54 protein-coding genes, 2 tRNA genes and 1 pseudogene (2 of these 57 cut by a window edge) are annotated in these 56,068 nt (G+C 65.8%); 27 read left to right on the top strand and 30 right to left on the bottom strand.

Going from position 1 to position 56,068, the window contains the following annotated elements; genetic code table 11:
• The 8 genes and pseudogenes from O6W96_RS07350 to O6W96_RS07385 form a co-directional block, all read right to left on the bottom strand.
• On the bottom strand, positions 1 to 675 hold the 5' portion of the coding sequence (locus O6W96_RS07350) for a TonB-dependent receptor (RefSeq protein ID WP_353468946.1). 2,205 nt of this gene lie to the left of the window's left edge; the window shows 675 of its 2,880 coding nt (coding positions 1-675); its start codon is at positions 673 to 675; its stop codon lies beyond the left edge, outside the window.
• Between the two features lie 119 nt (positions 676 to 794).
• Positions 795 to 2,138 carry a glycoside hydrolase family 27 protein gene (locus O6W96_RS07355; RefSeq protein WP_353468947.1) on the bottom strand — a complete coding sequence of 448 codons (1,344 nt, stop codon included), beginning with the start codon at positions 2,136 to 2,138 and terminating at the stop codon, positions 795 to 797.
• Between the two features lie 2 nt (positions 2,139 to 2,140).
• Positions 2,141 to 3,175, bottom strand: a pseudogene (locus O6W96_RS07360) (glycoside hydrolase family 43 protein); the annotation flags it as partial.
• Positions 3,172 to 4,206: an arabinan endo-1,5-alpha-L-arabinosidase gene (locus O6W96_RS07365; RefSeq protein ID WP_353468948.1), complete on the bottom strand. Its 1,035-nt coding sequence runs from the start codon at positions 4,204 to 4,206 to the stop codon at positions 3,172 to 3,174. The pseudogene O6W96_RS07360 and the gene O6W96_RS07365, both read right to left, overlap by 4 nt.
• Before the next feature lie 50 nt (positions 4,207 to 4,256).
• The gene (locus tag O6W96_RS07370; protein ID WP_353469380.1) at positions 4,257 to 5,843 is read right to left on the bottom strand and encodes an alpha-N-arabinofuranosidase; all 1,587 of its coding nucleotides are present in this window, start codon (positions 5,841 to 5,843) and stop codon (positions 4,257 to 4,259) included.
• A gap of 7 nt (positions 5,844 to 5,850) precedes the next feature.
• Positions 5,851 to 6,777, bottom strand: coding sequence for a Gfo/Idh/MocA family protein (locus tag O6W96_RS07375; RefSeq protein WP_353468949.1), 927 nt, complete (start codon positions 6,775 to 6,777; stop codon positions 5,851 to 5,853).
• 2 nt (positions 6,778 to 6,779) lie between these two features.
• Positions 6,780 to 7,772 (bottom strand): AraD1 family protein, encoded by a 993-nt coding sequence (gene araD1, locus O6W96_RS07380; protein ID WP_353469381.1) that lies wholly within the window; start codon positions 7,770 to 7,772, stop codon positions 6,780 to 6,782.
• A 58-nt stretch (positions 7,773 to 7,830) separates the two neighbouring features.
• A complete protein-coding gene (locus tag O6W96_RS07385; protein WP_353468950.1) occupies positions 7,831 to 9,381 on the bottom strand; it encodes an aldehyde dehydrogenase (NADP(+)) in 1,551 nt (516 codons plus the stop codon).
• A 108-nt stretch (positions 9,382 to 9,489) separates the two neighbouring features.
• On the opposite strand from O6W96_RS07385, the gene O6W96_RS07390 reads away from it, so the two are divergent.
• Entirely contained in the window at positions 9,490 to 10,275 is a 786-nt protein-coding gene (locus O6W96_RS07390; RefSeq protein ID WP_353468951.1) for a FadR/GntR family transcriptional regulator, read from the top strand.
• 66 nt (positions 10,276 to 10,341) lie between these two features.
• On the opposite strand, the gene O6W96_RS07395 is transcribed toward O6W96_RS07390, so the two are convergent.
• Positions 10,342 to 11,652: a sugar MFS transporter gene (locus O6W96_RS07395; RefSeq protein ID WP_353468952.1), complete on the bottom strand. Its 1,311-nt coding sequence runs from the start codon at positions 11,650 to 11,652 to the stop codon at positions 10,342 to 10,344.
• A gap of 155 nt (positions 11,653 to 11,807) precedes the next feature.
• Between O6W96_RS07395 and O6W96_RS07400 the strand changes: the two genes are divergently transcribed.
• A complete protein-coding gene (locus O6W96_RS07400; protein ID WP_353468953.1) occupies positions 11,808 to 12,953 on the top strand; it encodes an aldose epimerase family protein in 1,146 nt (381 codons plus the stop codon).
• A gap of 30 nt (positions 12,954 to 12,983) precedes the next feature.
• On the top strand, positions 12,984 to 14,786 hold the full coding sequence (locus O6W96_RS07405) for an IlvD/Edd family dehydratase (protein WP_353468954.1): 1,803 nt from the start codon (positions 12,984 to 12,986) through the stop codon (positions 14,784 to 14,786).
• Here O6W96_RS07405 and O6W96_RS07410 read toward each other — a convergent pair.
• The 5 genes from O6W96_RS07410 to O6W96_RS07430 form a co-directional block, all read right to left on the bottom strand.
• Positions 14,780 to 15,241, bottom strand: a complete 462-nt coding sequence (locus O6W96_RS07410) for a MaoC family dehydratase (RefSeq protein ID WP_353468955.1) — start codon at positions 15,239 to 15,241, stop codon at positions 14,780 to 14,782. The genes O6W96_RS07405 and O6W96_RS07410 overlap by 7 nt on opposite strands.
• Positions 15,241 to 17,079 carry an acetyl/propionyl/methylcrotonyl-CoA carboxylase subunit alpha gene (locus O6W96_RS07415; RefSeq protein WP_353468956.1) on the bottom strand — a complete coding sequence of 613 codons (1,839 nt, stop codon included), beginning with the start codon at positions 17,077 to 17,079 and terminating at the stop codon, positions 15,241 to 15,243. The genes O6W96_RS07410 and O6W96_RS07415 overlap by 1 nt, the downstream gene beginning before the upstream one ends.
• Before the next feature lie 159 nt (positions 17,080 to 17,238).
• Complete coding sequence (locus O6W96_RS07420; RefSeq protein WP_353468957.1) at positions 17,239 to 17,721, bottom strand: nuclear transport factor 2 family protein; 483 nt, start codon at positions 17,719 to 17,721, stop codon at positions 17,239 to 17,241.
• A gap of 4 nt (positions 17,722 to 17,725) precedes the next feature.
• Positions 17,726 to 19,327, bottom strand: coding sequence for a carboxyl transferase domain-containing protein (locus tag O6W96_RS07425; RefSeq protein ID WP_353468958.1), 1,602 nt, complete (start codon positions 19,325 to 19,327; stop codon positions 17,726 to 17,728).
• A gap of 148 nt (positions 19,328 to 19,475) precedes the next feature.
• Positions 19,476 to 20,642, bottom strand: coding sequence for an isovaleryl-CoA dehydrogenase (locus O6W96_RS07430; protein ID WP_353468959.1), 1,167 nt, complete (start codon positions 20,640 to 20,642; stop codon positions 19,476 to 19,478).
• A gap of 108 nt (positions 20,643 to 20,750) precedes the next feature.
• On the opposite strand from O6W96_RS07430, the gene O6W96_RS07435 reads away from it, so the two are divergent.
• Positions 20,751 to 21,644: a LysR family transcriptional regulator gene (locus tag O6W96_RS07435; RefSeq protein ID WP_353468960.1), complete on the top strand. Its 894-nt coding sequence runs from the start codon at positions 20,751 to 20,753 to the stop codon at positions 21,642 to 21,644.
• A gap of 44 nt (positions 21,645 to 21,688) precedes the next feature.
• Here the strand turns inward: O6W96_RS07435 and O6W96_RS07440 are convergent.
• A tRNA-Ala gene (locus O6W96_RS07440) sits at positions 21,689 to 21,764 on the bottom strand.
• 82 nt (positions 21,765 to 21,846) lie between these two features.
• Positions 21,847 to 22,173 (bottom strand): TIGR02300 family protein, encoded by a 327-nt coding sequence (locus O6W96_RS07445; RefSeq protein ID WP_031395784.1) that lies wholly within the window; start codon positions 22,171 to 22,173, stop codon positions 21,847 to 21,849.
• A gap of 99 nt (positions 22,174 to 22,272) precedes the next feature.
• Between O6W96_RS07445 and aroA the strand changes: the two genes are divergently transcribed.
• Complete coding sequence (gene aroA / locus O6W96_RS07450) at positions 22,273 to 23,607, top strand: 3-phosphoshikimate 1-carboxyvinyltransferase (protein ID WP_353468961.1); 1,335 nt, start codon at positions 22,273 to 22,275, stop codon at positions 23,605 to 23,607.
• A gap of 1 nt (position 23,608) precedes the next feature.
• Positions 23,609 to 24,247 carry a (d)CMP kinase gene (gene cmk / locus O6W96_RS07455; RefSeq protein ID WP_056051420.1) on the top strand — a complete coding sequence of 213 codons (639 nt, stop codon included), beginning with the start codon at positions 23,609 to 23,611 and terminating at the stop codon, positions 24,245 to 24,247.
• A gap of 276 nt (positions 24,248 to 24,523) precedes the next feature.
• On the opposite strand, the gene O6W96_RS07460 is transcribed toward cmk, so the two are convergent.
• Entirely contained in the window at positions 24,524 to 24,781 is a 258-nt protein-coding gene (locus O6W96_RS07460) for a SemiSWEET family transporter (RefSeq protein ID WP_353468962.1), read from the bottom strand.
• Positions 24,782 to 25,056: 275 nt separating this feature from the next.
• Between O6W96_RS07460 and rpsA the strand changes: the two genes are divergently transcribed.
• The 6 genes from rpsA (at position 25,057) to O6W96_RS07490 (ending at position 30,858) form a co-directional block, all read left to right on the top strand.
• Positions 25,057 to 26,775 (top strand): 30S ribosomal protein S1, encoded by a 1,719-nt coding sequence (rpsA, locus tag O6W96_RS07465; RefSeq protein ID WP_056060414.1) that lies wholly within the window; start codon positions 25,057 to 25,059, stop codon positions 26,773 to 26,775.
• A 158-nt stretch (positions 26,776 to 26,933) separates the two neighbouring features.
• Positions 26,934 to 27,212 (top strand): integration host factor subunit beta, encoded by a 279-nt coding sequence (gene ihfB, locus O6W96_RS07470; protein ID WP_353468963.1) that lies wholly within the window; start codon positions 26,934 to 26,936, stop codon positions 27,210 to 27,212.
• A 103-nt stretch (positions 27,213 to 27,315) separates the two neighbouring features.
• Positions 27,316 to 27,399 (top strand) — tRNA-Leu (locus O6W96_RS07475).
• 80 nt (positions 27,400 to 27,479) lie between these two features.
• A complete protein-coding gene (locus O6W96_RS07480; protein WP_353468964.1) occupies positions 27,480 to 28,853 on the top strand; it encodes an ABC transporter substrate-binding protein in 1,374 nt (457 codons plus the stop codon).
• Positions 28,854 to 28,858: 5 nt separating this feature from the next.
• Entirely contained in the window at positions 28,859 to 29,284 is a 426-nt protein-coding gene (locus O6W96_RS07485) for a DUF4112 domain-containing protein (protein ID WP_353468965.1), read from the top strand.
• A gap of 278 nt (positions 29,285 to 29,562) precedes the next feature.
• The gene (locus tag O6W96_RS07490) at positions 29,563 to 30,858 is read left to right on the top strand and encodes a glycoside hydrolase family 130 protein (RefSeq protein WP_353468966.1); all 1,296 of its coding nucleotides are present in this window, start codon (positions 29,563 to 29,565) and stop codon (positions 30,856 to 30,858) included.
• Positions 30,859 to 31,020: 162 nt separating this feature from the next.
• Here the strand turns inward: O6W96_RS07490 and O6W96_RS07495 are convergent, their stop codons facing one another.
• Positions 31,021 to 31,608 (bottom strand): isochorismatase family protein, encoded by a 588-nt coding sequence (locus O6W96_RS07495; RefSeq protein ID WP_353468967.1) that lies wholly within the window; start codon positions 31,606 to 31,608, stop codon positions 31,021 to 31,023.
• Between the two features lie 81 nt (positions 31,609 to 31,689).
• Between O6W96_RS07495 and pncB the strand changes: the two genes are divergently transcribed.
• Positions 31,690 to 32,994, top strand: a complete 1,305-nt coding sequence (gene pncB, locus O6W96_RS07500) for a nicotinate phosphoribosyltransferase (RefSeq protein WP_353468968.1) — start codon at positions 31,690 to 31,692, stop codon at positions 32,992 to 32,994.
• Positions 32,995 to 33,143: 149 nt separating this feature from the next.
• Here pncB and O6W96_RS07505 read toward each other — a convergent pair whose 3' ends face one another.
• Both O6W96_RS07505 and epsC read right to left on the bottom strand, forming a co-directional pair.
• Positions 33,144 to 33,482, bottom strand: coding sequence for a DUF2794 domain-containing protein (locus O6W96_RS07505; RefSeq protein WP_353468969.1), 339 nt, complete (start codon positions 33,480 to 33,482; stop codon positions 33,144 to 33,146).
• Between the two features lie 13 nt (positions 33,483 to 33,495).
• A complete protein-coding gene (epsC, locus tag O6W96_RS07510) occupies positions 33,496 to 34,188 on the bottom strand; it encodes a serine O-acetyltransferase EpsC (RefSeq protein ID WP_056057758.1) in 693 nt (230 codons plus the stop codon).
• Positions 34,189 to 34,363: 175 nt separating this feature from the next.
• Between epsC and O6W96_RS07515 the strand changes: the two genes are divergently transcribed.
• Positions 34,364 to 35,131 carry a sulfite exporter TauE/SafE family protein gene (locus O6W96_RS07515; protein WP_435372194.1) on the top strand — a complete coding sequence of 256 codons (768 nt, stop codon included), beginning with the start codon at positions 34,364 to 34,366 and terminating at the stop codon, positions 35,129 to 35,131.
• Positions 35,132 to 35,262: 131 nt separating this feature from the next.
• Here O6W96_RS07515 and O6W96_RS07520 read toward each other — a convergent pair whose 3' ends face one another.
• Positions 35,263 to 35,781 carry a carboxymuconolactone decarboxylase family protein gene (locus tag O6W96_RS07520; RefSeq protein ID WP_128454214.1) on the bottom strand — a complete coding sequence of 173 codons (519 nt, stop codon included), beginning with the start codon at positions 35,779 to 35,781 and terminating at the stop codon, positions 35,263 to 35,265.
• Positions 35,782 to 35,909: 128 nt separating this feature from the next.
• Positions 35,910 to 36,455: a peroxiredoxin gene (locus tag O6W96_RS07525; protein ID WP_353468971.1), complete on the bottom strand. Its 546-nt coding sequence runs from the start codon at positions 36,453 to 36,455 to the stop codon at positions 35,910 to 35,912.
• Between the two features lie 147 nt (positions 36,456 to 36,602).
• Here O6W96_RS07525 and O6W96_RS07530 point away from each other — a divergent pair, with 147 nt between their 5' ends.
• From O6W96_RS07530 to O6W96_RS07540, 3 genes are all read left to right on the top strand, one after another.
• A complete protein-coding gene (locus tag O6W96_RS07530; RefSeq protein ID WP_353468972.1) occupies positions 36,603 to 37,505 on the top strand; it encodes a hydrogen peroxide-inducible genes activator in 903 nt (300 codons plus the stop codon).
• 86 nt (positions 37,506 to 37,591) lie between these two features.
• The gene (locus tag O6W96_RS07535; protein ID WP_435372195.1) at positions 37,592 to 38,218 is read left to right on the top strand and encodes a fasciclin domain-containing protein; all 627 of its coding nucleotides are present in this window, start codon (positions 37,592 to 37,594) and stop codon (positions 38,216 to 38,218) included.
• Between the two features lie 134 nt (positions 38,219 to 38,352).
• Positions 38,353 to 38,961 carry a fasciclin domain-containing protein gene (locus O6W96_RS07540; protein WP_353468974.1) on the top strand — a complete coding sequence of 203 codons (609 nt, stop codon included), beginning with the start codon at positions 38,353 to 38,355 and terminating at the stop codon, positions 38,959 to 38,961.
• A gap of 109 nt (positions 38,962 to 39,070) precedes the next feature.
• Here O6W96_RS07540 and O6W96_RS07545 read toward each other — a convergent pair whose 3' ends face one another.
• From O6W96_RS07545 to pgsA, 3 genes are read right to left on the bottom strand one after another with little or no spacing between them, the layout of a single operon-like run.
• A complete protein-coding gene (locus tag O6W96_RS07545; RefSeq protein ID WP_353468975.1) occupies positions 39,071 to 39,520 on the bottom strand; it encodes a molybdenum cofactor biosynthesis protein MoaE in 450 nt (149 codons plus the stop codon).
• Positions 39,517 to 39,774, bottom strand: coding sequence for a molybdopterin converting factor subunit 1 (moaD, locus tag O6W96_RS07550; protein WP_353468976.1), 258 nt, complete (start codon positions 39,772 to 39,774; stop codon positions 39,517 to 39,519). The genes O6W96_RS07545 and moaD overlap by 4 nt, the downstream gene beginning before the upstream one ends.
• A gap of 2 nt (positions 39,775 to 39,776) precedes the next feature.
• The gene (pgsA, locus tag O6W96_RS07555) at positions 39,777 to 40,328 is read right to left on the bottom strand and encodes a CDP-diacylglycerol--glycerol-3-phosphate 3-phosphatidyltransferase (RefSeq protein ID WP_192974756.1); all 552 of its coding nucleotides are present in this window, start codon (positions 40,326 to 40,328) and stop codon (positions 39,777 to 39,779) included.
• Between the two features lie 114 nt (positions 40,329 to 40,442).
• On the opposite strand from pgsA, the gene O6W96_RS07560 reads away from it, so the two are divergent.
• Entirely contained in the window at positions 40,443 to 41,768 is a 1,326-nt protein-coding gene (locus O6W96_RS07560; RefSeq protein ID WP_353468977.1) for an MFS transporter, read from the top strand.
• Positions 41,769 to 41,869: 101 nt separating this feature from the next.
• Here O6W96_RS07560 and O6W96_RS07565 read toward each other — a convergent pair whose 3' ends face one another.
• A complete protein-coding gene (locus tag O6W96_RS07565) occupies positions 41,870 to 42,034 on the bottom strand; it encodes a hypothetical protein (protein ID WP_181321159.1) in 165 nt (54 codons plus the stop codon).
• 194 nt (positions 42,035 to 42,228) lie between these two features.
• On the opposite strand from O6W96_RS07565, the gene O6W96_RS07570 reads away from it, so the two are divergent.
• On the top strand, positions 42,229 to 43,347 hold the full coding sequence (locus O6W96_RS07570; RefSeq protein WP_353469382.1) for a DUF47 family protein: 1,119 nt from the start codon (positions 42,229 to 42,231) through the stop codon (positions 43,345 to 43,347).
• 186 nt (positions 43,348 to 43,533) lie between these two features.
• Entirely contained in the window at positions 43,534 to 44,532 is a 999-nt protein-coding gene (locus O6W96_RS07575) for an inorganic phosphate transporter (RefSeq protein ID WP_353468978.1), read from the top strand.
• A 119-nt stretch (positions 44,533 to 44,651) separates the two neighbouring features.
• On the opposite strand, the gene O6W96_RS07580 is transcribed toward O6W96_RS07575, so the two are convergent.
• Positions 44,652 to 45,098: a phasin family protein gene (locus O6W96_RS07580; protein WP_353468979.1), complete on the bottom strand. Its 447-nt coding sequence runs from the start codon at positions 45,096 to 45,098 to the stop codon at positions 44,652 to 44,654.
• A gap of 172 nt (positions 45,099 to 45,270) precedes the next feature.
• On the opposite strand from O6W96_RS07580, the gene O6W96_RS07585 reads away from it, so the two are divergent.
• From O6W96_RS07585 to O6W96_RS07610, 6 genes are all read left to right on the top strand, one after another.
• On the top strand, positions 45,271 to 45,885 hold the full coding sequence (locus O6W96_RS07585) for a TetR/AcrR family transcriptional regulator (RefSeq protein ID WP_353468980.1): 615 nt from the start codon (positions 45,271 to 45,273) through the stop codon (positions 45,883 to 45,885).
• Between the two features lie 311 nt (positions 45,886 to 46,196).
• Positions 46,197 to 46,595, top strand: coding sequence for a hypothetical protein (locus O6W96_RS07590; RefSeq protein WP_353468982.1), 399 nt, complete (start codon positions 46,197 to 46,199; stop codon positions 46,593 to 46,595).
• A complete protein-coding gene (locus O6W96_RS07595; RefSeq protein WP_435372196.1) occupies positions 46,592 to 47,869 on the top strand; it encodes an efflux RND transporter periplasmic adaptor subunit in 1,278 nt (425 codons plus the stop codon). The genes O6W96_RS07590 and O6W96_RS07595 overlap by 4 nt, the downstream gene beginning before the upstream one ends.
• A 147-nt stretch (positions 47,870 to 48,016) precedes the next feature.
• Positions 48,017 to 51,208 (top strand): efflux RND transporter permease subunit, encoded by a 3,192-nt coding sequence (locus O6W96_RS07600; protein WP_353468983.1) that lies wholly within the window; start codon positions 48,017 to 48,019, stop codon positions 51,206 to 51,208.
• Positions 51,209 to 51,218: 10 nt separating this feature from the next.
• The gene (locus O6W96_RS07605) at positions 51,219 to 52,628 is read left to right on the top strand and encodes an efflux transporter outer membrane subunit (RefSeq protein WP_353468984.1); all 1,410 of its coding nucleotides are present in this window, start codon (positions 51,219 to 51,221) and stop codon (positions 52,626 to 52,628) included.
• Positions 52,629 to 52,711: 83 nt separating this feature from the next.
• Positions 52,712 to 52,987, top strand: coding sequence for a hypothetical protein (locus O6W96_RS07610; RefSeq protein WP_353468985.1), 276 nt, complete (start codon positions 52,712 to 52,714; stop codon positions 52,985 to 52,987).
• On the opposite strand, the gene O6W96_RS07615 is transcribed toward O6W96_RS07610, so the two are convergent.
• Positions 52,984 to 53,250 (bottom strand): hypothetical protein, encoded by a 267-nt coding sequence (locus O6W96_RS07615; RefSeq protein ID WP_353468986.1) that lies wholly within the window; start codon positions 53,248 to 53,250, stop codon positions 52,984 to 52,986. The two genes, O6W96_RS07610 and O6W96_RS07615, sit on opposite strands and share 4 nt — an antisense overlap.
• A gap of 336 nt (positions 53,251 to 53,586) precedes the next feature.
• Here O6W96_RS07615 and O6W96_RS07620 point away from each other — a divergent pair, with 336 nt between their 5' ends.
• Positions 53,587 to 54,639, top strand: coding sequence for a lactonase family protein (locus tag O6W96_RS07620; protein ID WP_353468987.1), 1,053 nt, complete (start codon positions 53,587 to 53,589; stop codon positions 54,637 to 54,639).
• On the opposite strand, the gene O6W96_RS07625 is transcribed toward O6W96_RS07620, so the two are convergent.
• Positions 54,632 to 54,907 carry a hypothetical protein gene (locus O6W96_RS07625; RefSeq protein WP_353468988.1) on the bottom strand — a complete coding sequence of 92 codons (276 nt, stop codon included), beginning with the start codon at positions 54,905 to 54,907 and terminating at the stop codon, positions 54,632 to 54,634. The genes O6W96_RS07620 and O6W96_RS07625 overlap by 8 nt on opposite strands.
• Positions 54,908 to 55,042: 135 nt before the next feature.
• Positions 55,043 to 56,068: the 3' portion of a DHA2 family efflux MFS transporter permease subunit gene (locus O6W96_RS07630; RefSeq protein WP_107962793.1), read on the bottom strand. The gene runs 519 nt beyond the window's last position; the window shows 1,026 of its 1,545 coding nt (coding positions 520-1,545); its start codon lies off the right edge, out of view; the stop codon is at positions 55,043 to 55,045.

A 56,068-nucleotide genomic window follows, 5' to 3' on the forward strand; every position in this document is an offset into this window, starting at 1 on the left:
CAGCAGCGCGACGTTTGGATTATAGGTGTCGGCCTGCTCGTTGTAGATGCCGCGTGCGAGCCCGGAGATCGCGAACCCGTCGAAATCGAACGGACGGCGCGTGGCGACGTCGATCTGGCCGGCAAGACCCGTCTCGATCTGCTCGGCGGCGCGCGTCTTGTAGACGTCGACCTGCTTGACGAGGTTGGCCGAGATATCCTGCAGCGCGAACGCCTGCCCCGCCGCGGTGAAGATGTTGCGACCGTTGAGCGTGGTGAGCGCATCGGGCAGCCCGCGGATCGAGATCGCCGCGGCCTCGCCACCGGTGCGGTTGGTCACCTGGACGCCGGTGACGCGCTGGAGCGCCTCGACGACGTTGTTGTCGGGCAGCTTGCCGACGTCTTCCGAGACGATCGAGTCGACGATCTGCGTCGAGGCCTTGCGGACATTCAGCGCGCCGACGATCGATGCGCGGACGCCGGTAACGACGATGTCCTCATCGGTCTGGTCGGCGGCAGGCTGACCTGCCGCGGAGGGCGTCTGGACCGTATCGCCATCGACGCGTGCGGGTGTACCGGTCGCCGGCAGGTCGGTCTGATCCTGTGGCGTGGTCGGCACGGCCTGCGCATTGGCGGGCGTTCCCAGCATCAGGGCCGCGATCGATGCGGAACACAGAATCAACGACTTCATTGCCATACGGCTCTCCCTGACATGTCCATCCGACCTTATCAGCAGCCGGTATTACTCTGACATTCGCTAGAGATAGACGAACAGCGATGCAAGCCCATATTTGCCTGGCTTGACGGGCGGGATGCTCAGCTTGGCGTGAGCCGATACAGGACGGCGCCGTGCGATGGCAGGCGCGTTTGCAGCATACCGGACGCCTTATTAAGGTTGCGTCGTGCCCAGAGATCACGAACTGCGACACGCCCGGGAAGCCCGATCAGATCGAGCCTGAACTGCAACAAACGCTCTTTCTTGTCTGTGTTAAATAAAGCGAGATAGCGGTCTTTCGACTTCGGGAGCCGGGCCGACCAGACCCGAATGCCATCGGCGACAAAATGCGGCTGATTGTCGTAGCTCGCCTGGTTGACCGCGATCACTTCGGGATTGGTCAGCAGGTCGAGCGTCGGGCGGTCCAGATGACGCAGATCACCCCCCATGATCAGCGGCGATCGCGCGATCGACCACAGGGTCATCAGCGTGCGCTGTTCGTCGGGCGTGAACTTGGTGTCGCGCGCGCCGAGCGCGAGGCGCCCGAGCGGGAGCATGTCCGCATCGGGCCAGCCGCCGGGTACGCGGTGCGCGTTCCAGTTCTCCAGTCGGGTGAACTGCGCTTCGAGCAGCGGCCATTCGTCCCAGAAATCATCGCTGATCCGCCACATCTGCGCAAAGCGACGGACGTGATCGGCGCGGGATACCGGCGTTTCCCCGGGCGACAGGCTCAGGATGATCGGCCGCCTGGTCGCGACGATCGCGGCGTGTGCAGCTTCGATCTCGGGGGCGTGCGCATCGTAGGGACGGCTCATGTCGTCCATCTTGACCAAGTCGACGCCCCAGGATGCGTAGAGCGCGAACACGCTGTCGTAATAGGCTTGCGCGCCGGGCCTGCGCATGTCGACGCCGTACATGTCCGGGTTCCAGGCACAGATGCTGGCGGTGTCGGCGATGTCGCGCGCGCGGTATTTCGTCCCGAACACCGGCAGGTTGCGCTCCACCGCCAGCCGCGGAATACCGCGCATCAGGTGGATGCCGAACCGCAGGCCAAGCGCATGCACCCGGTCGGCGAGCGGGCGGAAGCCCTTGCCGCCGGCGCTCGACGGGAACCGGTTCGGCGCTGGCAGCAACCGGCCATAACCGTCCATCGCCGGTGTCGGCTTGGTCGCGTAGGTGTAACTCTGCGCCCCCGGCTCGTACCACTGGATATCGACGGTGAAGATATCATAGCCCGACGGCAGCAGCTTCTCCGCCATGATCGTCGCGGTCTCGATTGCCTGCGCTTCGGTGATCGTCGTCGCAAAACTGTTCCAGCTGTTCCAGCCCATCGGCGGCGTCGGCGCCAAGAGCTTCGAGCCAGCACTCGCCCCCGCGCCTATCGCGGCCGCGGGCACCGTCGCGGCACCCGCGGCAAGAAACGTCCGCCGATCCAGGCCGCTCACCGCAGCGGGCCGTTGGCAACCGGCTCGCCGAAATCGGGGGTGCCGTCGGGCTTATACGTGAAGGTCTGGACGCGGGTGTGGCGGTTGGGATCGAACAGCGGGTCGCCCTTGATCGCCGCATAGTCGCGCGCGTGATAGACCAGGATGTCGCGGCCGCGCTCGTCGACGGTGAAGCTGTTGTGACCAGGCCCGAAGACCTTGTGCGCGGGCGACGACTTGAACACCGGCTGCGGCGATTTCGTCCAGGCTGCCGGATCCATGATATCGGCATCGTCGCGCGCGGTCAGCATGCCCATGCAATAGCGCGCGTCGGTCGCGCTCGCCGAATAGGTCATGAACAGCTTGCCGTTGCGCGCCAGCAGCGCAGGCGCCTCGGCGACCTTGAACCCGCGGATCTCCCAATCAAGCGTCGGTACCGCCAACCGCGCGGGCTTTGCCGCCAGCGTCAGCGGGGTGGCGAGCGGCGCGAGATAGAGGTTGCTGTTGGTCTCGATCCCCGGCTCGCGCTGTGCCCAGGCAAGATAGCGCGTGCCGCGGTGGACGAAGCTGGTGGAGTCGAGCGTGAAGCTGTCCCACGGCGTCGTCAATTGCCCCAGCACGGTCCAGTTGCCGGTCATCGCGTCGGGTCCGTCGCAGACCACCGCGAAGGTGCGGATACGGAACACGTCCTCGCCGCCACCGCTCGGGCCTGCCGCGAAATACATGATCCAGCGGCCGTCGATCAGGTGCAGTTCGGGTGCCCAGAGGAAGCCGGACATCGGCCCGGTCTTCTCGTGCCGCCACAAGACGCGCTCGTTGGCGGTCGACAGCCCTGCCAGCGTGCGCGAGCGGCGCAGCACGAGCCGGTCGTATTCGGGCACCGAGCCGGTCATGTAATAATAGCCGTCGGTGTGCAGGAAGACCTGCGCATCGGCGCGCTGGCGGACCAGTGGGTTGACCGGCACCGGCGCCTTGGCCGCGACCCGTCCGAGCGCACCGCTAGCGGTCGCAGCACCAGCACCGGCCAGGAACAGCCGTCGTGTGAAATCCATCGTCATGGTCGATTCTCCGCAACTGGCCAGCCATCCGCACCCCAGGCGATCGGTGCGATGCGCAACGTCGGGGTGCCTTTGGTCTGGGAATCATAGGCGTGGTAGACGACATAATCCTTGCCGTCGGTGTCGTGCATCACGCCGGGGTGGCCGGGGCCGCGATAGCGCTGCTTCTCCTGAAGGTCGGCGCGCAGGAAGATCGTCCCCCCGCCCTGCATCATCGCGCTGCCGTCCTTGCCGAGATACGGCCCGGTGATCGCCTTCGATCGGCCGACCACGGTGTAATAGGTGCTGTTCACGCCCTTGCAGCAATAGTCGTAGCTCGCGAGCAGCCAGTAATAGCCGCCATGGCCGATAATGAACGGCGCCTCGACCGGGGCCGGGCCGCCAGCCGGTGCGGGGCGGCGCGCGATCGCGTAGGGCTTTGCCGCGGGGTCGAGCAGCTTGCCGGTCTTGGGGTTCAGCGCGAACAGCTTGATGCCGGTCCAGAAGCTGCCGAGCGACAGCCACTCGCGGCCCTGCGCATCGACGACGTGGTTCGGGTCGATCGCGTTGAAATCGTCCTTGGGCGTCGACATCACCACCAGCCCCTCGTCGCGCCAGCCATAGCCGGGCGCCTTGGGGTCGAGCGTCGGGCTGGTCGCGAGGCCGATCGCGGAGCGGTTCGAGCCGAACGTCGAGACCGAATAATAGAGCCGGTACCGCCCGTCTGCGCTGCGCGAAATGTCGGGCGCCCACATGCCCTTGGTGCCCGGCACCGCCTTGGTCGCCCAGTCCGGCAGGCGCGACAGCGGCGGCGTGCCCGCGGTCCAGTGCACCAGATCGGGCGAGGTGCGTGCGCTCAGCATCTGGCCGTCGAGCCCGGTGCCGTAGACGTAATAGGTATTCCCTGCGCGGATCATCACCGGGTCGTGGACCGGCGCGATATCGCCAGTCAGGCGGGCGTTCAATGCAGGCGGCGTATCGGCGGTTTGCGCCAGCACGCTACTCGCGAGCGTCAGCGCGATCAGTCCGGTCGCCCATTTCGGTGCGGCCATCGTCTCTCTCCCGTAGGTGCGCCCGCCGGTTGCTCCGGCGGGCGTCACGATCACTTCAGTTCGAGCATTACCACCGACATCGGCGGCAACGTCACCGACAGCGTTCCACCGCTCAGGCTAGCGCCGTTGAATGCCCTCGGTGCGACCGCGTTGGGCGCCTCGAAGGTGTTGAGCGCAGTCATCGTCGGCGCGGTCAGCACCTGCCCGGTGACGCTTTGCGCGGTCACGCCGGGCAACGCGGCCGAGACGCTGGTCGGCTTGTTCGGATCGAGGTTCGAGAGCGCGATCCGTACCACGCCGTCCTTGCCGCGCACGGCCGACGCGCTGACCGACGGCATCGTCCACTGGTCCTTGTTGTACCAGGGCGACTTGATGTCGATCGGCAGGACGGTGCCGTCCATGTACGGCTTGTACATCGCGAACACGTGATAGGTCGGCGTCAGCACCATCTTGCTGCCGTCGGTCAGGATCATCGCCTGCAGCACGTTCACCATCTGCGCGATCGCGGTCATCTTCACGCGGTCGGCATGCTTGGCGAAGATGTTGAGGTTGATCGCGGTGACCAGTGCGTCACGCAGCGTGTTCTGCTGGCGCAGGAAACCGGGGTTGGTGCCCGGATCGCCGGCGTACCACGTGCCCCACTCGTCGACCGCGAGCCACATCGTCTTCTTCGGATCGACCTTGTCCATGATCGCCGAATGCTTGGTGATCAGCTCGTCCATCTTGAGCGTCTCGGACAGCGTCTCGGCCCAGCCGCGCTCGTCGAACACGGTCGCGGACGCACGCGGCGGCCAGCCACCGGGGACAGTATAGTAATGCAGCGACAGCGCATCGACCTTGCCGACCAGCTCGCGCGCCATCGTCTCGGTCCAGTGATAGTCGTCGACGTTGGCGCCGCTCGCGATCTTCATCACGCGCGTATCCTTGGGCGCCTTGATGAAGGTGGCATAGCGCCGCGTGACGTCGGCGGCATATTCCGCGCGCATGTTGCCGCCACAGCCCCACAGCTCGTTGCCGACGCCGAAATACGGCACCGCCCACGGCGCCTTGTGGCCGTTCTTGGCGCGTTCGTCGGCGAGCGTGCCGGCGGGCGAGGTCATGTATTCGACCCACTCCGCCATTTCCTGCGGCGTGCCGTTGCCGACGTTGCCGGCGATATACGGCTCGGCACCGAGCAGTCCGGCGAGATCCATGAACTCGTGCGTGCCGACCGTGTTGGGCTCGGTCACGCCGCCCCAATGCGTGTTGATCTTGACCGGGCGCTTGGCCTTCGGGCCGATGCCCTCGCGCCAGTGATATTCGTCGGCGAAGCAGCCGCCGGGCCAGCGCACGACCGGCACGCCGATCCCGCGCAGCGCGGTGACGACATCGGTGCGGAAGCCACGGACGTTGGGAATCTTCGACTTTTCGCCGACCCACAGCCCGCCATAGATGCCGGTGCCGAGGTGTTCCGCGAACTGCGTGAAGATGCGGCGATCATAGGTCGGGCCGGGCGTGTCGGCGTGGACCGTAACGGTTGCCCCGGTCGAACTGGGCGCGGTGGCGGGTGCGTCGGTCTGCGCGGCGGTCTGTGCGGCGCCGATGCCGGCGGTCGACAGCAGGAGCGCGGCGGCTAAGCCCTTCAGCGTGCGGGTCATTTTTGCCTCAATCATCGAAAGCCTCCACGGAATTGCGGGTGCCGCGCAGGAACGCGTCGGCGACGAGTGTGAATGGGGTCGTGTCGACTTCGCTGCGGCCACCGCGGATCAGCGAGGCGAAGCGTGTGTAGAGGCCGGGATATTCCTCGTCGTCGTTATGCACGGTGCCGCTCGGCAGGGTGAGCACCGCGCCCCCCTTGGCGAGGCTGAGCGTGCCGGCGTCGGTCTCGACGGTGATGTCCCAGCTCTGCGGGCCGGTCTGGCGCCAGTCGAGATCCATGCTGATCGGCGTGCCCGAGGCGCTGCGGAAGGTCAGGTCGGCGGCGATCGGCGCGGCGCGATTGGCGGGCGTCGACAGCGTCGCGGCGGTCAGGAAGAACGGTTGGGGCAGGATCTCGGTCGCGATCGACAGTGCGTTGATGCCCGGATCGAACACGCCGAGCCCACCCGGCTCCCAGATCCACGCCTGTCCCGGATGCCACACGCGAACGTCCTCGCGCCAGACGATCGACACGCGCTCGATCTTCCGCTCGGCAAGCCAGGCCTTGGCCGGCGCGACACCTGCCGCGAACCGCGAATGCCAGCCGGCGAACAGCGTCGTTCCCGTCTCGGCAGCCTGCGCTTCGAGCGCATCGACCTCGGCCAGCGTCGCGCCGGGCGGCTTTTCGAGGAAGACGTGCACGCGCTTGGCGAGCGCCATCGAGGCGAGCTCGTAGCGTACCTGTGGCGGCGTGCAGAGCGCGATCGCGTCGATCGCCGGACCGTCGGCGAGCAGCGACTCCAACGACTTGAAGTTGACGACCCCTTCGACGCCGGGATCGCGCGGACTGACGCTAGCGACGAACTCGAAGTCGGCGTTGCCGGCGATCGAGGGCAGATGCTGGTCGCGGGCGATCTTGCCCATGCCGACGACCGCGATTTTAATTGCGGCCATGGTCAGAGTGCCTTCACGACGACGGGCTGCTGTGCGGCCTTGGTCAGCGTGTTGCGCAAGGGGAGCGTGAACGGTGCGGCCTCGATCTCGAACACATCGCCTTCGCGCGTCGTCACGCCATCGGCGAACGACAGCGTCGCGGTGCCGAAGAAATGGACGTGCACGTCGCCCGGACGGCGGAACAGGTGGTATTTGAAGTGATGCGCCTCGAGGTTGGCGATGCTGTGCGACATGTTCGCCTCGCCCGACAGGAACGGCTTTTCCCAGAGCAGCGCGCCGTCGCGGTGAATGCGGCTCGCACCCTCGATATGTTCGGGCGGGGTGCCGACCAGCAGCTCGGGGCCGAGCGACGCCTGGCGCAGCTTCGAATGCGCCAGCCACAAATAATTGTGGCGTTCGGTGACGTGATCGCTGAATTCGTTGGCGAGGCACAGGCCGAGGCGGAACGGCGTGCCGTCGGGACCGATCAGGTAGATCCCGGCAAGCTCTGGCTCCTCGCCGCCATCCTCGGCGAAGTCGGGCATCGCGAGCGGCGCGCCCGGTGCGACCAGACCCGAGCCATCGCCCTTGTAGAACCATTCGGGCTGCTGGCCGCGCGTCCCCGCTGCAGGTTTGCCGCCCTCGACACCTTCGAGGAACATCCGCATCGAATCCGTCTGCTTCTCGGCGTCTGCGGCGGCGCGGTGCATCTTGTCGCGACCTTCAGCGGAGCCAAGATGCGTCAGGCCGGTGCCGGTCATGATCAGGTGGGCGGGATCGACATGATCGATCGGCGAGGTCAGGCAACCGGCAGCGAGTTCGGCGGCGATGTCGACGCTGTCGCCCGTCCCGCAGGCCGCGATCGCGGCGGCGAGATCGGTGCCATCGGCGATCGCGCGTTCGGCCAGCGCACGGACGCTGTCTACGCCGGTAACGAACGCGGCCCCTTCACTGGTGGCAGCGATCACCGATCGCGTGCCGTCGACGCCAACATGCTGCAACAGGCGCAAAGTCATCACACTCTCTCTCCTAAGCGAGACGCCGCTGTTACGGTTCGCCCCCGATATTTTCAGGTCAGTTGGCGGGAACACCGTCGATCAGCCGCGGCGCGGTCGTGCCGTCACGCAACACCTCCGGAAGCAGTTCGGGCAGCAGGTTCTGGTACGACACCGGCCGCAGGAACCGATCGATCGCAAGGCTGCCGACCGAGGTCGTGCGGCCGTCCGACGTCGCCGGGAACGGACCGCCATGCACCATCGCATGGGCGACCTCGACACCGGTAGGCCAGCCGTTCGCCAGGATCCGCCCAGCCTTGCGCTCGAGCAACGGGATCAGTCGCGACGCCATGTCGGCATCAGCGTTGTCCATCTGGATCGTCGCGGTCAGCTGACCCTCGGCGGCGCGCAGTACGGCGTGGAGTTCGTCCTCGCTCGTGCAGCGGACCAGCAACGACGACGCCCCGAACACTTCATGCCCCAGCGCCTTGTCGCTCAGGAACTGCGCGGCGGTCGTCTCGAAGAATGCCGCCTGCCCTTGCGCGACGCCTTCGCCGACCTTGCCGCGCGAAATCTCCTTCACCGCCTCATGGCTGGCGAGTGCGGCGATGCCCTGCTCGTACGCGGCGTGGATACCGCCCGTGAGCATCGTCGCAGCCGGTGCGTCGGGCAGTGCGGCAGCGGCGGCGGAGACGAATGCGTCGAGCCCCTCACCTTCGACCGCGAGCACGAGACCGGGATTGGTGCAGAACTGCCCCGCACCCATCGTCAGCGACCCGACGAACGCCGTACCGAGTGCCGCGCCGCGCGCTTTCAGAGCCTCGGGCAGCAGCACGACCGGGTTGATGCTCGACATCTCGGCATAGACCGGAATCGGAACTTCACGCGCCTGCGCCAGCTTGACGAGCGCAAGCCCCCCTGCCCGCGATCCGGTGAAGCCGACTGCCGCGATCCGGAGATCCTGCACCAGCGCGCTGCCGAGCTCGTTGCCCGGACCGACCAGATGCGAGAACACGCCCGCCGGCAATCCGCACGCAGCGACCGCAGCCTCGATCGCGCCGGCGACCAGCGCGCCGGTGGCGGGATGCGCAGGGTGACCCTTGACGACGACCGGGCAACCGGCCGCAAGCGCCGACGCGGTGTCGCCGCCGGCGGTCGAGAAGGCGAGCGGGAAATTGCTCGCGCCGAACACCGCGACCGGGCCGAGCGCGATCATCCGCAAGCGCAGGTCGGGACGCGGCAACGGCGCGCGATCGGGCAGTGCCGGATCGATCCGAAGCCCCATCCAGCCGCCACGACGAACGACGCCCGCGAACAGCTTGAGCTGGCCGACGGTGCGGCCGCGCTCGCCTTCCAGTCGTGCGCGCGGCAGGCCGCTCTCGCGCATCGCGGTAACGATCAGGTCGTCGCCGAGCGCGACGATCTCGTCACCGATCCGCTCCAGGAAATCGGCCCGCGCCTCATTGCCGGTCGCGCGATACGTATCGAATGCCGCCTCGGCGGCGGCGCAGGCGGCCTCGACGTCGGCGGGACCGTGCACTGCAATGGGATCACCCACCGCGCTGCCGGTAGCGGCATCGATCGATCGAAACGCCGAATGCTCGGCCTGGCTTGTGCGTGTGTCTGACATGGTATCCACTCCCTATACTCCGACATATAAGCGGCGCCAGAGTTTGGCAATCTTTGTCGTTCCTTGATCGCACGCGGACTGTTACCCCGTGTTCAGGGAGCAAGCGCTATGACGAATGTCGTTCATATTGAGGATCGTATCGGCGAGCCCGACGAGAGCGGTAGTGGGGACGAAACGCTGGTCGTCCGCGTGCCGCGCGGCACCGGTCGGCGCCTTCACGGTGCGGTCGCGCACAAGCTCGGCACCGCGATCTTGTCGGGGGAGTATGCACCGGGCGACACCCTGTCGGGCGAGGTCGAGTTCTCGAAAACGCTCGACGTGTCGCGCAGCGCCTACCGCGAGGCGGTCCAGGTCCTGACCGCCAAGGGACTGGTCGAAAGCCGTCCGAAGATCGGCACGCGCGTCCTGCCCCGCAGCCGGTGGAACCTGCTCGATCCCGACGTGCTCGCCTGGGCATTCGCCGGCGAGCCCGACATCGCCTTCGTCCGCGGGCTGTTCGAACTGCGTGCGATCGTCGAGCCCGCCGCGGCAGCGCTGGCGGCGGAACGTCGCGAACGGACCGACCTGAAGATCATGAAGGATGCGCTGGCGGCGATGCGTCGCCATACGCTGGCCACCGAAGCGGGGCGCGCGGCGGATCGCGAGTTTCACGACGCGGTGCTGACCGCGACGCGCAACGATGCGCTGATCGTGCTGAGCGCGAGCATCGGTGCCGCGGTCAACTGGACGACGCAGTTCAAACAGCGCGCCCGTGCCCTGCCCCGCAATCCGATCCCCGATCACGTACTGGTCTATGATGCGATCGCCGCGGGCGATGCGGCCGGCGCCAGTGCGGCGATGCGGACGCTGGTCGACCTGGCGCTGGAGGATACGAAACTGGCAATGGCGCGCTGATCGCAGGCCATCGCCATCTGGTCGTCTGCCGCTGGCTCGGCGCCCCCAGTGAGGGGGCGCACCACGTCAGGGAACGGCGACCGGATCGGGCAACGCATCGGTCACGCGCGAGCCCCAGATCGCATAGAACAGGATATAGAGTTCGCACGCTGCGGTCAGCAGGAACGAGATCTGCAACCCGTAGGTGTCGGCGAGCCAGCCTTGGACGATCACCAGCGCACCGCCGGCGATCGCCATGATCAGCAGCCCCGACCCTTCCTCGGTCAGCGGCCCCAGGCCGCGGATGCCGAGCGTGAAGATCGTCGGGAACATGATCGAGTGGAACAGCCCGACCGAGATCAGCGCCCACATCGCGACGTGGCCGGTGGTGAAGGTCGCCACCAGCATCACGACGAACGCGCCGATGCTCGCCACCGCCAGTACGCGCTCGGCGGGGATCGTCCGCATCACGACGCTGCCGACCAACCGGCCGACCATCATGCCGCCCCACAGGATGAACAGGTAATGCGACGCCTGTTCGTGCGTCAGATTGCCGATCTGCGGCTGGCTGACGAAGTTGATGAACAGATTGGCGACGCCGATCTCGGCGATCAGATAAATGAAGATCGCCGGAATGCCGAGCACGAGGTTGCGGTGCGACCACAGCGACAGACCCTTGCGGCCCGCCTTGGCCGAGCGCTGCGTCGACGCGCCCATCGCGGGTAGCGGAAAGCGCGCGATGACGATCGCGAGCACTACCAGAACGCCCGCGACGATCAGGTACGGCAACACCACGGACTGCGCATCGGCGAGCCGCTCAGCCGGGGTCAGCACCGCAGTAGACCCGGCAACCGCGGTCCCCGAGGTCGAGCGGCCAAGGATCAGATAGCCACCGAACAACGGCGCCAGCGTCGCGCCGGCCGAGTTGAACGCCTGCACCAGGTTCAACCGCGACGACGCGGTCTCGGGCGGACCGACGACCGCCACATACGGGTTGGCGGCAACCTGAAGCAGCGTGATGCCGCTCGCGATCACGAACAGCGCGACCAGCGTGACGCCGTAGCTGGGCAGGCGCGCGGCCGGCACCATCATCAGCGCACCGACCGCCATCAGGCCGAGCCCGAACACCATCGCGCGCTGATAGCCGACCCGCTCGATCAGCTTGGCGGACGGGATCGACGCGAAGAAATAGGCGATGAACCAGACGCTCTCGATCAGCGTGGTCTGCGTATAGCTGAGGTCGAACACGCTGCGCAGGTGCGGCAGCAGCGTGTTGTTGATGACTGTGATGAAGCCCCACATGAAGAACAGGCTGGCAAGCAGGGTCAGTGCGGAGCGGTAACTGGGACTGCCCCCCGGCGGCCCCTGTGTCGCTGCGCCCTCGACGGGTCGTCGCATCTGTATCGGCATCGCCATAATCGCTCACCCTCCGTGCCATGTCTGCGACTGAACCACAGTCTTTTACCGCATGGCTTGCTCAGAAATATATTGTCCGACTATATAGCCTCACAAGGCGCGTCAACGGCGTCGAGCGATTAAGGACGGGAACCGGAATGCGCGCAATCACAAAGTCGGGGATCATCGCGGCCACTGCGTTGACGATAGTGTCGTCACACGCAGCGAACGCCGCATCGGCCAAGCGCGAAGCGTTCGGCAAATTACCCGACGGCACCGCGATCGAAGCCGTCACGCTGACCGGCACCAATGGTGTCAGCGCGCGGATCATGACGCTCGGCGCGACGCTCCAGTCGTTCAACGCACCCGATCGCAACGGCAAGACCGCCGACATCACGCTCGGCTATGACGATGCCGCAAGCTACGTCACCGCCCCCAATTTCTGGGGCCAGACGATCGGTCGCTATGCCAACCGCATCGCCGGCGGTCGCTTCATGCTCGACGGCAAGCCCTATCAGATCACGCTCAACGACAAGACCAACACGCTGCACGGCGGCACGGTCGGCTTCGACAAGCATGTCTGGAAGATCGTGTCGGTCACCAATGGCGCGCAGGCGAAGGTCGTGATGACGCTGACCAGCCCGGCGGGCGATCAGGGCTATCCCGGCAAGTTGTCTGTAAAGGTGACCTACGCGCTCGACGACAAGGGTGCGCTGACGATCGACTTCGACGCGACCAGCGATGCGCCGACGATCGTCAACATGACCAACCACGCGCTGTTCGATCTGGCGGGCGAAGGCTCGGCGACCGGGATCTACGGCCAGCGGCTGACGATCCCGGCGCAGCGCTACACGCCCGTCAACGCGACGCTGATCCCGACCGGCGAACTGAAGCCGGTCGCGGGCACAGTGTTCGACTTCACCAGGGGCCGCGCGCTATCCGACGGCATCCGCGACGGCCGCGATCCGCAGATCGTCATCGGTCGCGGCTGGGATCACAACTTCGTGCTCGACAAGGGCGCGACGCCGCAGCCCGGCCTCGCCGCGCGCGTGGAAGATCCGGCGTCGGGCCGCGTGCTCGAAGTGCTGACGACCGAGCCGGGCGTGCAATTCTATTCGGGCAATTTCCTCGACGGGTCGCTGGTCGGCAAATCGGGCCATGTCTACCGGATGGGCGACGGCCTCGCGCTCGAACCGCAGAAGTTTCCGGATACGCCCAACCAGCCCGCGTTCGGCTCGGCGCGCGTCGACCCCGGCAAGCCCTATCACCACCGCATGATCTACCGCGTTTCCGTCGCGCGCTGATCTCGACCCCGATCTTCCAGAAAGCCTCTCATGACCGACTTGCCCACTTCCGCCCCCAAGCTCCGCAGCCGCGCGTGGTTCGACAACCCCGAGAATATCGACATGACCGCGCTCTATCTGGAGCGCTATCTGAACTTCGGGCTGAGCCTGGAGGAACTGCGCTCGGGCAAGCCGATCATCGGCATCGCGCAGACCGGCAGCGACCTGTCGCCGTGCAACCGCCACCACTTGGTGCTGGCTGAACGCTTGCGCGAAGGTATCCGTGAAGCCGGCGGCATCGCGCTCGAGTTCCCGGTCCATCCGATCCAGGAAACCGGCAAGCGCCCGACCGCCGGGCTCGATCGCAATCTCGCCTATCTGGCGCTGGTCGAGGTGCTCTACGGCTACCCGCTCGACGGCGTCGTGCTGACGATCGGTTGCGACAAGACGACGCCAGCGTGCCTGATGGCCGCTGCGACCGTCAACATCCCGGCGATCGCGCTCTCCGTAGGGCCGATGCTCAACGGCTGGCACAAGGGTGAGCGGACCGGCTCGGGCACGATCGTCTGGAAGGCGCGCGAACTGCTCGCGACCGGCGCGATCGACGACGAGGGCTTTATCAAGCTCGTCGCGTCGTCGGCACCGTCGACCGGTTACTGCAACACGATGGGCACCGCGACGACGATGAACAGCCTTGCCGAAGCGCTCGGCATGCAGCTGCCAGGCTCGGCTGCGATCCCTGCGCCGTACCGTGATCGCCAGGAAGTCGCGTATCGCACCGGCAAGCGGATCGTCGACATGGTTTCGGAAGATCTGAAGCCAAGCGACATCCTGACCAAGGAGGCGTTCCACAACGCGATCGTGGTCAATTCGGCGATCGGCGGTTCGACCAACGCACCGATCCACCTCGCCGCGATCGCGCGCCATATCGGTGTCGACCTGCCGATCGACGACTGGCAGACGCACGGACACAAGGTGCCATTGATGGTCAACCTCCAGCCAGCGGGCGAATATCTCGGCGAAGATTATTACCATGCCGGCGGCGTGCCCGCGGTGGTCGCCGAGCTGATGAAGCAGGGCCTGATCCACGAAGACGCGATGACCGCGAATGGCAAGTCGATCGGCGACAATTGCCGGACCGCGACGATCGAGGACGAGCGCGTCATCCGCCCATTCGCGACGCCTCTGCTGGAGGACGCGGGCTTCATCGTGCTGCGCGGCAATTTGTTCGACTCGGCGATCATGAAGACCAGCGTGATCTCGCCAGAGTTCCGCGAGCGGTATTTGAGCAACCCGGACGATCTCGAGGCGTTCGAGGGCCCTGCGGTCGTGTTCGACGGGCCGGAGGATTATCACCACCGGATCGACGATCCTTCGCTCGGGATCACCACCGACACGTTGTTGTTCATGCGTGGCGCGGGGCCGATCGGTTATCCGGGCGCGGCCGAGGTCGTGAACATGCGGCCGCCGGCGTACCTGATCCGCGAAGGCGTCCACGCGCTTCCCTGCATCGGCGACGGTCGCCAGTCGGGAACGTCGGGCTCGCCCTCGATCCTTAACGCCTCGCCCGAAGCGGCGGCGATGGGTGGGCTCGCGCTTATCCGGACCGGCGACAGGGTTCGCATCGATCTCGCCAAGGGCAGCGCCAACGTGCTGATCTCCGACGAGGACCTTGCCGAGCGCCGCCGGGCGCTGACCGAGGCGGGTGGCTATGCCTTCCCGCGTTCGCAGACGCCGTGGCAGGAAATCCAGCGAGCGACCGTCGGCCAGATGGAGACGGGTGCGATCCTCGAAGGTGCCGAGAAGTACCAGCGGATCGCGCAGACGATGGGCCTACCGCGCGACAATCACTGAGGAGGACTTGCGCGCCGCTCGATCAGGGCGGTGCGCAGGCATTGGCAGACGACCTCGTCGCGCTGGTTGATGAGGCGGTGCGTGAAGGTGACGATGCCCGCGTTCGGGCGCGACTTGCTGGGTTTCAGGTCGGTAACTTCGGTCTGGCAGCGCATCGTGTCGCCGATGAACACGGGCTTTGGGTGCACCAGCTTGTCGTAGCCGAGATTGGCGACGAGCGTGCCGAGCGTCGTCTCGCCGACCGACAGCCCGACCATCAGCGCGAAGGTGAAGGTGCCGTTGACGAGGATCCGGCCGAACTCGCTCGCCTTCGCCGCCTCGATATCAAGGTGGAGCGGCTGCGGGTTGTGCGTCATCGTCGAGAACAGGAGGTTGTCCGTCTCGGTCACGGTGCGGCGGATCTCGTGCTCGATCCGGTCGCCGATGCTCCAGTCGTCGAAATAGCGGCCGGCCATTAGGAATCCTTCTCGATGCGGACGAGCATGGTGCCCTCGGTCACCTGCCCGCCCTCGATGGCGTTGAGGTCCGCGACAATGCCGTCGAACGGCGCTGTCAGGGAGTGCTCCATCTTCATCGCCTCGAGCGTGACGAGCTTCTGGCCCTTGGCGACGGTATCGCCCGCTGCCACGTCGACCGCGATGATGCGGCCGGGCATGGGAGACAGGATCGCACCGTCCGCTGCTCTGCCCGCAGCGACACCCGACGCACGCCACGGTTTGAGCTGCCAGGTCTGGCCGGCTTCGGAGATCAGGACGTCTTCGAACGCCGACGTCGTTCCGGCCTGTCCGTCGAGATCGACCTCGACCGGTTCGCCGTCGAGCAGGAACGTCGCGCTGCGGCGGGGGGCGGCATTGAGGCGGAAGCCGGCGATCGGGTCGGCGGATACGAGCGCGCCGGCGGCCTCAGCCAACGCCTCCTCGGTCGGGTGCGTCGGCGGCATGAGCGCGTCGCCTTCGCGGGCGATCAGCCCGGTGTCGAGCGTGCCCGCTACGAAGTCGGGATGGTCGAGCGCCTCGACGAGGAACCCCGCGTTTGAGCGTACCGGCCAGACGACCGCACCGTCTAGCGCATATGCCAAGGCCTCGCGCGCAGTCTCTCTGTCTTCGCCCCAGACGATGACCTTGGCGATCATCGGGTCGTAGAAAGGCGAGATTTCAGCTCCCTGCTCTACCCCGGTATCGACGCGGGCGGTGGTGCCGAGGTCGAAGCGTTCGAGTGTGCCGATCGACGGCAGGAACCCCTTGGCGGGATCCTCCGCATACAGCCGCGCTTCCATTGCCCAGCCGTCGATCGCCAGTTCGTCCTGCCGCTTGGGCAAGGGCTCGCCCGACGCGACGCGGAGTTGCCATTCGACGAGGTCCTGGCCAGTGATCTCTTCGGTGACCGGATGCTCGACCTGCAACCGCGTGTTCATTTCCATGAACCAGATGCGGTCGGCGCGGAGGCCTTCGCTGGCGTCGGCGATGAATTCGATCGTGCCGGCGCCAACGTAATCGACCGCCTTGGCGGCCTTGACCGCGGCGGCGCAGATGGCGTCGCGGGTGGCGGCGTCCATGCCGGGTGCGGGGGCTTCCTCGATCACCTTCTGGTGGCGGCGCTGGAGCGAGCAGTCGCGTTCGAACAGGTGGACGACGTTGCCGTGGCTGTCGCCGAAGACCTGCACCTCGATATGGCGCGGCGAGAGAATGTATTTCTCGATCAGCACGTCGGTATTGCCGAACGACGAGGCCGCCTCACGCTGGCACGAGACTAGGGAGTCGGCGAATTCGGCAGCCGTATCGACGCGGCGCATGCCCTTACCGCCGCCGCCGGCGACCGCCTTGATGAGGACGGGGTAGCCGATCGCGTCGGCCTCCGTCTGCAATCGGTCTTGGGACTGGTCTTCGCCGAGATAGCCCGGCGTGACGGGTACGCCAGCGGCGATCATGCGCTGTTTCGCGGCGTCCTTGAGGCCCATCGCGCGGATGCTGTCGGGGTTGGGGCCGACCCAGATCAGCCCGGCGTCGAGCACGGCCTGGGCGAAGTCGGCATTCTCGGACAGGAAGCCGTAGCCGGGGTGGATAGCCTCGGCCCCGGTGTCGAGCGCGGCGGCAATGATGCGGTCGCCGACGAGGTAGCTTTCGCGCGCCGGAGACGCGCCGATGTGCACGGCTTCGTCGGCCTGGCGGACGTGGAGAGCGTTCGCGTCGGCGTCCGAATAGACCGCGACGGTGCGAATGCCGAGCGCCCTTGCGGTGCGGATGATGCGGCAGGCGATCTCGCCGCGATTGGCGATCAGGAGCGATTCGATCATCGGTTCAGCCGAGTGAAGTATAGAAAGTGTAGACGCCCACGCGATGTGCACTTCGTGTTGGAAAGGGTGTCGCGGGCTTGGATATCGACGGACGGGATCGGCTGTTTCAGCATGGCGATCCCGGCATAGGCCGATGTGGGCGGTGTAGGACAGAGCATGTCAGTTCGCGCATCCGGTGGTCCGCGAGGACCAGGTGATGTTGGCGATCTTCCAGCGGCCGGCTTCGCGGACCATGTCGAAATGGTCGGTGCCGCAATGCGCGACCTTGCCGTCGATCGTGAAGACGTAGGGCGACCAGACCATCGCGATGTCGCCGTCGATGTCGACCGCAGGATCGGTGAGCCGTTCGGCGTAGCGTTCGGGGCCTGGCTTGATCATGGCGGCGAACGCTGGCCAAGCCATGCGGCGGATGGTGCGCGTGCCGTCGGGCTTTTCCTCGGCGACGGTGGCGCCTCCGTCTGGGCGGACCTGAGCGAGGATGGCCTGGCCATCGCGCGCGGCTAGCGCGGCGAAGAGCGCGTCGATCGGGACCATGACGCCAGCTTCCTCGGTTGCGACGGCTGGCGGCAGGCCGGTGCCCTTGACGATCGGCTGGACCGGGGTGATCTGGCCGGCGGCGAGGAGAAGTGACAGCAGGATCATCGGGTTACATCCTGAACACGCCGAACGCGGGGCGTTCGGGGATGGGAGCGTTGAGCGTCGCGGCGAAGGCGAGGCCGAGCACGTCGCGCGTTTGGGCGGGATCGATGATGCCGTCGTCCCAAAGCCGCGCGGTGGCGTACCAGGGGTTGCCCTCGTCCTCGTATTTCTGCCGGACCGGGGCCTTGAAGGCTTCGGCCTGCTCGGGCGTCCAGCTTTCCGCGTCGCGGTGGACGGTGGCGAGGACCGAGGCGGCCTGCTCGCCGCCCATCACGCTGATCCGGCTGTTGGGCCAGGTGAACAGGAAGCGCGGCGAATAGGCACGGCCGCACATGCCGTAATTGCCCGCGCCGAAGCTGCCGCCGATCAATACCGTGATCTTCGGAACGGTCGCGGTGGCGACGGCGGTGACGAGCTTGGCGCCGTGCTTGGCGATGCCTTCCGCCTCGTATTTGCCGCCGACCATGAAGCCGGAGATGTTCTGGAGGAACAGCAGCGGGATCCTGCGCTGGCAGGCGAGTTCGATGAAGTGCGCGCCCTTCTGAGCGCTTTCGCTGAACAGCACGCCGTTGTTGGCGAGGATCGCGACCGGGATGCCCCAGATATGCGCGAACCCGCAGACGAGCGACGTGCCGTAGAGCGCCTTGAACTCGTGGAACTCGCTGCCGTCGACGAGGCGCGCGATCACTTCGTGGACGTCGTAGGGCGCGCGGACGTCGCTGGGGACGATGCCGTACAGCTCTTCGGGAGCGAACTTCGGCGGCCTGGGCTGCTGGAGGTTCACCGCGGTCTGCGCCTGCGGTTGCAGCGTCGAGACGATGTCGCGGACGATGGTCAGCGCGTGCTCGTCGTTCTCGGCGACGTGATCGACCACGCCCGAGCGGCGGCCATGCGTGTCGGCGCCCCCCAGTTCCTCGGCCGAGATGACTTCGCCGGTCGCGGCCTTCACCAGCGGTGGGCCGGCTAGGAATATCGTCCCCTGCCCACGGACGATGATCGTCTCGTCGGACATCGCGGGCACATACGCGCCGCCCGCGGTGCAGCTGCCCATGACGCAGGCGATCTGCGGGATACCGAGCGCGGACATATTGGCCTGGTTGAAGAAGATGCGGCCGAAGTGATCGCGGTCGGGGAAGACTTCCGCCTGGTGCGGCAGGTTCGCGCCGCCACTGTCGACGAGGTAGATGCAGGGGAGCCTGTTTTCCTGTGCGATCTCCTGCGCGCGGAGGTGTTTCTTGACAGTCAGCGGGTAGTAGGTGCCGCCCTTCACCGTCGCGTCGTTGCACAGGATCATGCACTGGCGGCCGGAGACGCGGCCGATGCCGGCGATAACGCCCGCGCCGGGGACTTCATCATCGTATAGGCCGTTCGCGACGAGCTGGCCGATCTCGAGGAACGGCGAGCCGGGATCGAGCAGGCGTTCGACGCGGTCGCGTGGGAGGAGTTTTCCGCGCGACGTGTGGCGCTCGCGGGACTTGGCGTTGCCGCCTAGCGCGGTACGGGCGACGTCGTCGCGGAGGGTTTCGGCGAGCGCGCGGTTGTGGGTCGCGTTGGCGCGGAAGGTTTCGCCGTCGGGGGACAGCGCGGAGGTCAGGACGGGCGCGGTCATGCCAATCCTCCCCGGCACGGGGAGGGGGACCGTTCGTCCGCTTGGGCGAAGGGTGGAGGGGGGCTTCCGTCGGCGTTGCGTGCGGGGTGAGCCCCCTCCACCGCTACGCGGTCCCCCTCCCCGTGCCGGGGAGGATTTGCGGTAGCCATTACTGTGCCACCTTGGGGGCGGCCCCAATCAACTCTCTGCCAATCAGCATCCGCCGAATCTCGTTCGTCCCAGCGCCGATGTCGAGCAACTTCGCATCCCGCATGAACCGCTCCACCGGCCAGTCCTTGGTGTACCCGGCCCCACCCAGCGCCTGGATCGACTCGAGCGATACCTTCACCGCGCTTTCGCTCGCCAGCAGGATCGCGCCCGCCGCATCGAACCGCGTCGTCTTGCCCGCATCGCACGACTTCGCCACCGCGTAGACATACGCGCGCGCCGAACTCAGCGCGACGTACATGTCGGCGACCTTCGCCTGGATCAGCTGGAACTGGCCGATCGCCGTGCCGAACTGCTTCCGCTCGCGCACATACGGGATCACGACGTCGAGGCACGCCTGCATGATGCCGAGCTGGATCCCGGCCAGCACCGCGCGCTCATAGTCGAGGCCCGACATCAAGACGCCGACGCCGCCATTCTCGGGGCCCATCACGTTCTCGAACGGGACCTCGCAATCGGTGAAGACGAGTTCCGCCGTGGGCGAGCCACGCATACCCATCTTGTCGATCTTCTGGCCGATCGCGAAGCCCGGCATGTCCTTCTCGATCAGGAATGCGGTGATCCCCCGCGAGCCCTCGCCGGTCTTCGCATAGACGACCAGCGTGTCGGCATAGGCCGCGTTGGTGATCCAGAACTTCGTGCCATTGAGGACGTAGCCGGTGTCGGTCTTCACCGCCTTGAGCTTCATCGAGACGACGTCGGAGCCCGCGCCCGCCTCGGACATGGCGAGGCTGCCGACATGCTCGCCGGACACGAGCTTGGGGAGATACTTGGCCTTCTGCTCGGGATTGCCCCAGCGGCGAATCTGGTTGACGCACAGGTTCGAATGCGCGCCGTAGCTGAGCCCGATCGACGCGGACGCGCGCGACACTTCCTCGACCGCGACGACGTGTTCGAGATAGCCGAGGCCGAGGCCGCCATACTCCTCCTCGACGGTGATGCCGTGGAGGCCGAGTTCGCCCATCGCCGGCCACAGTTCGCGCGGGAACCAGTCGTCGGCGTCGATCTTCGCAGCCAAGGGCGCGATCTTGCCGGTGGCGAAGCGGTGCGTGCTCTCGCGGATCATGTCCGCGGATTCGCCGAGCGCGAAATCGAAATCGGGTATCATGCAGCCTCTCCAGACCTTGTGTTGCCGGCATGATACCCGCTCGCGGTCCCTGAGAGAAATTGATACGACCGAACACATGCGATAGATCGTGTCTATGGTCGTACCGCTATGATCGAACGCTATGTGTTGCGCTATTTCCTGGCGGTCGTGGACCAGGGCAATTTCACGCGTGCCGCCGCGCAGTGCCGGATCTCGCAGCCGACGCTGTCGGTCGGGATCGCCAAGCTCGAGGCGTCGCTCGGGCAGACGCTGTTCCTGCGGACCAACCGGCGGATCGAACTCACCCCGTCGGGTACGCGGTTCGCGGTGCATGCGCGTCGGATCGAAGCCGAGTTCGCGGCCGCCGAGCGGGACTTGCAGGACACGGCTCCGACCAAGCTCGTCCGCCTCGGGATCGCGACGACGCTGCCGCCGTCCTGGATAGCGGCCGCGCTAAGCCGGGCGCGACGCGCCTCCAACACCGAACGCCTCGAAGTCGTCGAGGGACGGAGCAGCGAACTCGTCGCACTGCTCGATCGCGGGCGGATCGACGTGATGCTCGGCGCGATCGGCGACGATGCGCGCGGTCGCGTACTGTTCGAGGAAGGCTTCGCGGTCGCGGTGGCGAACGACCACCGACTGGCCGGACGCGCCACGCTCGCGGTCGCCGACGTCGCGGAGGAAACGATGATCGTCCGCCGCCACTGCGAAGCGCTGGCCGAAACGAGCCGCTTCTTCACCGCGCGCGGCGTACGGCCCTTCATGGCCGCCCGCACCGTCAGCGACGACCGCGCACTGACCTATGTCCGTGCGGGCCTCGGGATGACGGTCATGCCGTCGAGCTTTGCCAGCGAGGGCATCGCGATGATCCGGTTGACGGGCTTCGATCCGACGCGGCGCGTAGGCGTGCTGGTGGCGAACGATTCCGCCTCGCGGATCGAGGGAAGCGTCATGGTCGCAGCGATCGAGGAAACGTTCAGGGACCTGCAGGCGGCGGGAGCCGGTGTCGACGATCTCGTCTGACGCTATCTGAAAATCTGTCCCGGCGGACCGGTCATCAACGGAAATGGTGGAGCCGAGGGGGATCGAACCCCTGACCTTTCGCATGCCATGCGAACGCTCTCCCAGCTGAGCTACGGCCCCATTCCCGTTGGGAGGCGGGTCACTAACCGGACCCGCCCGGGTTGGCAAGCGGCGTAAATGCCGCTCGCCAAATTTATTCTACTTAACGCTCGTGCTCGTCCTGCGGCGTCTCGACGCCGAGGTCGTCGTCGCCGCCCAGATCGACTTCGTCGTCCGCCGACGGCTCTTCGTCCTCGCCGGTGATCGAGGCGATATCCTCTTCCTCGTCACCCTCGAGATCCGCGTCGGGCTTCTTGGTGTCGGGCTTGGCGACCTCGAACGGCAGCGGCTGCTTCGACTTCAGGATGGGCTCGGGCTCCCACGCATACCCGCATTCGATGCAGGTCACGGGGTCGGCTTTTTCGAGGTCGTAGAAACGCGTCGCGCATTTCGGGCACGAACGCTTCGTGCCCCATTCCGGCTTGATCATGCCGATAGAACCTTTCGGATGAATGGATTGCGGGGGGATACCCTCGCAAAGTGGGCGCGCCTTGCCATAGCGCAAGGCCACTGTCAAAAGCCCGGCCCCATGGCACACCCCCTCCCCACTTCGATGGACGTCGTCGCGCGCGGTCCTCTGACCGGTTCGATCGCGGTCCCCGGCGACAAGTCGATCAGCCACCGTGCGCTGATGTTCGCGAGCCTAGCGGTCGGCACCAGCCGGATCGAGGGGTTGCTGGAGGGCGAGGACGTGCTCGCCACCGCGGCCGCGATGCGCGCGATGGGTGCGACGATCGAGCGCGGCGAGGACGGCATCTGGACCGTGGACGGCGTTGGCGTGGGCGGCTTGCTCCAGCCCGAGACTGCGCTGGAGTTGGGCAATTCTGGCACGTCGACGCGGTTGCTGATGGGCCTCGTGTCGAGCCATCCAATTACTTGTACGTTTACCGGCGACGCTTCGCTGTCGGGTAGGCCGATGGGCCGCGTGATCGAGCCGTTGTCGCAGATGGGGGCCGACATCACGTCTTCGCCGGGCGGGCGGCTGCCGTTGATGGTACGCGGCATGTGCCCGGCGGTGCCGATCGAATACACGCTGCCGGTCGCGTCGGCACAGGTGAAGTCGGCGATTCTGCTGGCAGGGCTCAACACGCCGGGGATCACGCGCGTGATCGAGCCGGTCGCGACGCGCGATCATAGCGAGCGGATGCTGACCGGCTTTGGCGCCAAGCTGACCGTCGAAGAGACGAACCAGGGTCGTATCATTTCGATCACCGGCGAAGCCGAGTTGCGGCCACAGGATATCGTGGTGCCGGGCGATCCGTCGTCGTCGGCGTTCTGGCTGGTAGCGGCGTCGATCGTGCCGGGCTCGGATATCGTCGTGCGCAACGTCGGGCTGAACCCGACGCGGATCGGGATCGTCACCGCTCTGCGGATGATGGGCGCGGACATTACCGAGCTCGACCCGCGCACCGTTGGCGGCGAGCCGGTTGCGGACTTAAGGGTCCGGCATGCACCACTGACCGCGATCGAGGTGCCGGCCGATCTCGCTCCGAGCATGATCGACGAATATCCCGTGCTGTTCGTCGCCGCAGCGTTCGCGACCGGGACGACCATCGCACGCGGCGCGCATGAGTTGCGGGTCAAGGAATCGGACCGGATCACGACGATGCGGATCGCGCTCGAAGCGTGCGGCGTGGTTTGCGAAGAGTATGAGGACGGCATGGCGATCACCGGGTCGGGCGGCGCGGCGATTCGCGGTGGCGCTCGGATCGCCTCGAAACTCGACCACCGCATCGCAATGAGCATGGTCGTGGCTGGACTTGGCGCCGTTCAGGCCGTCACGATCGATGACGTATCGCCGGTGGCGACGAGCTACCCCGTGTTCTTCCGGTCGCTCGATGCGCTTACCGGCCGGGGGAATTAAGATGATCATCGCAGTCGACGGTCCGGCGGCATCGGGCAAGGGAACGATCGCGCGCGCCTTGGCTAAGCATTACAAGCTGCCGTATCTCGATACTGGGCTGCTCTACCGCGCGGTCGCGTTGAGCGTGGCGCGGATGGGGCTCGATCCGGAGACCGAAGCCGACGCGGTCGCGGCGTGCGATTTCAGCGATGCGCTGCTCAGCGATCCGGCGTTGCGTGATGACGATATCGGCGCGCTGGCGTCGGTGGTGTCGGCGCATCCGCTGGTGCGCGCGGCGTTGCTGCACCGGCAGAAGCGGTTCGCGGCGCAGGAGGGTGGCGCGATCCTCGACGGGCGCGATATCGGTACCGTGATCGCGCCGGATGCGGATGCGAAGCTGTTCGTGAAGGCCACGCCGAATATTCGGGCGCAGCGTCGGCATGCTGAGTTGCAGGCTCGGGGTGGGACGGCGAGCAAGGATCGGGTGCTGGCGGATATTCGGGCGCGGGATGCTCGGGATAGTGGGCGGTCTACTGCTCCCCTTGTGATGGCGGCGGATGCTGCGTTGCTGGATACGAGCTTTTTGTCGATCGAGGCTTCGGTGCAGCGGGCTGTTGCGCTGGTTGAAGCGCAGCGGGCGAAGAAGGCAGCTTCGGTTTAAGCCTTCCCCCCACCCCGGCGAGCGCACCACCCCGGCGAAGGCCGGGGCCCAGTTGGGGGACGTTGCTAACTGAGGGCAGCGCTAAGTTACTGCGACCTTTCCAACTGGGCCCCGGCCTTCGCCGGGGTGGTTGCCCTAGCGGTGAAGTAAACTTGTTTCCCCGCGAAGGCGGGGATCCAGACTGGGCTCCCGCCTTCGCGGGAGAACAAGGAAGCGGGGGCGCCGCCCGTTATTTTCCCCAGCCCCGGCGCTTACAGCGACGCGCCCCGCCCTCCACTAAAGCGCAGTAACCAGCGCCACCGCGCCGAACACCACCCCCGGAAAATTCGCCACGACGATCGGCCAGTCCCGCTTGTCCTTCAGAAACCCATACCCCACCCACAGCGCGCAATTGACCATCGTCGCGAACGGCTGGACCACCGATCCCTTCTGACCGCCAAGGTTCAGCATGATCTGGTCGATGTACGACAGGTACATCACGATCGCCGTCACGGTGGCGACCCAGCCCAGCACGAGAATGCCGCGTTCGTTCAAATCTTCGCTCCTGTTGTGAGCGGCCCCTAACGAAGCAGCGGCGAACTTGCTCCGAGACGGGGTTTCGGCTACACAGCGCCGTCCGGCGAGCGATGCTCGTGGAGGAAGGCGCGGAGACCCTCGAGTCTCACGCGCCGTTTTCGCATTCAGCGTCTACGTCCTCCGCGCCTCGTGCCGTCCGGATGCTGCGCCGGCGTTCGGTCGTCGCGGCAACGAAGGCCAAGACCAGCGGACCCAACCGCTTGGCCGGAAACAGACTAGGATTACTGAATTCTATGGCAACCCAGGTAATGCCGACCCGCGACGATTTCGCGGCGATGCTGAACGAAACGCTCGGCGACGCCGACAGCTTCGAGGGCCGCGTGGTGCATGGCACCGTGACCGGCATCGAGAACGACATGGCCGTCATCGACGTCGGTCTGAAGTCGGAAGGCCGCGTGCCGCTTCGCGAATTCGCAGCGCCGGGCCAGAAGGCTGACCTCAAGGTCGGCGACGAAGTCGAAGTCTATGTCGACCGCGTCGAGAACGTCCACGGCGAAGCGATGCTCAGCCGCGATCGCGCCCGCCGCGAAGCCGCATGGGACAAGCTGGAAACCGAATTCTCCAAGACGACCCGCGTCGAAGGCGTCATCTTCGGCCGCGTGAAGGGTGGCTTCACCGTCGACCTGAACGGCGCCGTCGCGTTCCTGCCCGGTTCGCAGGTCGATATCCGCCCCGTGCGCGATGTCACCCCGCTGATGGATATCCCCCAGCCGTTCCAGATCCTGAAGATGGACCGCAAGCGCGGCAACATCGTCGTATCGCGTCGCGCCGTTCTCGAAGAGACGCGCGCAGAGCAGCGTTCGGGCCTGATCCTCAGCCTGGCCGAGGGCCAGATCATCGACGGCGTCGTCAAGAACATCACCGATTACGGTGCGTTCGTTGATCTCGGCGGCATCGATGGCCTGCTGCACGTCACCGATCTCAGCTACAAGCGCGTCGGTCACCCGAGCGAAGTCCTGAACATCGGCGACACCGTCAAGGTGCAGATCATCCGCATCAACAAGGACACCCAGCGCATCAGCCTCGGCATGAAGCAGCTGGAGAGCGATCCCTGGGATGGCGCGATGGTCAAGTATCCGGTCGGCGCGAAGCTCACCGGCCGCGTCACGAACATCACCGAATATGGTGCGTTCGTCGAGCTGGAAGCGGGCATCGAAGGCCTCGTCCACGTGTCGGAAATGTCCTGGACCAAGAAGAACGTCCATCCGGGCAAGATCGTGTCGACCTCGCAGGAAGTCGACGTCATGGTCCTCGAAGTCGATTCCGAGAAGCGTCGTATCTCGCTCGGCCTCAAGCAGGCTCAGGCTAATCCTTGGGAGGCGTTCGCTGCCGCTCATCCGATCGGTTCGACCGTCGAAGGCGAAGTCAAGAACGCGACCGAGTTCGGTCTGTTCATCGGCCTCGACAACGACGTCGACGGCATGGTCCACATGTCCGACATCGCATGGGGTGTTTCGGGCGAGGACGCGCTCAACCTGCATCGCAAGGGTGAGACCGTCGAGGCCGTCGTGCTCGACATCGACGCCGAGAAGGAGCGTATCTCGCTCGGCATGAAGCAGCTCGAGCGTGGCGGGCCTTCGGCCGGCGGCATCGCAGCAGCAGGCGACAAGCTGAACAAGAACGCGATCGTCACCGTGACCGTTCTCGAAGTCCGCGACGCGGGCCTCGAAGTGCAGCAGGGCGACGATGGCGCGACCGGCTTCATCAAGCGCACGGATTTGGGTCGCGATCGCGACGAGCAGCGTCCGGAGCGTTTCCAGGTCGGCCAGAAGTTCGACGCGATGGTCACCGGCTTCGATCGTTCGAAGAAGCCGACCTTCTCGATCAAGGCCATGCAGATCTCGGAAGAGAAGCAGGCTGTCGCTCAGTACGGTTCGTCGGATTCCGGCGCGACCCTCGGCAACATCCTGGGCGAGGCTCTGAAAGCCCGCACGGACGCCGAGAAGAAGTAAGCTTAACGGCTTAGCGACAATTTGGCCCGGCATGTCTCGAACATGCCGGGCTTTTTTGTTTTGAGCCACTTTGGTTTTTGACTGTCCTTCGATTGGTGCTAATGACTCGCAGATTGACCTGTATCAACTTTAAGCTCTAAGAATGGGCGGGGGCTCGAATGATCCGATCTGAACTGGTCTTGAAGATTGCCGAAGCGCATCCGGACCTGGAACCGAACGAAGTCGAACTGATCGTCAGCACGTTCTTCGACGAGATATCGAAGCGGCTGGCCGACGACGGCCGGGTCGAACTGCGCGGTTTCGGTGCCTTCTCGACACGCGCCCGCGATGCCCGCACCGGCCGAAATCCCCGCACAGGTGAAGTCGTCGACGTCGACGCAAAGCGCGTGCCGTATTTCAAACCAGGCAAGGAAATGCGCGCACGTCTCAACGTGTGAGCGGTACCACCCCGCGCACGGCGCGCGTGGGGCTCAGTAATATGCAACGCATCCAGTAAGGTGGGTTGACCCGGCGGACGACCTCGTCTTGTTGGTGCCGTGTGCGGACGTGGCGAAACCGGTAGACGCAGGAGACTTAAAATCTCCCTCCCTAGGAATGCGGGTTCGAGTCCCGCCGTCCGCACCATTCGGGCTGTCCTGCTGGGCTTGGGCACTGTGGTCGTTGCCACCGCCCTGAACGGGTGCGATCGCCGGCCCGATACCGGTGTGGTTGTGGTCAGTGCGATCGGCGATCCGCCCCGCGTCGCCGATGCGAGCCGCGTGGTGCTCGACACCCCGTCCCGACTGATGATGGACTCCACCGCGCAAGGGTTGGTGCGGTTCGATGCCGGCGGGCAGATCGAACCGGGCTTGGCCGAACGCTGGATCGTGATCGACGGGGGCATGAGCTATATCTTCCGCCTGCGCGAGGGCGACTGGGGCGACGGCACGCCGGTCACCGCGGATCAAGTGGCAGCGATGCTCGAACGCCAGATCGGCCGGGACTCGCGCAACCCGCTCGCGCCGTTCCTGACCGCAATCGACGAGATCGTCGTGATGACGCCGCAGGTGATCGAGGTACGGCTGTCCCGCCCGCGCCCGGATCTCTTGAAACTGTTCGCGCAACCCGAACTTGCGTTGCTGCGGTTGCGCCCCTCGGGCGGTAGTGGGCCGTTCCGCGTTCTGCATCGCGGCCGTGCACCGCTGCTGCGCCCAGCATTCGATCCGAACCAGGCGGACCCCGACGACCAACGCGAGGCCAAGCCGGAGGAAGACGTCCGGCTGATCGGCGAACGTGCCGCGCGTGCGATCGCCCGGTTCGTCAATCGCGACTCCGACCTCGTCAGCGGCGGCAGTTTCGTCGATTGGCCGCTGCTGGCGACGACGGATATCGCTGCGGCCAACGTCCGCATGGACCCCGCAGTGGGCCTGTTCGGTCTTGCGATCGTCCGCCGCGACGGTTTCCTGGCGGACCCGCTCAATCGCGCCGCAGTCGCCGAGGCGATCGATCGCACGGCGCTGACCGCGGCAATCGCGCCTGCCTGGGATCCTGCAGATCGTATCCTGCCCGACATCCTCGATTCGGCTGCCCTGCCGCAGGTTCCCGCCTGGACGCTTCTGACGCAGGACGAACGCCGCACCGCCGCCCGGCAGCGCGTTGCGATGTGGACCGGCGGACCGATCGCCCTGCGGATCGCGCTACCGGCGGGTCCCGGGGCAACGCTGCTGTACGCACAGGTCGCCGCGTCGTTGATCGCGATCGGGATCACGCCGACACGAGTCGGCTTGGGCGATGCCGCAGACCTGAAGCTGATCGATGCGGTCGCGCCGTATGATAGCGCGCGCTGGTATCTGGCCACGGCGTGCGTCATCTGCGGCGAGGCGGCGCATGCAGCGCTGGAGGCGGCGCGCGAGGCGCCGTCGCTGGCGGAACGCGGGGTGCGGATTGCGGCGGCGGATGCGGCGCTGAACGAGGACGTCGCGTTCATTCCCCTGGCACGGCCGCTACGCTGGTCGCTGGTGTCTCCACGACTGCGGCAATGGCAGGCGAACCTGCGTGCGTGGCACCCGTTGAACCGGTTGCGCGCCGATACCAACTAAGCTGCATGAACCCACGCCTCACCCGCATCACCCCCGGCTCGATCCTCGAAACCCTGCCGATGGGCAAGGATGCGCTGTCCGTTCGCCGGCGGGTCGAGGCGATGGAGCGCGTGATGGAGGGGCTGTTCGTGATCCCCGGCACCAATCGAAAGGTCGGCCTGGACGTCGTGCTCGACCTGATTCCGTTCGCCGGCAGTACGATTGCGGCTGCCGTTGGCGGCTGGATGGTCTGGGAAGCACGCAACATCGGCATGTCGAAGATCCAGATGGCGCGGATGTTCGGCAATGTCGGGGTCGACTGGGCGCTTGGCATGATCCCTTTCGTCGGCGCGGTCCCGGATTTCTTCTTCCGATCGAACACGCGTAACCTGCGGATCATCAAGCGCCACCTCGACAGGAATTTCCCGTCGACAACCACGCTCGTCGGGTGACGCGGTAACGCGGTAACGCGGTAACGCTGCACGTCGCGCCTCCGAGGGGCAAACGTTCTGTACGGGTGCATGGCTAGGTCGGGCCTTGGAAGATACCGATCATCCTGCTGTTCTCCCCCAAGCCGCAACCTTCCACCGTTTTCCGGCTATGCCGACGATCTCGCGACTACCCTCTGCGTGACGGTCTTTTCATGTAGCTATACAGGCGGCTTCGGCGTTCATGGATGACACGATAGCGGTGTCGCCTTCTGTGTCTTGCCACCGCATTGGAGCTGACCATGGCCGAAACCGATCTCGTCGCCTTCTCGAATATCCAGCTTCGGCCCGATCCGTCGCGGACCGTGATCCGCCCGTTCAACGTCGACTATCCCGGTCCGTTCAAGGTGGCGGGCCACCCTCGCATCGAGCGCGTGATCGACCGCGTTCTGTCGCTGTCGCCCGACAAGCTTCATGCCGAACGCGAGCGCGTCACGGCGTCGCTCGACGAGCGCCACCGCGACGTCGACGACCTGCTGCTCCACCGCTTCGGCGAAGTCATGGCGATCGCGCCCGACACCCGCACGATCACGCGCGACCAGCAGGTGCTGATCGGCGCGTATCTCAGCGAGGAATATTCGTTCGAGGCCGCTGCGCTGTTCAACCCGAGCATGGTGCTGCACCCCGACCAGACCGATGCGCCCGACGAAGGTCTCCGCTTCATCCTGTCGCTGCGCGGCATCGGCGAGGGTCATGTCTCGTCAGTCACGTTTCGCACCGGGAGCTGGTCGCCGCAGGATGGATTCTCGGTCGATCCCGCCAGCCCGACCGCAGTGCCGCCGCGGATCGAGCCGTCGGACCAGGGCGCGACCGATGGCGGCCCCACCCGGCTGCAATGCGGCAATAGTCGCGAGCTGTCCGAAACCGTGATCTTCCCGATCCTGCCGAGCCAGCGCCAAGGGATCGAGGACCTGCGGCTCGTCCGGTTCGAGGATGCCGGCGAGGTCCAGTATCTCGGCACCTATACCGCGTTCAGCGGCTCGGAGACGCGCTGCGAACTGCTGCGCGGCGAGGACTTCAAGACGTTCGAGATGCAGCCGATGCGCGGCGCGGTCGCGGGTACCAAGGGGATGGCGCTGTTCCCGCGCAAGATCGACGGGCGCTTCGCGATGCTCGGGCGGCAGGACAACGAGAACATCTGGTATCTTACCTCGGACGATCTGCTGACCTGGGACGGGGGCACCAGGATCGTCGAGCCGAAATGGCCATGGGAGTTCATCCAGATGGGCAATTGCGGATCGCCGATCGAGATCGACGAGGGCTGGCTGGTACTAACCCACGGCGTCGGCAGCGTCCGCAATTACTGCGTTGGCGCGTGCCTGCTCGACAAGGCCGATCCGACCAAGCTGCTCGCGCGGATGACCGATCCGCTGATCGTGCCGAGCCCCAAGGAACGCGACGGCTATGTGCCGAACGTCGTCTACAGCTGCGGTGGGGTCGTGCACGGCCGCACGCTGCTGTTGCCGTTCGGGGTTGCCGACAATTTCGCGTCGTTCGCGACGGTGGATGTCGGGAGGTTGCTCGCGGCAATGGCGTAAGATCGGACTCCATCGATCCTCCCCCGCCAGGGGGGTGGCTGGCACTTGCCAGACGGAGGGGGGGACACGGAGCAGCGGTTCTCCCTTACCGCCCCCTCCGTCAGCCTTCGCCTGCCACCTCCCCCTGGCGGGGGAGGATCGCTCGTCCGGCGATCCATCAGGTCAGACGACGAGCGCCTTGCCCGCGAAATCTTCCGCCGCAACCACGTCGATCTGCCGTTCGATCCCGCGCGTCAGCCCTGCCGGCACAGTCACCGCGAAGTCACGCGCGATCAGTCCGTCGACGGCCCAGCGGACGCAGTAATCCGCCGCGACGCCGATCACCGTGACGTCGGTCACACCGTTCGCCGCGAGCGCTGCGAAAAAGTCTTCGCGCAAGATCGTCGGCTTGCTCGCATCGCGGGCGTCTTCGATCGCCAGCCCCGGTTCGGCCCACATGTCGAACACGCCCTTCTCGATCCGCCACGCCGGGATCGCCGGATCGACCAGCGCGACGTCGAGCATGTTGCCCCACCCTTTCGTGCCCCGCACGCAGTGGATCGGGAACATCTGTGCTTCGGACGAGGCGGCGTAGGTCTCGCGGAAATGCGTGTCGAACGTGAACAGGACACCCGCAGTGTCAGCAGCGGGCAGCGCCGACAGCCACGCCTGCATCGGCGCGACCAGTGCGTCGGCCCCCGCCACGCTCAGCGCGCCGTCGCCCGCCATGAAATCCCACTGCGTATCCACCACGACCACGAACCGCGCCATCGCCCGTCTCCTTTGGCCGCTGCTTGACACAAACGCGTCTTCTCGGACACCCGCACCGCAACAACGCAGGAGCCCATGCGCATGGCCGTGACCGATATCGCCACCCGGACGTACAATCATAATTTCCGGCTCGATCCGATCGTGCGCAGCCTGCTCGACACCGATTTCTACAAGCTGCTCATGTTGCAGATGATCCGGCAGGTGTATCCGGACGTCAGCGCCACCTTCGCGCTGATCAACCGGACGAAGACCGTGCGGCTGGCGGAGATCGTTGATGAGGACGAACTGCGCGCGCAACTCGATCATGCGCGGACGCTGCGGTTCGCGAAGAAGGAGCTGATCTGGCTCGCGGGCAACAGCTTCTACGGGAAGCAGAAGATGTTCGGGCCCGAGTTCCTCGCCTGGCTCGCCGAGTTTCAGCTGCCCGCCTACGACCTGCGGAAAGTCGACGGGCAGTACGAGCTGCATTTCGAGGGCCCGTGGACTCACACGACGATGTGGGAAATCCCCGCGCTGACGATCATCAACGAGCTGAAGTCGCGCGCCGCCCTGCGCGATCGCGGCCGGTTCGCACTCGACATCGTCTACGCGCGCGCCAAGGCCAAGCTGTGGGAGAAGGTCGAGCGGCTGCGCGAACTGCCCGACCTGGTGCTGTCGGACTTCGGCACGCGACGGCGGCACGGATTCCTGTGGCAGCGATGGTGCGTCGAGGCGCTGAAGGAAGGGCTCGGCGACCGGTTCATCGGTACCTCCAACGTGCTGCTCGCGATGGACGCCGACCTCGAAGCGATCGGCACGAACGCGCATGAACTGCCGATGGTGACCGCCGCGCTGGCCGACAGCGACGCCGAGCTTGCCGAGGCGCCGTACCGCGTGCTCGAGCATTGGCGGCAACATTATAACGGCAATTTGCTGATCGCCCTCCCCGACGCGTTCGGGACGACCGCGTTCCTGCGCAACGCGCCGCATTGGCTAGCGGAGTGGACCGGCTTCCGTCCCGACAGCGCGCCGCCGATCGCGGGCGGCGAGCAGATCATCCGCTGGTGGGAGGAGCAGGGCGTCGATCCGAAGACCAAGCTGCTGATCTTTTCCGATGGGATGGACATCGACACGATCGAGCAGACGTATCGACACTTCCACGGGCGGGTGCGGATGAGCTTCGGCTGGGGGACCAACCTGACCAACGACTTCCGCGGTTGCGATCCCGATGGGGCGGCGGCGCTGGAGCCTATCTCGCTGGTCTGCAAGGTGATCGAGGCGAATGGGCGGCCGGCGGTGAAGCTGTCGGATAATCCGGCCAAGGCGACCGGCGAGCCGAGCGAAATCGCGCGGTATCTGCGTGTGTTCGGGGAAGCTGACCGAGCGACGGCTCCGGTGCTGGTCTGATCGTCTAAATCCTCCCCCGCCAGGGGGAGGTGGCTGGCCCTTGCCAGACGGAGGGGGAGGAAAGGGAAACCTCGGTTCCGTATCCGCCCCCTCCGTCAGGCAAGCGCCTGCCACCTCCCCCTTGCGGGGGAGGATCAGGAATTCTCGCCCTATTCCTCGACCAGTTTCATAAACCGTCGCTCGACTGGCGCCAGCACCGGCCCGAGCTCATGCCCGCGCTTAACCACCGCGCCGGCCTCGCCGATCAGCGCCCACATCCCTTGCTTGTTACGCAACGACGGGCGCTTCTCGATCCTGAACTCCGGCCGTTCCGCGGCCCGGCGGAAGGCAGCGAACACCGCGGCGTCCTTGCCGAGATCGATCGCATAGTCGCGCCAGTGGCCCGCCGCGACCATCCGGCCGTAAAGGTCCAGGATCCGGTTCAGTTCAAGGCGTTCGAAGCCGACCTGCGTCGCCTTGGACGGTGTGGGAAAAGGTACGACGCCCATCAGCTATCACTCATCATGCACGGTCGCGGCGGTCCTCTGGATGTTCGTCGGCGAGCAGCGCGTCGAGCCGCTTGCGCATCGTCTCCAGCTCGCAGCGCATGATCTCCATCTTCTGCGTGGCGGGATCGAACATCTCGCTGCACGGCGTACCGTAAGGCACGAAGCGCGGCACCTCGGGCGCGTTGCCACCCTCTATCGTCGTCGCGCGCGCGGGGATGCCGACCACCGTCGTTCCCGCCGGCACGTCGCGCGTGACGACCGCGTTGGCGCCGACGCGCGAGCGCTTGCCGAGCGTGATCGGGCCGAGCACCTGCGCGCCCGAACCGATGATCGCGCCGTCGGAGATGGTCGGGTGGCGCTTGCCCTGCACGCCGTTGTCGGGGCTGGTGCCGCCTAACGTGACGCACTGGTAGATCGTGACGTCGTCGCCGATCTCCGCGGTCTCGCCGATCACGACGAAACCGTGGTCGATGAAGAAATTGCGGCCGATCGTCGCACCCGGATGGATGTCGATCGCCGTCGTGAAGCGCGACCAGTGATTGACGCAGCGCGCGAGGAAATAGAGCTTCGCCTTGTACAGGCGGTGCGCGATGCGGTGATAGCCGAGCGCCCAGACGCCGGGATACAGCATGATTTCGGCGCGCGAATGCGGGGCGGGATCGCGGGCGCGGATCGAATCCAGATAGGCCAGTAATCCGCTCGACATCCGCAGTCCCCTTCGCGATTTCCGTATCTAGGGTATCGAACGACCGATTTCCAGAACCGGGCGCAAGGGCCGCCTCAGGCCCCCACATCGGACTGCCGGGATCGGGGTAAAGCCTATCTTTGTTGTGGGATAAGCCCGCACGTTGCAGTCTGGGCGGAATATTGAGGGGATGCCGATGTTCGACCTGACGACCTTGAACTTCGAGACGCTATTGCCGTTCATCCTGGTCGGGTTCGCCGCGCAGATCGTCGATGGCGCGCTGGGGATGGCGTTCGGGGTGATCTCGAACACGCTGCTGCTCTGGGTCGGCGTGCCACCGGCTGCGGCGTCGGCGGGCGTGCATACCGTCGAGACCTTCACCACCGCAGTGTCGGGGATCAGCCATGTGCTGCACAAGAACGTCAACTGGACGCTGTTCCTGCGGTTGATGATCCCGGGCGTGATCGGCGGCGTGCTGGGCGCGTACGTGCTGTCGAACATCGATGCGAGCACGGCGAAACCGTTCATCCTCGCGTATCTGACGTCGATCGGCGTGTATCTGCTATACCGGGGCTTGCGCTATCCGCCCAAGCAGAAGGAGCCGAAGATCGTCGAGCCGCTCGGGCTGGTCGGCGGGTTCCTCGACGCGGCGGGCGGTGGCGGCTGGGGGCCGGTGGTGACGTCGAACCTGCTGGTGCAGGGCGCGTCGCCGCGGACCACGATCGGTACGGTCAACACCGCGGAATTCTTCCTGACCGCGACGATCTCGGCGACGTTCATCACGCAGCTTGGCTGGGCGGCGTTCACGCAGGCCACCGTGGGGCTGTTGATCGGCGGCGTGCTGGCGGCACCGTTCGGCGCGATGCTGGCGAAGCGCGTGCCGGCGAAGACGCTGATGGTGCTGGTCGGTGTGATCCTGACGATCACGAGTTTGTTCGGCCTATACCGCGCGATCTGGCACTAAGTCCTTCCCCCGCCAAACTCGCTCCCGTCATCCTGGCGAACGCCAGGATCCAGAGTATCGGGCGCTACCGTCTTGGCTCTGGATCCTGACTTTCGTCAGGATGACGGAAGCGGTTTGGGAGGGGGATTACTTCACAACGTCGCGTGGACCGTCGCGACCGCGGCCATCACCGCGCCGATCCGCACCGACGTCTGGATCGCTTCCGCGGTCACGCCGGCCTTCTTCAAAATCTGCTCGTGGCTGTCGATGCACATGCCGCAGCCGTTCATCGCCGACACGGCGAGGCTGAACAGCTCGAAATCGACCTTGTCGATGCCGGGCTGGCCGATCACGTTCATCCGCAGCTTGGCGGGCATGTTGCGGTATTCCTGGTTCCCGGCGAGGTGCGTGAACCGGTAATAGACGTTGTTCATCGCCATCACCGCAGCCGCCGCGCGCGCCGCGTTCGCGGCTTCCGGCGAGAGCTTCGGCGCGCATTCGGCCTCGGCGGCCTCGACCAGCGGCTTGTAGCCCGAGCCGTGCGCGCACGTAAGCAGCAGGCCGTATTTGCGCTGGTCGGACAGATGCGTCTCGTTCAGCAGCGAGCCGACGTTGAGACGGATGTCCTTGGCGTAGTCGGGCAGCGTACCCGCAAATTCCTTGAGCGACATGATAATTCCTTTTGCTCCCCTTCCGCCTGCGGGAGGGGTTGGGGGAGGGACTGGAGACAAAAAGAGAGGGCGGCCCGTGTGGACACGCCCTCCCCCAACCCCTCCCGCAAGCGGGAGGGGAGTTTCAGTTACGCAGCGAGCTGGAGGACGTCGTCGCCCTTGTTCCAGTTGCACGGGCAAAGCTCGTCGGTCTGCAGTGCGTCGAGCACGCGGAGCGTCTCGGCGGGGTTGCGGCCGACGTTCAGGCCGTTGACCTGGACCGCCTGGATCACGTTGTCGGGGTCGATGATGAAGGTCGCACGGAACGCGACATGCTCGTTCTTGTCGACGATGCCGAGCGCGTCGGCGAGCTTCGCGCCGTTATCCGCGAGCCACGGGAAGTCTGCTGCGGCAAGGTCCGCGTCCGACTTGCGCCAGGCGAGGTGGACGTGCGCGGTGTCGGTCGACGCGCCGATCAGGATGGCATCGCGGTCCTCGAAATCGCCGCGGATGTCGCTGTAGCCGACGATCTCGGTCGGGCACACGAACGTGAAGTCCTTTGGCCAGTAGAACAGCACCTTCCACTTGCCGGGATATGCCGTCGTCAGGTCGAGCGTCTCGCCGGCGGGCAGCGCTGCAATGCCCTGCTGGACGGGAATGGTCATCGAGGGGAACTGGTCGCCGATGGTCAACATGATGGAAGCCTCCTGGAATTAAACTTGGCTCCAGGCATCCTCAAAGGCGGCGGTTGGCCCGCTCGGTTGTTGTGCATTGCGGTATAGGGGGCTGGTGTAATCGATCCAACGCTCTATTTATCATCTGATGATCGATAGAGGCGATTAATGGCTGCGACCTACCTACCCACGTTGAAACAGTTGCAATATCTGGTTGCGCTGAAGGACCACGGCCATTTCGGACGTGCCGCGGAGGCGTGTTTCGTGACGCAATCGACGCTGTCGGCGGGCCTTCGCGAGCTCGAAACGCTGATTGGCGTGGTCCTGGTCGAGCGCACCCGGCGAGTCGTGCGGTTCACGCCGCTGGGCGACGGGATCGCCGACAAGGCGCGGCGTGTGCTGCGCGAGGCGGAGGAACTAGGCGACATGGCGCGCGCCGCCGGCCAGCCATTGTCCGGCGACATGCGGATGAGCGTCATCCCGACGATCGCGCCGTTCATGCTGCCGAGGATCCTGCCACGGCTGCGGAAGGACTATCCCGACCTGAAGCTGTTCCTGCGCGAGGAGGCGAGCGGTCCAGCGTGCGAGGGTCTTCACAACGGCCGCACCGATTGCGTGCTGCTGGCCCTTCCCTACGCATGCGGCGAGGTGACGTCGGAAACCTTGTTCGAGGATCGGTTGTTCGTGGCGTATCCTTCGGGCGAGGTCCCCTCCGCACTTCCCGCAATCCCCGCCTCGGTGATCGACGAGACGCGGTTGCTGCTGCTTGAAGACGGGCATTGCCTGAAGGACCATGCGCTCGGCGCCTGCAATCGGCCCGAACTGCGTGCGGAAGCGACGATGCTCGGCACGTCGCTGCATACAATCGTGCAGATGGTCGACAACGGCCTCGGTATCACGATGCTGCCCGAAATGGCGATCAAGGCGGGCATCCTCGACAACACCAGCATCACGGCGCGGCCGCTCGACGAGATCAACGCAGTGCGGCGGATAGCCTTGGTGTGGCGGCGCGCGAGCCCCCGCGAGAAGGACTTCAGGCTGATGGCGAAGGCGCTGGCCGACATTCAGTAGGGGCGCGCCTCACCCCGAGATCGGCACGCTTGCGCAACCAACTCGGCGTTCGATCGTATGGTTCGCGAGTTCCCGCTGGAGACCCGATGATGTCGAAGACGCTTCCGCTACTGCTGATCACCAGCGCGCTGGCGCTTGCTGCGTGCAGTGGCAAATCGAAGGACGACGTGGCCAGTCCGTCTACCAATCCCGCGCTGTCGGTCCCGAACGGCCCGCCCGCGGTCGCCAACCCGACCGTCGGCGGCGTGCCGATGATGGCGACCCGGACGATCGTCGACAACGCGTCGGCCGCCCCCAACCTGTCGACTCTGGTCGCCGCGGTCAAAGCAGCAGACCTGGTCGGCACGCTATCCGGTCCCGGCCCCTTCACCGTGTTCGCGCCCACCAACGACGCATTCGGGCGGCTCGCACCTGGGATGGTCGACACGCTGTTGAAGCCCGAAAACAAGGCCTCGCTCACCAAGGTGCTGACCTACCACGTCGTGCCGGGCGTCATTACCGCCGACGATCTGCGCCAGCGCATCACGGCGGGCGGCGGCACTGCGACGCTGACCACGGTCGAGGGCGATCCGATCACTGCGACGATGGTCGGCGCCGTGATCGCGCTCACCGACGTCAACGGCAACAAGAGCTATGTGGAAACGGCCGATGTCCGACAGTCGAACGGCGTCGTGCATGTAGTCAACGGTGTGATCGTGCCGAAATTGAGCTGATCCGGGCAGTGCAATGCTCGTTTCATCGCACATACGCTACAAATCGTCGGCATAATCGTTGAGATCGACTGTCCGTTACCCAAATCTCTTCGTTCGAGTTTCATTCGTCCCATCCACAATATCTGGAGTTGCAGATGACTGTTAAGACCAACCTTCTCATTGCAGTCGCTTCGAGCATGATCTTCGCCGCAGGTGCGTCCGCGCAGACCGCGCCGGTCGAGACGACCGCGACACAGACCCCCGCAGCGCCAGCCGCAGCAGCTCCCGCGGCACCGGCAGCGGCACCGACGACGACTATTGCCGCCGCGCTGCCGACCCTGCCGAACCGCGCGACGCTGACCAAGCTGGTCACGGCGGCCAAATTGCAGACGACGCTGGCAGGTCCCGGTCCGTTCACCGTCTTCGCGCCTAGCGACGAGGCCTTCACGCGATTGCCTGCCGGTGCGCTCGATACGCTGCTGAAGCCTGAATCCGCCCCCACGCTGGCAACGATCATCAAGTATCACGTTATCGCTGGTGCGGTGACCTCGGACCAGCTGAAGGCGCAGATCACCGCTGGCGGTGGCAAGGCGACGCTGACCACGCTCGCGGGCCAGCCGCTGATCGCTTCGCTTGGTCCGAACGGCAATATCGAGCTGACCGACACCGCCGGAATCAAGTCGTACGTCGATACGGCCGATATCAAGGAGACGAACGGCGTCGTCCACCTGACCAACGGCATGAGCGTTCCGAAGCTCGGCTGATTGAATTGCGGGCTGCGACTTTTACAAAGGTCGTGGCCCGCATGTCGTTTCCGCGCGAAGGCGGGGAACCAGTCTGGGCTCCTGCCTTTGCAGGAGAACATACTTTAGTTTAGCCCTGCGGCTTATCCCAGCGTGCAGCCGCCGCGTTATCGCCATCGCGCGCTTCGACCCAGCTTGCCGTCGCACCTCGCGTCTCACGCTTCCAGAACGGGGCGTCGGTCTTCAGGCGATCGATCAGATACGCGCAGGCCTCGAGCGCTGCCCCGCGATGCGCAGCCGTCGCCGCGACGAACACGATCCGCTCACCCGGAGACATCGGCCCAACGCGGTGTACTATGATCGCCGTACTCAGCGCCCAGCGCTCAACCGCTCCCTCGGCAACTTTCAGCAATGCCGCTTCAGTCGCGCCAGGATAATGCTCGAGTTCGAGCGTCCCCACACCGTCGTCAGCACGCACCAGCCCGGTGAACGTCGCCACCGCCCCCGCGCCTGCCGCCTCCGCGCGCGCCATCTCGGCAGCGATATCGATCGCAGACTGCTGAACCGAAATGTGGATCATCCGCCGGTCACCGGTGGGAAGATCGCGATCTCCTGCGCGCGACCGATCGGCGTATCGAGCGGCACGAAATCCTGATCGATCGCCGCACGCAACCGCAATCGGTTCTCGAATGCGCCGGCATGTGCTGGGCTTGTCTCGGCCAGCCAGTCGACCAGATCAGCCACCGTCACGACGCTCGCCGGCGGCTCGACCGACTCTTCACCCGTGCCGATACGCTCGCGCACCCAGGCGAAATACACCATTCGTACCGTCATTTTCAGTCCATGTGCTTCAGGCCGACGCGGAGATAATCCCACCCGGTCAGCAACGTAAGGACGGCCGCGCCCCACAAGGCGACGATGCCGACATTATGCACCCAGACCATCTCGGGCACCGAGCCGCCGAGTATGATCCCGCCGAGCGACACGAGCTGCAGCGTCGTCTTCCACTTGGCGAGCTGCGATACGGGCACCGAGACCTGTACCTGCGCCAGGAACTCGCGAAGTCCCGACACCGCGATCTCGCGCAACAGGATCACCAGCGCGGCGATCACGTGGATCCCGGCGATATCGCGCGTACCGACCAGGATCAGGATCACCGCGGCGACCATGATCTTGTCGGCGATCGGATCGAGAAAGATCCCCAACCGCGACACCGCACCGCTCGACCGCGCGAGATAACCGTCGAAATAATCGGTGATGCCCATCAGGCAGTACAGCACGAAGGCGATGCCGTACCCAGCCTCCCAGTCGGGCCACCACAGGAACCAGACCAGCAGGGGTACCGCGACGATCCGCGACAATGTCAGGAGGTTAGGCAAGCTCAGCACCCACCACCTCTATACCGGTCGGTCGCGGGGCGAAACCGGTTTAAGCGTTGGCGTGGGCATGGCGCTCAGCTAAGGGTTTGGCGTATTTTCGCAACGATCTGGGCGATTTCTCGCATGCTCAATGCCCTTGGGTTGCTGAAGCAACGTCGCTTCCTGCCCCTGTTCACCACGCAGTTTCTCGGCGCGTTCAACGACAACCTGTTCAAGACCTCGATGGTCCTGTTCGCCACCTATGCCGTCTTCAACGACCCGAAGATGGAGGCGAACTTCAACGCGCTGGCGACGGGACTCGGCATCTTGCCGTTCTTCCTGCTGTCCGCGCTCGCTGGGCAACTGGCGGACAGCCATGACAAGGCGCGGATCATCCGGATCGTGAAGACGGTCGAGATCGGCATCATGCTGCTCGGCGCGACCGGGTTGATGGTCGCGCGCGCCGGGCATCCGTCGCTCGGAATCGGGCTAATGCTCGGCGCGGTGCTGTGCCTCGGCGTGCATTCGACCTTCTTCGGCCCGATCAAATACGCGATCCTGCCGCAGCATCTTAAACCGTGCGACGTGCTCGGCGGCACTGGCCTCGTGGAGGCCGGGACGTATCTCGCGATCCTGCTCGGCACGGTAACCGCCGGCTGGATCCCGATCGAGGGCGCCGCCGCCAGCGTGTTGGTCGTCGCGGTGATCGGCTGGTTCGCGGGTCGTCAGGTGCCGCCAGCACCGCGCGAAGGCCCCCCGCTCAAGCTCGACTACAACCCGTTCACCGCCTCGTGGCGGTTGATCAGCGCGACGCTGCACATCCCGCGGCTGTTCCTGGCGATCGTCGCGATCAGCTTCTTCTGGACGATCGGTGCGGTGCTGATCATCGTCTTCCCGCCGCTGGTGAAGAACGTGCTGACCGCCGACGAGCGAGTCGCCAGCTTCGTGATCGCGGTGTTCTCGGTCGGGGTCGCGATCGGTTCCGTCGTGATCAACTCGATGCTGCGTGGACGCATCTCGGCGAAGTTCTCGCCCGCGTCGGTGATCGCGATGGGCGGGTTCGTCGTGCTGTTCTCGTTCCTCGCGCGCAACTGGACGCCCGCGGCTCCGGGGCATTATTACGATTGGGCCGGATTCATCCATCAGCCGGGTGCGATCCCCGTGCTGGCGACGCTGCTGGCGATCGCGATCACCGGCGGGATGTTCGTCGTGCCGCTCTATGCGTTCCTGACGACGACCGTCGAGAAGGACCAGACCGCGCGCACCGTGGCGGCGAACAATGTCGTCAATTCAGGCGCGATGACGATCGGCTCGATCCTCGTCATCGGTATCACCGCGATGGGCGTGACGCCCGAGGACATGCTGTTTCTCGTGGCAGCGATGTGCCTCGTCTCGGCATGGCTCGCGCAGAAACTGCACCGGGCCTGCGACGACGACGCGATCGGGTGTTTGCCGACGCTGAGGGGCTAGCTCGTTAACCGGTCCACTTGCATCCGTTCGTGCTGAGCGAAGTCGAAGCACCTTCACCCGGGACGTGCCCTTCGACTTCGTTCAGGGCGAACGGGATATTGTCAGAAAATGAAGCTGTAGAAACAGGTGAAGAACGCCGCGAAGCTCAGCAAGAAAAGCTTCACGTCCTGATCGTCGTTCTTCGTGCTCGCGATCACTGGCGGCGGCAAAGACCGGCGTAGCGGATGGCGGGCGGCTTCGTTGGTAAGGACTAGGCGTCTGGTCATGATGCAAACGTTAACGCGGCGTTTACTAATTCGACCAGCAGCAAAAATGGTTAAATATGCGCCGTCCGGGAATGGGACGGAATCCATCCCGTCCTAACCCAGATCAGCCTACGTTCGTGGCGCTGTTCTTACCGGTTTCGCACGTATAAGCTCCCGGATTACCCCGTGATTCCACGGGTGCCAGGACCCGGACCATCCAGCAGATTGCGGCACTTCCCTATGTGATCGACGAAGCCGGCCACGCCCGTGTGATGCTGATCACCTCGCGCGATACCGGTCGCTGGGTGATCCCCAAGGGCAATCCTATCGTCGGGCTCGCAAGCCACGAGGCGGCCGCGCAGGAAGCGTATGAGGAAGCCGGCATCCGCGGCATCCCCTGCCCATCGCCCGTGGGGCAATTCGCCTATCGCAAACGCCGCCGCACCGGGCGCTACCGCGACATGATCGTCACCGTGTTTCCGCTAGCATTCGTCGAGCAGGTGGAGGACTGGCCCGAGCGTCATCAACGCGACACACGCTGGTTTACGCTTGATCGCGCGGCAGAGGCTGTCAATGAGCCCGGCCTGAAGGCGCTGATCGCTGCTTTCCGTGAGCCGCCGATCCCGGCGTCGCTCGCGCAACGTATCTTACCCGTCGTGCGCACGAGCGCGAAAAGGAGAATTCCGATGCTGGGCTGGTTCCAGTCGCTGATGCCGAAGCAGGGACGGTTCTTCGAACTGTTCGACGCGCATGCCGCGACCCTGGTCGCCGGCGCCGATGCGCTCGCACGGCTGCTCCACGGCGAAGGCTCGATCGAGGGTCAGATCGCCGAGATCGTCAAGCGCGAGCACGAGGCCGACGATATCACGCGGGAGGTTCTCCAAGACGTCCGCCGCGTATTCGTGACGCCGTTCGACCGCAGCGCGATCACGGATTTGATCGGCGTGATGGACGACGCGATCGACCAGATGAACGGCACCGCTAACGCGATCGCGCTGTACGAGGTCACCGCATTCTCGCCAGAGATGCGCGACATGGCCGGCATCATCGTCGAGGCCGCACGGATCACCGCGGAAGCGATCCCGCTGCTCCGCTCGCTCGGCACCAATGCGGGGCGCCTGCACGACCTGACCGCGCGGCTGATCCAGATCGAGGGGCATGCCGACGACATCCACGACACCGGCCTGCGCGCGCTGTTCCAGGCCTCGAAGATCAGTGCGGACCCGATGACCTTCATCATCAACCGCGAGATCTACAGCAGCCTGGAAAAGATCGTCGACCGCTTCGAGGATGTCGCGAACGAGATCCAGGGGCTGGTTATCGACCATGCTTGATGGGCGGTCATCGATAGGTACCCCTCCCCGGCGAAGGCCGGGGCCCAGTTGGGGGACGGTTGTGGCGGAGGGCGGCGCACGGTTACTGCGACCTCTCCCGCTGGGCCCCGGCCTTCGCCGGGGTGGTGAGTTAGGGTGGCATGCTGCGGTGGTTTACCATGCGAACGCGTCAACAGGCGGCCGCGCATGATCCTCTCCCTCCCCCTCCTCATCGGCCTGATCGGCATCGCGCTGCTGTTCGACTTCCTGAACGGCCTTCACGACGCGGCGAACTCGATCGCCACCGTCGTCTCGACCCGCGTCCTGAAACCCCAATACGCCGTCCTCTGGGCCGCGTTCTTCAACTTCATCGCGTTCGCGGTCTTCGGCCTCCACGTCGCGCAGACCGTTGGCACCGGGATCATTCAGGCCAACGTCATCGACGCGCAGGTGATCTTCGCCGCGCTGATGGGGGCGATCGCGTGGAACGTCATCACCTGGGTGCTCGGCATCCCGTCGAGCAGCAGCCACGCACTGATCGGCGGGCTCCTGGGGGCCGGCATCGCCAAGATCGGCTTCGGCGCGATCGTCTGGAGCGGCGTGATCAAGACCGTCGTCGCGATCTTCGCCTCGCCCGCGATCGGTCTGATGCTCGCGCTGGTGCTGGTGCTCGCCGTCGCCTGGACCAGCCTCAAGCTCACCCCGCTCGGCGTCGACAAGCGCTTCCGCAAACTCCAGTTGATCTCCGCCGCGCTCTACTCGCTCGGCCACGGCGGCAACGACGCGCAGAAGACCATGGGGATCATCGCCGTCCTGCTCTACTCGCAGGGCCTGCTTGGCGGCGAATTCCACGTGCCACTCTGGGTCGTCCTCTCCTGCCAGGCGGCGATGGCGCTCGGCACGCTGTCGGGTGGCTGGCGGATCGTCCACACGATGGGCTCCAAGATTACCCGCCTGACGCCTGCGCAAGGCTTCTGCGCAGAGACCGGCGGCGCGATCACGCTGTTCGCCGCGACGTTCTGGGGCATCCCGGTCTCGTCGACCCACACCATCACCGGCTCGATCGTCGGCGTCGGTGCTGCCCGGCGCTTGTCCGCCGTCCGCTGGAACGTCGCGAGCAACATCGTCGTCGCCTGGACACTGACGCTGCCCGCCGCCGGGTTGATCGGCGCGGGGACGTATCTGCTCGTCGGACTGTTCGTCTAAGCCAGAAATAATTGAGGCTGGTCCGCCGCCGCTCCGTCATAGTGTCGGAGCGGCGGCGTTCTTGCTCGTCCGTACGCCGCTCCACCTCGCAATCGAGGGCGGCGAGTAAGCCGGATTACCTATTTGATTCCGCCGCCCTGCAACGGTGCGACGGCATCCTTGCCGAACTTCATGATCATTTCGCCGATCTCACGCGCCTGGCTCATGCTGCGCTGGCTTTGCTCGCGCAGGTAATCGCCCTGGATCTTCATCACCTGGGTCAAGTCGCTGGCGCTCGCCGCCTCGCGCATCGCCGCGAACGCCTCGCGCGCGTTCTGCTCGGCCTGGTCGATCATCGCCTTGCCGATCGTCGCGCCGCCCTCGGCAATCTTGCCGCCGGACTCCTTCATCGCCTCGCCTGCACGCCGCGCCGGATCGACGACCTTCTCGGAGAAAGCCTCGCGCGCCTTGTCGGCGTTCGCGCGCATCGTGTCCGCAGCGCCTTTGGCCGCACCCGCCGCGTGGTCGGTTGCCGCCTTGCTCGCGGTTGCACCGTCATCGACTGCCTGTTTGAAGTCGTCCGCCATCGTCTCGCTCCTCTATCGCGTTACCATTTGGTTGAAGTTTCAACCGGTGCCCCGGCTTTTGGTTGCACGGATCGCGTTCGCCAACATGCCGGCTTGCCCGCTCGGAGAGGCGTCCTACCAACATATTCCAGTCACTGGACCTTTTACGCTTTTACCCTATATACCGAACGGTATGAATAGGCTTTGCACGCTCACCGCCCCCAAGGGCCGCCCCCGCGAGTTCGATCTCGACGAGGCGCTGGCGGGTGCGCTGCGCGTGTTCTGGCGCAACGGTTATGAGGGCGCATCGATGGCGGAACTGACCGCCGAGATGGGGATAACCAAGCCCAGTCTCTATGCGGCGTTCGGCAACAAGGAGGCGCTGTTCCACAAGGCGCTCGACCTCTACGAGCGCGAGAAGCTCGCCTATATGACGTCCGCGCTCGACGCGCCGACCGCACGTGCCGTAGCGGAAAACCTCCTGCGCGGCGCACTACAGATGCAGATGAGCACCTGCGATCCCAAAGGGTGCCTGAGCGTCATCAGCAGCGTCGCGTGCAGCGCGGAAGCCGAGCCGATCAAGGCCGAGGTCGCCAAGCGTCGCGCGTCGTCCGAAGCCGCGCTGATGAAGCGGTTCGACGAAGCCAAGGCGGCGGGCGAGTTTCCCGAAGGCCTCGAGTCGCACGCGCTGATGCGCTACCTCTTCGCGATCATGCAGGGGCTGTCGATCCAGGCCGGCTCGGGCGCTAGCTGCACCGAGCTCCAGCAACTCGTCGAGACCAGCATGCTCATGTGGCCAACCAAATAGACACGGTTTCTGCCGCGCTGCGGGAAAAAATACCGGCCGGTACAAAAGTCTTGTTGACTAGATGAACGCCAGGTTTATATACCGACTGGTATCGAAGCTCTCTCCTACTTCGGATGGGGCAACCGGGGACACCAACCCATGACCACGGTTAAAACCTAGGCTTCGGCCGAACTTTCGAAAATTCCAAGCGGGCAAGCGCGGCACGGTGATGTGCCGGCAACGACCGCGCACGCCCTGCGACCAGCTGGCGTCGGTGGACCGTCCACCGACGAAGGCAAGCGCTTGCCCAAGATCAAAAGGGGGACAATCCCATGGCTTATCTCGACCTCGACAACATGTTCGCTTCGCCCGTCACCAGCCGCGCTCAGGCCGTGGCAGCCCCTGCCCCGACCGGCTTTTCCGCGCTGGAATGGAGCGTCATCGCGCTCGCCAAGCGCGACACGTTGCGCAGCCTGTCCGGCCCGAGCCGCATGTCGCGGGCGATGGGCAGCCTGTTCGGCCTTAGCACCGCATCGCGGCTCGCCGACCCCCGGCTCGAGGCGCTGCGGCGGATGGCCGTGTACGCCTGGCGCCGTGGCTTCGCGCTGCCGATGGCCGAGATCCAGGGCTTCCTCGCCGCCGGCTTTGCCGAGGCACAGATCGAAACGCTCGTCGAGAGCGTGACCGGCATGCGCGTCGGCATCCAGCAGAAGCGGAGCATCGCAGCGTGAACCAACTTACCACGATCACGGCCGCGAACGACGCCGACGTCGTCGCGTCGCCGCCCGCGGACCGTCACCGACGGCCGGCGTGGCAGCGCGGCGCGATGGTGCTCGTGCCGATTGCGTTGCTCGGTGCAGTCGGCGTTAAGATGTTCGATCATCCCGACGCGGCGATGGCGGCACCCCCGCCCGCCTCCGTCACGGTGGCGTCGCCGCTCGTCCGGCAGGTCAGCGAGTGGGACGATTATGTCGGCCGGTTCGCACCGAGCCGCACCGTCGAGATCCGCCCACGGGTCGCGGGCGAAGTCACCGGCATCCACTTCCGCGACGGCGAGATCGTCAGCAAGGGGCAGTTGCTCTTCACGATCGATTCCCGCCCGTTTGCGGCTGCTCTGGCCGAGGCACATGCAAACGTCGCCAGTGCACTCAGCGCCTTGTCATTAGCCCGTACCGATCTGGGTCGCGCACAACGCCTCGTTGCCGACGAAGCGGTCTCCGCAGGCGAAGTCGACGCACTCCGCGGTCGGCTCGAAGCAGCGCAGGCCGCACTCGCCGCCGCGCAGGCTCGCGAACGTGCCCGCGCCTTGGATGTCGGCTTCACGCAGGTTCGCGCCCCGATCAGCGGTCGCATTTCCGATCGCCGCGTCGACGCCGGCAACCAGGTCGCGGGCGGCGAAGGCACCGGCGGCACTGTGCTGACGACGATCAACGCGCTGGACCCGATCTACTTCACGTTCGACGGCTCCGAGGCGCTGTATCTCAAGACGCAGCGCGCGCGTCAGCCGGGTGCGACCCCGGCGGCGGTCGAGATCCAGTTGCAGGACGAGACCGAGCATCGCTGGAAGGGAAAACTCGACTTCACCGACAACGGGCTCGACCAGCGTTCGGGGACCATTCGCGGTCGTGCGGTGCTCGCCAACCCGGGGTATTTCCTGACGCCGGGGATGTTCGGGAACATGCGCCTCGCCAGTGCGGGAACGCGGCAGGCGCTGCTGGTGCCGGACGATGCAGTACAGACCGATCAGGCGCGGAAGGTCCTGCTGACGATCGATGCGAAGAACGTCGTGAGCCAGAAGCCGGTCGAACTCGGGCCAGTGGTCGATGGCCTGCGGATCGTGCGCTCTGGGATCGGTCCAAACGACCGGATCATCATCCAGGGTACGCAGATGGCGATGCCCGGCGCGACCGTTGCGCCGAAGGTCGGCCGGATCGTGGTCGCCTCGGGTACGAGCGCGCCGGCGTTGGTCCAGCCCATCTCGGGTGAAGCCACGCTCGCCAAGTAACGTCGTTACCCCGACCAAAATTCCGTCATCCTGACGAACGTCAGGACCCAGAGTTCGAGACGTCCCGCTGAGTAACCCTGGGTCCTGACTTTCGTCAGGATGACGGGGCGTGCGCGGACGGATCGCCCCTCTACCGAGGAAATTCCCATGCGCTTCTCGCGCTTCTTCATCACCCGACCGATCTTCGCGGGCGTGATCGCGGTGATCATCACGATCGTCGGTGCGATCGCCTACATGACGCTGCCGGTGTCGCAATATCCCGACATCGTCCCCCCCACCGTCACCGTCAGCGCGACCTATCCCGGCGCCTCCGCCGAGACGGTCGCCGAAACCGTCGCCGCGCCGATCGAGCAGGAGATCAACGGCGTCGACAACATGCTCTACCAGTCGTCGCAATCGACCGGCGACGGGAAGGTGACGATTACCGTCACCTTCAAGATCGGCACCAACCTCGACGCCGCGCAGGTGCTCGTCCAGAACCGCGTCGCGGTCGCCGTCCCGCGCCTGCCCGAAGACGTCCAGCGTCTCGGCGTGGTGACGCGCAAGACGTCGCCCGACTTCCTGATGGTGGTGAACCTCGTCTCGCCCGACAACTCGCTCGATCGCGGCTACATCTCCAACTACGCGCTGACCCAGGTCCGCGATCGCCTCAGCCGTATCGACGGCGTCGGCGACGTGCAGCTGTTCGGCGCGCGTGATTACTCGATGCGCGTCTGGATCGATCCCGGCCGCGCCGCCGCGCTCGACCTCACCGCCGGCGAGATCGTCGCCGCGTTGCGCGCACAGAACGTCCAGGTCGCCGCCGGTACGCTCGGCCAACCGCCCTATGACAAGGGCAACAGCGCGTTCCAGCTCAACGTCGAGACGCAGGGCCGCCTGACCGATCCCAAGCAGTTCGCCGACGTCGTTATCCGCACCGACGCGCAAGGCCGCCAGGTCCGCGTCTCGGACGTCGCCCGCGTCGAACTCGGCGCGCAGGATTACGGCGCCAACACCTATCTCAGCGGAAAGCCTACCGTCATCGCCGCGGTCTTCCAGCGGCCCGGCTCGAACGCCCTCGGCGCGGCACAAGCCGTCACCGCCGAGATGGAAAGCATGTCGAAGCGCTTCCCCAAGGGCCTCGAATACAAGGTCATCTACAACCCGACCGAGTTTATCGCGCAGTCGATCGACGCGGTGAAGCACACGCTCTTCGAGGCGATGGTCCTCGTGGTGCTCGTCATCCTCGTCTTCCTGCAGAAGTGGCGCGCGGCGATCATCCCGATCGTGGCGATCCCGGTTTCGCTGATCGGTACCTTCGCGGTGCTCGCCGCCGCCGGGTACAGCCTCAACAATTTGTCGCTGTTCGGCCTCGTCCTCGCGATCGGCATCGTCGTCGATGACGCGATCGTCGTGGTCGAGAATGTCGAGCGCAACCTCGAGCACGGGCTCTCCCCATTGGAGGCGGCGCGTACGTCGATGGACGAAGTGTCGGGCGCGCTCGTCGCGATCGTGCTCGTGCTGTGCGCGGTGTTCATCCCGACCGTGTTCCTCACCGGGCTTTCGGGCGCGTTCTACCGCCAGTTCGCGGTGACGATCTCGACCGCGACGATCATCTCGCTGCTCATCTCGCTGACACTGTCGCCGGCACTCGCCGCGATGCTCCTCAAGCCGACTGCCCCCGCCGACTCCGGCAACCGCCTGACCCGCACCGTGCGACGCGCCGGCGATGCCTTCAACCGCGGGTTCGAGCGGATGAGCGAGAGCTATGCCCGCCTCACCGCCCGCCTAGTCACCGCACCGAAGCGCATGATGATCGCCTATGCCGCACTGATCGCGGTCACGGTCGGCGTGTTCACGATCACCCCTTCGGGCTTCGTTCCCGCACAGGACCAGGGCTACTTCCTGACCGTCATCCAGCTTCCGCCCGGCTCGTCGGTCGAGCGCACCGACGCAGTCATGCAGAAGGTCGCCAAGCGCATCCTGCCGCTCGCCGGGGTCAAGGGCGCGGTCATGCTCGCGGGCTTCGACGGCCCGTCGCAGACGCTCGCCCCCAACTCGGCCGCCGCGTACATCCCGCTGAAAAGTTTTGAGGAGCGCAAGAAACTCGGCGTCACGCTCGCCAGCATCATGGCGGAATCGCAGAAGGCGACCGGCGACATCACCGAAGCACGCCTGCTGATCGTCCCGCCACCCCTCATCCAGGGTATCGGCTCGGCCGGTGGCTATCGCCTGATGGTGCAGGACCAGGGTGGGCACGGTTACGCCGACCTCGGCAAGACGAGCTACGCGCTGATCGGCCAGGCGAACCAGACCAAGGGTCTCGCGCAGGTCTACACGTTCTTCGACACCGCCACGCCGCGCATCTTCGCCGATGTCGACCGCGCCAAGGCCAACCTTCTCGGCGTCCCACCCGAGCGCGTGTTCGAGGCGTTGCAGGTCTATCTCGGCTCGGCGTTCGTCAACGACTTCAACCTGCTGGGCCGCACCTACCGCGTCACCGCGCAGGCCGACGCACCGTTCCGCAACACCACCGCGGACATCGCCAACCTGAAGACGCGCTCTAACTCGGGCCAGATGGTCCCGGTCGGCTCGGTCTCGACGTTCAAGGACAAGACCGGCCCGTACCGCGTGGTCCGCTACAACCTGTTCCCCGCGGTCGAGGTCGATGGGGACACCGCCAAGGGCTATTCGTCCGGCCAGTCGCTGGTCGCGATGGAGAAGCTTGCCGATGCGTCGCTGCCCGCCGGCTACGCGCATGAATGGACCGGCATCGCCTACCAGCAAAAGGCCGCCGGCAGCACCGCCGCGCTCGTCTTCGGCATGGCGGTGGTGTTCGTCTTCCTCGTGCTCGCCGCCCAGTACGAGAGCCTGACGTTGCCGCTCGCGATCATCCTGATCGTGCCGATGTGCCTGCTCGCCGCAATGACCGGCGTGAACCTGCGGGGCATGGACAACAACGTCCTCACGCAGATCGGCCTGGTCGTGCTGATTGCGCTCGCCGCGAAGAACGCGATCCTCGTGGTCGAGTTCGCCAAACAGGCCGAGGAACAGGACGGCCTCACCCCCGTCGAGGCCGCAGTGCGCGCGGCGAAGGACCGGTTGCGGCCGATCCTGATGACGAGCTTCGCGTTCATTCTCGGCGCCGTGCCGCTGGTGATCGCGACCGGTGCCGGTGCGGAACTCCGCCAGGCGCTTGGGACCGCCGTGTTCTTCGGGATGATCGGCGTGACCGGGTTCGGTCTGCTCTTCACCCCCACCTTCTATGTCGTCGCGCGGGCGCTGGCGATGCGGTTCGAACGCCGCAAGCCAGCCCCGGAAACCAACGGTCCCGCCGCGACCCTTCAGCCAGCCGAATAGGACCAGCATCATGAAGTCCGCCCTCCTCGCGAGCCTCTCGGCGCTGACGCTCGCCGCCTGCGCCGCCGGCCCCGACTATGTCGCGCCGATCACCCCACCCAAGGCGGCGGCGTCGTTCGTCACCGCCAACGCAGCCACCGTCACGACCGCGCCCAACAACGACTGGTGGCGGATGTACCGCGACCCGGTTCTCGACGGCCTCGTCGCGGATGCGCTCGCGGCGAACACCGACCTCCGCGTCGCCGTCGCCCGGCTCGACAGCGCCCGCGCGTCTCTGCGCGGCGCGAAGACCGACCGTGAGCCCCAGGTGAACGCGGGCGCGAGCGGCAATTACGCGCGCACGTCGCAACTCCAGAACCTGCCCGGTCTCGACCGCGAGCGTGCCACCTACGACGTAGGCCTGGACGTCAGCTACGAGGTCGATCTCGCCGGCCGAGTCCGCCGCAACGTCGAGGCAGCCCGCGGTGACGTCGGCGCGGCGCAAGCCGATGCGGACGCCGTCCGCGTCTCGATCGTCGCCGCCACAACCCGCGCCTATGTCGACGCAGCCTCGTCCGCCGAACGCCTCGCGGTCGCGCGGCGGATCGTCGACCTGCTCGACAAGTCGAACACGCTGACCGGCAAGCGCGTCGACGCCGGTCGTGCAGCCCGCCTCGACCAGGTCCGGATCGCCGCCCTGCGTGATCAGCGCGCCGCCAACATCCCGCAGATCGAGGCCGAGCGTCAGGCGGCATTGTTCCGCCTTGCCACGCTCACCGGCCGCACCCCGCAGGACCTGCCCGCAACCGCCGCCGCGCGTACCACCACGCCGCGCCTCGACCAGCCGATCCCGATCGGCGACGGCGCGACACTGCTAGCCCGCCGCCCCGACGTCCACGCCGCCGAACGCCGGCTTGCGGCGGCCACCGCACGGATCGGCGTCCAGACCTCGCAGCTCTATCCGCAGATCTCGCTCGGCGGGTCGATCGGCTCGACGGCACTCAGCGTCGGCGACATCTTCACCGGCGGCCCGATCCGCTGGCTGCTCGGCCCCCTGCTGAACTGGTCCCTCAACCAGTCGGCGGCACGCGCGCGCATCGCCGGCGCGGAGGCGGACTCGCGCGGTGCACTCGCCAATTTCGACGGCAGCGTCCTCACCGCACTCGAGGAAACCGAGACCGCGCTATCAAACTACGCCCGCGAACTCGATCGCCGCACGCAGCTACAGTCCGCGCACGACAACGCCGCGACCGCCGCCCGCATCACCCGCGCTCGCCAGCGCGAAGGCCAGATCGATTTCCTCGACGTCCTCGACGCCGAACGCACGCTGGCGGACACGGATACGGACCTGGCCGCCGCCGACGCGCGGATCGCCGGCGCGCAGATCGACCTGTTCCGGGCATTGGGTGGCGGCTGGCAATCCGCACCCAACCCTGTCTGACGACCGGACCACCGCATTAACCAACTTCTGAAACACGCCAGCAACCAATGCACATCAAGCTGACTTGAATGCTGGAGACTTTCATGACCGACCAGGGCCTATCAGAGACCGAGTCGACCCGGGCATGGCGTGCGCAGGTCGACTATCACCGGGACCGCGCAGCACAGGAACAACAGCTCGCGCGGCGGTCGCAATCGGAGACCGCGCGGACCGCGCACACGTTGCTCAGCGAGCATCACCTGCAGCTGGCAGAATCGGCCGAACTTGTCGCCGGCATGGCCGATGCCGAACCACCGCAAAGCTCGTCGCTACAGCATACCGGCCGGCTTATGCGCGAGAGTTACGGTGACGCCGGCTAGGCTGTCTCTTCGACGTCGACCGTCCCGAGATTGATGCCGTCGTACAGTGCCAGCAGTGCGGTCACTTCGGCGACGACCGTTTCCTGCTCGGCGCGCCAGCGAGCGGTCGCATCGTGCTGCGGCACGCCGTCCTGCCCGTCGTGCAACGTAAACCCCTGATCTATCAGCCAGATCGCATCCGTCGCCCGCGAACGCTGTCGCCGCAGGTGATAGACCCATTGCTCGATGATCCCCGAAGGAACCAGTCTATCCAGATCGCCCATGTCGGATCGGTAGGCCAAGGTCGACGGCAACGCCAGCCCGAGAAACGCGGTTTTCCGCAGGAACGCGAAGGCGATTAACCCTCTCCTGAAAGTCGACCGCAACACAACAGGTTCACCACGGCCGGAATGAACGTGCTTCCTTCGCCCTTCGTGATACAGCGCCGCATGGACGATCAGTCTGTTCTCGCGCGGCGCGCGCCGAACGCCGGCGTCGCGCGGATGCACGAAGACCTCGCCGGGTTGTACCGCGAGCAACTGATCGCCTTGCTCAAGGTCTGACCACACGCCCGTGCTCGGCGCAGGACTGTGCGGCAAAATCGCGGTAGACGACGTGCCATGATCGAGCCCGAAGCACCGTCCGCCCAAACCCTATTCTGCTGGATCGGTACCTATGCCGGTGGTGGCGGACGCGGCCTCTATCCGCTGCGCGATACTGGCGAAGGGGTAGCGATCGGCCCTCCTGATGTCGAAGCATCGAACGCCTCGTTCGGCACTTGGTCGTCGCGGTTCGGCCTGCAGTATCTGGTCGACGAGCGCGAACAGGGGATGATCGGTGCCTACCGCCGCACGGAGGCGACGTGGATCCGCCTAACCCAGGCCACGACCGACGGGGCGGCGCCGTGCCACGTCGCGCTCGATGCCACGCAATCCTGGCTCGCGGTCGCCAATTACATGAGCGGCAGCACCGCGCTGTACCGGCTGGACGAGGCGGGACTGCCGATCGCTCCGCCGTTCGTGCAGGCTAATCGGGGCAGCGGCCCGAACCTGGAACGCCAACAAACCGCGCATGCGCACTGGGTCGGCTTCGGTCCGGACAACCGGACGTTGTATGTCGCGGACCTCGGAACGGATGAAATACAAGCGTTTCCGTTCGACGCGGATCGAGGAATTCTGGGCCCGGCGTACACCGCCTTCGCAGCGTCACCGGGATCGGGTCCGCGTCACATGCTGTTTCATCCACGGCATCCGCGCACGGCCTATCTCGCCTGTGAACTGACGAGCGCGCTGGTGGTGCTGGATCTCAATGATGACGGCTTGCGCGAACGCGCCACGGTGCCGACGCTGCCGTCAGCGTGGCAAGGCGCCAACATCGTCGCGCACATCGGCGCCAATGCGGCGGGCGATCGGCTGTATATCTCCAACCGCGGGCATGAGAGCATCGCGGTCTTTGCGCTGGACGCGCACGGCAACGCGACACCGATCCAGCATGTCGCCAGCGGTGGCCTGTCGCCGCGGTTCTTCATGATCCTCGAAGCCGAGCGCCGGATGATCGTCGTCCACGAACGCGATCACCGGGTCACTGTGCTCGATATACTGCCGGACGGGACTCTCGCCCCGACCAGCCTGGCGGTCACCGTCCCCGGTGCCGCATTCGCCTTTGTCAGCTGACGCTGGCGATCAGCAGCGTCAGCTCGTCGCGGACCGGGTCCATGTCGGTACGCAGCGGCTTCAGGTTGCGGCGCTTGGCCGGATAGGATGCGCGAACCGCTTCGCACAGGTCCTTGACGGATACGCGGATGCAGGCCCCCTCGTCGCACATCAGTCGCGGCTTGCTGGCGGACTGCACGCAGGTCAACGGTGCGCCGGCCCACACAGGCGTTGCCGTCGACAACAGGCATACGGCGGCGATCCGCAAAGCGGTGGTATTGATCTTCATGGTATCTGGCCCCCCACAGGCATTTCAAGTTTCTGGTAAAGCGAGCGTTAGGGGCCAAGTGGTTGCGATAACGTTTCAATTGGCGGGCAATCTCGCGATCGCCCGCCAGTCGTAAGGAAACGACACCCGAACCGATCAATCCGCTGCGATCGGCCCTTGCGGAGGACTAGCACGCCGCGTGAACCAGACGATGATCACCATCGCCAGGCACAGCCACGCCGAGACTCGGAACAGGTCGGTCGACGCGAGCAGATACGCCTGCGCCACCATCTGCCGCGTGATCGCGCCCGCCGCCTGCACGTCGGTCAACCCCATCCGCGTCAGCGCGCCCTGCGCCATCTGGTAGGGCGAACCGGTGCCGATCGCCTCCGACAGCCGGCTCTGGTGCAGCGTCTCGCGACGATCCCAGGCGGTGGTGATAATCGACGCGGCAAAGCTGCCCGAGGTGATCCGCGCGAAATTCGAGATGCCCGTCGCCGACGGCAAGCGTTCCGCGGGGATACGGTCGAGCGAGATCGTCAGCATGGCGAGGAAGAACGTGCTCATCGCGATCCCCTGCACCATCAGCGGCAGCATCAAATCGTAGAAGCTCGCGCCCGTCGTGTAGCCCGAACGGAGATAATAGGAGTAGCCGAACGATGCGAACGCCACCGTGGCGAGGATACGCGCGTCGATCTTGCCGCTCAGCCGGGCGACGAACGGCGTCAGGATCACCGCCACCGCGCCCGATGGTGCGGCGACCAGCCCCGCCCAGGTCGCGGTGTAGCCGAGCTGCGTCTGCAACCAGAGCGGCAGCAGCAGCGTGTTGGCGAAGAACACCGCATAGCCGAGACAGAAGGCAATCGTCCCGATGGTAAAGTTGCGGCTCTTGAACAGCGACAGGTTCACCGCCGGGTTGGCGTCGGTCAGCTCCCAGATGATCCAGCCGACAAAGCCGATCGCGGCGACGACCGCGGCGATGACGATCCGGTCGGCGGCGAACCAGTCGTCGTTCTTGCCGAGATCGAGCACGATCTGCAGCGCACCAACCCAGATCACCAGCAGGATCAGCCCGACCTGGTCGATCGGCAGCTTCCGAGTCGGCGTGTCGCGCTTGCCGAGCTTGTTCCAGCACACGAACGCGCAGAACATCCCGAACGGCACGTTGATCAGGAAAATCCA

The organism is Sphingomonas faeni (genome assembly GCF_040407495.1).
Classification (GTDB): Bacteria; Pseudomonadota; Alphaproteobacteria; order Sphingomonadales; family Sphingomonadaceae; genus Sphingomonas; species Sphingomonas faeni_D.

Bases quoted from the DNA above. Each gene is read 5' to 3' on its own strand.
- O6W96_RS07530 (WP_353468972.1), top strand. From the start codon at position 36,603: ATGGCTGCGACCTACCTACCCACGTTGAAACAGTTGCAATATCTGGTT.
- O6W96_RS07610 (WP_353468985.1), top strand. From the start codon at position 52,712: ATGACCGACCAGGGCCTATCAGAGACCGAGTCGACCCGGGCATGGCGT.
- araD1 (WP_353469381.1), bottom strand. From the start codon at position 7,772: ATGACTTTGCGCCTGTTGCAGCATGTTGGCGTCGACGGCACGCGATCG.
- O6W96_RS07540 (WP_353468974.1), top strand. From the start codon at position 38,353: ATGACTGTTAAGACCAACCTTCTCATTGCAGTCGCTTCGAGCATGATC.
- O6W96_RS07495 (WP_353468967.1), bottom strand. From the start codon at position 31,608: ATGGCGCGGTTCGTGGTCGTGGTGGATACGCAGTGGGATTTCATGGCG.
- O6W96_RS07390 (WP_353468951.1), top strand. From the start codon at position 9,490: ATGACGAATGTCGTTCATATTGAGGATCGTATCGGCGAGCCCGACGAG.
- pncB (WP_353468968.1), top strand. From the start codon at position 31,690: ATGGCCGTGACCGATATCGCCACCCGGACGTACAATCATAATTTCCGG.
- ihfB (WP_353468963.1), top strand. From the start codon at position 26,934: ATGATCCGATCTGAACTGGTCTTGAAGATTGCCGAAGCGCATCCGGAC.
- O6W96_RS07625 (WP_353468988.1), bottom strand. From the start codon at position 54,907: ATGAAGATCAATACCACCGCTTTGCGGATCGCCGCCGTATGCCTGTTG.
- O6W96_RS07370 (WP_353469380.1), bottom strand. From the start codon at position 5,843: ATGACCCGCACGCTGAAGGGCTTAGCCGCCGCGCTCCTGCTGTCGACC.
- cmk (WP_056051420.1), top strand. From the start codon at position 23,609: ATGATCATCGCAGTCGACGGTCCGGCGGCATCGGGCAAGGGAACGATC.
- O6W96_RS07485 (WP_353468965.1), top strand. From the start codon at position 28,859: ATGAACCCACGCCTCACCCGCATCACCCCCGGCTCGATCCTCGAAACC.
- O6W96_RS07400 (WP_353468953.1), top strand. From the start codon at position 11,808: ATGCGCGCAATCACAAAGTCGGGGATCATCGCGGCCACTGCGTTGACG.
- O6W96_RS07405 (WP_353468954.1), top strand. From the start codon at position 12,984: ATGACCGACTTGCCCACTTCCGCCCCCAAGCTCCGCAGCCGCGCGTGG.
- O6W96_RS07565 (WP_181321159.1), bottom strand. From the start codon at position 42,034: ATGACCAGACGCCTAGTCCTTACCAACGAAGCCGCCCGCCATCCGCTA.
- O6W96_RS07420 (WP_353468957.1), bottom strand. From the start codon at position 17,721: ATGATCCTGCTGTCACTTCTCCTCGCCGCCGGCCAGATCACCCCGGTC.
- O6W96_RS07505 (WP_353468969.1), bottom strand. From the start codon at position 33,482: ATGGGCGTCGTACCTTTTCCCACACCGTCCAAGGCGACGCAGGTCGGC.
- O6W96_RS07520 (WP_128454214.1), bottom strand. From the start codon at position 35,781: ATGTCGCTCAAGGAATTTGCGGGTACGCTGCCCGACTACGCCAAGGAC.
- O6W96_RS07415 (WP_353468956.1), bottom strand. From the start codon at position 17,079: ATGATCGAATCGCTCCTGATCGCCAATCGCGGCGAGATCGCCTGCCGC.
- aroA (WP_353468961.1), top strand. From the start codon at position 22,273: ATGGCACACCCCCTCCCCACTTCGATGGACGTCGTCGCGCGCGGTCCT.
- O6W96_RS07590 (WP_353468982.1), top strand. From the start codon at position 46,197: ATGGCTTATCTCGACCTCGACAACATGTTCGCTTCGCCCGTCACCAGC.
- rpsA (WP_056060414.1), top strand. From the start codon at position 25,057: ATGGCAACCCAGGTAATGCCGACCCGCGACGATTTCGCGGCGATGCTG.
- O6W96_RS07385 (WP_353468950.1), bottom strand. From the start codon at position 9,381: ATGTCAGACACACGCACAAGCCAGGCCGAGCATTCGGCGTTTCGATCG.
- O6W96_RS07620 (WP_353468987.1), top strand. From the start codon at position 53,587: ATGATCGAGCCCGAAGCACCGTCCGCCCAAACCCTATTCTGCTGGATC.
- O6W96_RS07575 (WP_353468978.1), top strand. From the start codon at position 43,534: ATGATCCTCTCCCTCCCCCTCCTCATCGGCCTGATCGGCATCGCGCTG.
- O6W96_RS07600 (WP_353468983.1), top strand. From the start codon at position 48,017: ATGCGCTTCTCGCGCTTCTTCATCACCCGACCGATCTTCGCGGGCGTG.
- moaD (WP_353468976.1), bottom strand. From the start codon at position 39,774: ATGACGGTACGAATGGTGTATTTCGCCTGGGTGCGCGAGCGTATCGGC.
- O6W96_RS07515 (WP_435372194.1), top strand. From the start codon at position 34,364: ATGTTCGACCTGACGACCTTGAACTTCGAGACGCTATTGCCGTTCATC.
- O6W96_RS07535 (WP_435372195.1), top strand. From the start codon at position 37,592: ATGATGTCGAAGACGCTTCCGCTACTGCTGATCACCAGCGCGCTGGCG.
- O6W96_RS07425 (WP_353468958.1), bottom strand. From the start codon at position 19,327: ATGACCGCGCCCGTCCTGACCTCCGCGCTGTCCCCCGACGGCGAAACC.
- O6W96_RS07375 (WP_353468949.1), bottom strand. From the start codon at position 6,777: ATGGCCGCAATTAAAATCGCGGTCGTCGGCATGGGCAAGATCGCCCGC.
- epsC (WP_056057758.1), bottom strand. From the start codon at position 34,188: ATGTCGAGCGGATTACTGGCCTATCTGGATTCGATCCGCGCCCGCGAT.
- O6W96_RS07525 (WP_353468971.1), bottom strand. From the start codon at position 36,455: ATGTTGACCATCGGCGACCAGTTCCCCTCGATGACCATTCCCGTCCAG.
- O6W96_RS07585 (WP_353468980.1), top strand. From the start codon at position 45,271: ATGAATAGGCTTTGCACGCTCACCGCCCCCAAGGGCCGCCCCCGCGAG.
- O6W96_RS07605 (WP_353468984.1), top strand. From the start codon at position 51,219: ATGAAGTCCGCCCTCCTCGCGAGCCTCTCGGCGCTGACGCTCGCCGCC.
- O6W96_RS07490 (WP_353468966.1), top strand. From the start codon at position 29,563: ATGGCCGAAACCGATCTCGTCGCCTTCTCGAATATCCAGCTTCGGCCC.
- O6W96_RS07410 (WP_353468955.1), bottom strand. From the start codon at position 15,241: ATGGCCGGCCGCTATTTCGACGACTGGAGCATCGGCGACCGGATCGAG.
- O6W96_RS07580 (WP_353468979.1), bottom strand. From the start codon at position 45,098: ATGGCGGACGACTTCAAACAGGCAGTCGATGACGGTGCAACCGCGAGC.
- O6W96_RS07445 (WP_031395784.1), bottom strand. From the start codon at position 22,173: ATGATCAAGCCGGAATGGGGCACGAAGCGTTCGTGCCCGAAATGCGCG.
- O6W96_RS07435 (WP_353468960.1), top strand. From the start codon at position 20,751: ATGATCGAACGCTATGTGTTGCGCTATTTCCTGGCGGTCGTGGACCAG.
- O6W96_RS07560 (WP_353468977.1), top strand. From the start codon at position 40,443: ATGCTCAATGCCCTTGGGTTGCTGAAGCAACGTCGCTTCCTGCCCCTG.
- O6W96_RS07615 (WP_353468986.1), bottom strand. From the start codon at position 53,250: ATGGGCGATCTGGATAGACTGGTTCCTTCGGGGATCATCGAGCAATGG.
- O6W96_RS07430 (WP_353468959.1), bottom strand. From the start codon at position 20,642: ATGATACCCGATTTCGATTTCGCGCTCGGCGAATCCGCGGACATGATC.
- O6W96_RS07395 (WP_353468952.1), bottom strand. From the start codon at position 11,652: ATGCGACGACCCGTCGAGGGCGCAGCGACACAGGGGCCGCCGGGGGGC.
- O6W96_RS07365 (WP_353468948.1), bottom strand. From the start codon at position 4,206: ATGGCCGCACCGAAATGGGCGACCGGACTGATCGCGCTGACGCTCGCG.
- O6W96_RS07545 (WP_353468975.1), bottom strand. From the start codon at position 39,520: ATGATCCACATTTCGGTTCAGCAGTCTGCGATCGATATCGCTGCCGAG.